The sequence below is a fragment of the Thalassotalea coralli genome, assembly GCF_055786205.1.
Window position 1 is genome coordinate 1 of sequence record NZ_JBVVBK010000010.1, and the last position, 57,671, is coordinate 57,671.

Genomic DNA, 57,671 nt, shown 5'->3' on the forward strand with positions numbered 1-57,671 from the left:
AATATTCTGTTTTACGAAGCTAAAGAATGAAGCAGAGTAGGACACCGCTCTATGCCATCCCTGGCATCGCGGCATTAGTGCATCCATGCACGTCATTGCTAGGCACCTATTTAGAAAGAAAAGCCGCTCGATGAGCGGCTTTTTTTATACCTAGCATTTAGAGGTCGATAAAAACATTCGTCTCGGTAATTACTCCTGCATTACTTTAATAGCCTACATCCATGTAGGAACCAGAATATTATCGATATTAGAACTTCCATGTTCATAAAACCCGCAGTTAACGCTACGGTTTTTTTGCGTTTTAGAGTATGGAATTTCTTACTCTCCTTTTATTTTGCAATAGTCCGCTTTAGATTTTAATTAGCGGATAAAGCTAAGATGACCACCTTTTTATTATCATAGTTTATTCATTTGCTATCTTCTGTTAGAATCCGCACTCATTTTTCATCTGTTGGGTTCCAGATTTACGCTCTGGCTCACTTTATAGGTAGTTTATGCAAAATATTACAGTATGCGCATTATATAAGTTCGTGCGCCTTGAAAACTTTGAACAGTTAAAAGAACCTTTGTTAAACAAAATGCTTGAAACCGATGTTCGAGGCACCTTGTTATTAGCAAATGAAGGTATTAACGGTACTATTGCAGGTAGCGACGAAGCTGTTAAAGGTATCTTAGATCATCTAGCTCAAGACGAAAGGCTAGGTCGTGTAGACCATAAGTTTTCATATGCTGAATCTAATCCATTCCAGCGTTCTAAAGTGAAGCTTAAGAAAGAAATCGTCACTATGGGAGTTGAAGGCATAGACCCTCGCCATACTGTTGGTACCTACGTTAAACCTAAAGATTGGAACGAGCTGATTTCAGACCCTGAAGTTTTACTTATTGATACTCGTAATGATTATGAAGTGGAGATTGGTACATTTGAAAATGCTGTTAATCCAAATACAGAAACGTTTAGAGAGTTTCCAGAATACGTTGCCCAAAACTTAGATAAAACTAAGCACAAGAAAGTTGCGATGTTCTGTACTGGCGGTATTCGTTGCGAAAAATCGACTGCTTATTTAAAAGAGCAAGGATTTGAAGATGTTTACCACTTAGAGGGCGGCATCTTGAAGTACTTAGAAGAAGTAGAAGAAAAAGATTCAATGTGGAAAGGCGATTGTTTTGTCTTTGATGGACGCGTTGCTGTAACTCATGGCCTTGAACAAGGCATTTATGATCAATGCTTTGCTTGTCGTTATCCAATCACTGAAGAGGAAAAACAAAGCGAGCATTATATTAAAGGTGTTAGTTGTCCTAAGTGCGTAGATAAATATACGCCTGAGCAACGTGAACGTTTTGCGGAACGAGAAAAGCAAATTAACTTAGCGAAAGAACGCGGTGAAAATCACATTGGTGGTGATGTAGAGCAGGTGATTGCTCAACGTAGAGCTGATAAACTGGCAGTGAAACAGGAACAAGCAAAGAAGTAGTATCTTCGTAATACTGCTTAGTGAATTGAGTAAATAATTTTCACATAAAAAAAGAGCGGCAATTGCCGCTCTTTTTTATGATTAAGAAGCTTCTTAGATGCCCGCAGATGCGCGCAATGCGTCAGCCTTGTCTGTTTTCTCCCAAGAGAAAGCAGTAAATGTGTCATCGCCAACAGTCATTTCAAATGGTTCACGTCCAAAATGTCCGTAAGCTGCAGTTTCACGGTACATCGGGTGTAATAGGTCTAGCATTTTAGTAATGCCATAAGGACGTAAATCAAAGTGTTCACGTACTAACTCGATTAACTTATCTTCAGATACCTTACCTGTACCAAACGTCTCGATTGAGATAGAAGTAGGCTCAGCAACACCAATTGCGTAAGAAACTTGAATTTCACAGCGATCAGCAAGTCCGGCAGCTACAATGTTTTTCGCAACATAGCGACCTGCATAAGCAGCACTGCGATCAACTTTTGATGGATCTTTACCTGAGAAAGCGCCGCCACCATGGCGAGCCATACCGCCGTATGTATCAACAATAATTTTACGACCGGTTAAACCACAATCGCCAACAGGGCCACCGATAACGAATCGACCCGTTGGGTTAATAAAGTACTTAGTGTCTTCGTTTAATAACTCAGCTGGTAACACCGCTTTAATAATGTTTTCCATTACTGCTTCGTGTAGGTCATCTTGTGATATTTCAGGGTTGTGCTGTGTCGAAAGTACCACAGCATCAATTGCAACTGGCTTATTATCTTCATATACAAACGTTACTTGAGATTTCGCATCTGGACGTAACCAAGGTAATACACCCGACTTACGCATTTCTGCTTGACGCTCAACTAAACGGTGTGAATAGTAAAGTGGGGCAGGCATTAAGGTTTCGGTTTCGTTTGTTGCGTAACCAAACATTAGACCTTGGTCACCAGCACCTTGATCTTCTGGCTTTGCGCGATCAACACCTTGAGCGATTTCGGTAGATTGTTGACCTATAAGGTTCATAATGCCACAGGTTTCGCCATCAAAACCTACATCTGAAGAAGTGTAACCGATGTCACAAATTACTTTACGAGTTAAATCTTCTAAATCTACCCAAGCAGAAGTAGAGATTTCACCAGAAATAATTGCGACACCAGTTTTAACCATAGTTTCACAAGCAACGCGAGCGTGCTTATCTTTAGCAATAATTGCGTCTAATACCGCATCAGAGATTTGATCGGCAATTTTATCTGGGTGACCTTCTGAAACAGATTCAGAAGTAAAGTAATGTCTAGACATAAGACCTCATGTATTCATTTAAAGTCAGTTTTCGATAATGGAAAGCATTGTACCTAGGTTAATTTATAATATCTACTTTTTTACGCCTAGACGTCTAAATGGCCTAAAATGAACTTTTGCCTATTAGTCTTCCTCACTAATATAAAAAGCGAAGCTTAATTAGCGTTGCGAATCGATAGTAAAGTGCTATCAATCTCAAAGGGAAAATAACGGTTCCGGTAAAGTGTACGTTAAGGTCTAGCGATTAGATCTTTGCATGTAAAATAAATACTTATAAATTTAAACTTTCTATCAGTAATTTTTCTTGCCATAGCTGAGATGCTACAGCGCTAACTTTGTCTGTTAGATTCGTCGAGTAAAAGGAGCGAATTGGTTGAAACATTGGTTCGGCAAGCATTTGCTTAACATTGAGCGTCCTACTGAGTTGCTTTGTTACAGGTTCTGATGTTTCGATAATATTAATGTGCTCACCGGCTAATGTTTGAAGCTGATCTTTGATAAAAGGGTAGTGGGTACACCCTAAAACAACGGTGTCGACATTTTTTTTCACTAAAGGATTAATGAAACTTTCAAGTAATGCTTTAGTTGCCACCTTATCTTTTAAACCTGATTCAATAAGGTTAACAAGTCCTGGGCAAGCTTGGGTATAAACTTCACAGCCGTTACTATGTTCTTTAACTAACTGTATAAACTTATCGTTTTTTGACGTCGCTTGAGTCACTAAAATGCCTACTTTCTTATTGTCACTTGCTAGGGCAGCGGGCTTTATTCCTGGCTCAACTCCAATAATAGGAATCTTAATTCGCTCTCGTAACTGGTTGATAGCACTTACCGTTGCGGTATTACATGCAAGTACTATCGCTTTTACACCTTGCGAAACCAGGTAGTCGGCAATTAAGTTAACCCGTTCGATAATGGCTTGTTCACCTAGTTCTCCATAAGGTGCTTTTAAGTGATCTGCAATATATATAATAGATTCTTGAGGTAATAACTGTGTAATGCATTTAGTGATTGACAGGCCGCCTAAGCCAGAATCAAAGATACCTATTGGAGAGTGTTTTAATGCGTGCAAAGTGTTATCGGGGTAATTCAGAACTTGCTATGTTATATGACCTTTTTACTTGAAAGTAAAGGTATGGCTTCTGGAAAACGACAACTAACGTTAGACCCATGAACACCGGGTGTTCAGGGCGGAAATTGTGCTATCACCGTAGGCTTCCTGATACGTGTCAGGCTTGCACAATAGCAATAACTTAATTCCCTTAGGTAAAACTTATCGGCTCAGGGACATAGTTAGCCATCGTCCCCAGAAGACATGAGTTAATTATACTAAAACAAATGCTATGTTCTAAGTTTTTTTTGTGACAAATGGTTTGTTTGTAGAGGGAGTAGTCAGATTGAATAGAAGTTAAGCATTAACGTATTGTTATGCTTGTTTTTTGTCACCGGAAACTGCTTGTTCTATGGTATCTTGCAGTAAATCGATTTGACCTTGCATTTTGGCGCGTTCTTCTTCGAATTGTGCCTCTTTGGCTTGCAAGTCGTTAGCTAGGTTCAACGCAACCATTAACATGGTTTGTTCCGCTGTTTTTATTGCTTTTCCCTGATTTTGACATGCTTCAAGGCGGGAGTTAACTTCTTTAGCAGCTAGCAATAGCGCAGACTCCTGACCATGCGGACAGGCAATTTTTAGTCTACGACCAGCAACTTCTATACTAACTAAGTGTTGACCCATGAAATCTAATCTCAAAGAAAAAACTATTTAAAATTCAAACGTTAGAATTAAAAAATATGAAGAAAATATCTTTTTAACTCTCAAAGTTGAACTATAAACGACCAAGATCTCAGATACAAGCAAGAAATTAGCTAAAATGACATAGCGCAAACTATTTGTATAAAATGCGATCAACGCTATGTTCTAACAGTCAATTTCATTGTTATCTATACAAGTGCAATGGTAGGATAGAGGCATTGAAAATTTACATGAAACATTATTAATGTCTAACGATTCACTCGACTTTTCTTCACTCCAAGCAATTATCGCTTCTCACGGTGTAAAACTTCACGCTTCTGAAATTCACGGATTGCTAACAGGGCTTATTTGTGGCGGTTATCCTTTCGAAAAAAGTGACTATGTACCATTAATTGAAGATATGTTTAACGAAGGTAGTAGCCTGCCAGGTGAACTTAGAATTAATTTAAAGCTTTTATACAGTCAATTGTGGCAAGCGATTTTAGATGATAGCTATAGCTTTACTTTGTTACTCCCTGATGATGAAGATTCTCTTAAAGAAAGAGGTAATGCATTAGCTGTATGGGTACAAGGGTTTAATCTCGGGTTTGGTTTAGAGCAGAAAAATAACGCTGTGCTTTCAGATGATGTTAAAGAAGTGCTTACTGATTTTGCTGAAATCGCAAACTTGTCGGATGAAATTGAAGAAGACGAAAGTACTGAGCAGGCGTTTTTTGAAATTGCGGAATACGTGCGCATTTCCGCGTTATTGTGCTTTACCGAGTTAGGCACACCTCCAGAATCAAAAACTGAAGAAGAAACCGTTCACTAATGACTCAAACTAGTGCCATTGCCAAAACCGTTTATCAAGCTAGGCGTCAGAAAATAGCCGAGCAACTTCCCGATAATTCTGCAGCAGTTGTATTTTCGGGAAGTGAAGTTACACGCAGTAACGATACCGAATATTTATTTTGCCCGGCTAAATCATTTTATTATTTAACCGGTTTTAAAGAAGCTGACGCTATCTGTATTATTGAGAAGAGTAATAATAAGGTTACCAGTACTTTATTTTGCCTTCCAAAAGACCCTCTGCAAGAGGTTTGGCATGGCCGCAGAGTTGGCGCAGAGAGCGCTGCTTCTGTTTTTGGTTTTGATCACAGCTATTCTCTGAATGAAGTAGATGACCGCCTACCTATACTGGTTGAGAACAAAGAACACTTATTCTTTGACCATAGTGAATCAAAGCACCACCGAGATAACATCGAAAAATGGCTTGAGGTTGTTAGAAAGCAAGAAAGACAAGGCATCAGTTGTCCAAAAAATTTAAGCGATTTAAAGCCATTTATAAACGAAGCACGACTTAAAAAATCTGCTGAAGAAATATCACTAATGAAAGTAGCCAGTGGTATTAGCAGTGCTGCTCATAAAAAAGCGATGGCAACAACTAAACCAGGTGCCTATGAGTATCAAGTTGAGGCTGAATTACTGTATGTCATGGCTAAACAAGGGGCGAGAGTTGCTGCTTACAATTCGATAGTTGCTGGTGGCGACAACGCTAATATTCTTCATTACACCGAAAATAGTGACCAACTTTTAGATGGCGAGCTTCTGTTAATCGACGCAGGTGGCGAATACCAAGGTTATGCTGCGGATATTACTAGAACCTTTCCTATTAACGGCAAATTCTCTGTTGAACAAAAGGCGCTTTATGAATTAGTGCTTAAAGCGCAAGAATCTTGTATCGAAGCGATAGCACCCGGAAAAAGCCTCGGTGAGCTAAATGTAATTTGTGAGCGTATCCTTACAGAAGGTTTACATCAGTTAGGACTATTATCTGGCGAATTAAGTGAGCTAATAGAACAAAGAACGTGTAAGAAGTATTTCATTCACGGCTTAGGACACTGGTTAGGGTTAGACGTTCATGATGTTGGTGACTATAAAATGAAGGATGGACGACAAACAAGACCATTTGAACCCGGAATGGTCATGACAATCGAACCTGGTATTTATATACCAAGCGACGATTTATCGGTAGATGAAAAATGGCGTGGTATCGCTATTCGCATTGAAGACAATATTTTAGTCACTGAATCTGGTTATGAAAACTTAACAACCGTGGTTAAATCTGTTGAAGAAATAGAGCAACTTGTAGGGACTGATTGCTAAATGAATAACAAGCAACTAGAAGGTCAATCAACGCATTTTGACTTTATCGTTGTTGGTGGTGGATTATCTGGCTGCTTAACAGCGTTGGCGTTAAGCCAGCTTAAAAAAGGCTCCTCTGCTTTGTCAATCGCGGTCATAGAACCTCAAGTTCAAGAAAGTGGTGCTGCGTTGTCGTTTGATTCTCGTGTACTCGCCTTATCCCATGGTAGCGCTAGCTATCTAAAAGAGCTTTCAGTTTGGGCCGACATTCAATCAAAAGCCAACCCCATTGAAGAAATCCATATATCAGATCGTGGCAACTACGGTAAAGCACGTATATATGCGAAAGATCACAATGTTGATGCCGTAGGCTACGTGGTTGAAATGTCTCTGTTGGGCGATGCTATTTTTAATGTTGCGAAACGACAAGCAAATATTTCTTGGTTTATGCCGGAGGAAATAAGCGCTATTGGTATGACAGCCGAAAGTGCATCTGTTTTACTCAAGTCGGGTACAAAATTAACGTCGTCGTTATTAATTGCGTGTGATGGTGGTCAATCATATTGTCGCCAGTGGGCAAACATTGAAAACTCTGCAAAGGATTATGACCAAGTTGCAGTTATAGCGAATGTGGAAATGGCTAAACCACATAATAACAAAGCGTTTGAGCGTTTCACTAACACTGGCCCCATTGCTATGTTGCCGCTAACAGATAATAAAAATCGTGATAGCGCAAAATGTTCCTTGGTGTGGAGCTTAACGCCTAATGAAGCTGAACATGTTATGGCGCTTAGCGAAGACGCGTTTAAAAATGAACTAGCTAACTCTTTTGGTTATTGGTCGGGAAATGTAAGTCGCATTGGTAAGAGGGCTTGCTACCCATTAAAACTTATTCAGGCAAATGAACAAATTAGCCACCGATTAATTTTGGTTGGTAACGCTTCTCATACCATTCACCCGATAGCCGGCCAAGGTTTTAATTTGGGGTTAAGAGACGTCAAAGCGTTAGCAAAGCATATACATAATCAACTAAGTATAGAAAACGCTGATGTTGGTCAATTAGCTTCTTTGATGACATATGCAAGTGAGCGTCAGCAAGACCACGGCAATATTATTAAACTAACTGACTCTCTAGTTACTTTGTTTTCTAATGACTTAGTGCCTTTGGTTGTCGGGCGTAATATTGGCTTAAAAGCACTTAATTACCTAAAGCCAGCGAAACAGGCTTTTGTGCAAAAGACGATGGGCTATTAGTACTACTTCTCGTATTTGTAATGAATGGTACGTTCTTACTCGTCGAATTTATTTAATTAACATTCTCATGGAAATGAAAACATGCAAAGGTTTGATGTACTAATTGTTGGTGGTGGTATGGTTGGCCTAGCAACAGCACTAGCAATTCGTCACTTTACCCAATACTCTGTCGCCATTGTTGATACACAACAAATAACAGAGCTTCCGAAAGAGCACGATGTACGTGTAAGCGCGTTAAACTTAGCGAGTCAGCAACTTTTATCAAAACTGGGTGCTTGGTCTGCAATAGAAAACAGTCGCTGTCAGCCTTATACCCATATGCATGTGTGGGATGACATGGGCTATGGAAAACTAGATTTTGATGCTACTGATGTATCAAACCTAAACCAACTTGCTCACGGAGGCCAACTTGGTTGGATCGTCGAAAATAATGTGATTCGCAGAGCTCTGTGGAAGCAAGCGGAATTAGATTCTGGCATTAGCTTTTTCCAACAAGAAAAGCTAACCAGCTTATCCCAAGGTGACAAAGAAGTTTTCGCTACATTCGAGACTCAGCCACCCATAATAGCTAGATTAGTGGTTGGCGCCGATGGTGCAAACTCTTGGGTGAGACAACAAGCGAATATCGCAATGACTTTTCGCGACTATGATCATCATGCCATTGTCGCAACTGTTCAGTGTGAACAAGGGCACCAATTAACAGCGTGGCAGAACTTTTTACCTACAGGTCCTTTGGCATTTCTTCCTCTGGACAGCGAAAACAACAAGCTTTGTTCTATTGTGTGGTCGGCAACCCCTGAAAAGTGCGATGAGTTAATGGCTATAGATGCAGAAGCGTTTGGTCAAGCACTTACCGCAGCTAGCGATGGCAAATTAGGCACAGTTACTCTCAAAACTGATACGTTTCGTTTTCCTTTAACGATGCGATACGCTCAGTCGTTTGTGGAAAATAGAATCGTTTTAGTTGGTGATGCTGCTCACACTATTCATCCGTTAGCAGGACAAGGCGTAAATCTAGGTTTTGTTGATGCTGCAAGTCTTGCGCAAATTCTTGGACAAGCAAAACGCAGTTCAACATGGCCTGACGAATCTAGTTTGCTAGCATACCAAAGATGGCGCAAAGCTGATGCTATGTCGATGATTTCAGCTATGGAAGGGATCAAACAAGCATTTACGCCTCAGCATGAGCCTTTAAAATTTCTGCGAGGAATGGGGATGACGCTAGTTAACAATGTCCCTTTAATTAAACAGCAGTTAATTAAACAAGCGCTTGGTCAAAAAGACAATTTGCCCGAATTAATGTCGAGCTGAAGAAAAACTAAATTTTAATCTGACTAATTGGTTAATTATGCAATAAAATACGGTCGACAGGGGTAATTGTCAGTAATTGTTCCGTGAACAGACGAATTATTTACATAAATACTCTTAAAACCAATGATTTTAAAAATATAATTCTGAATAGTGTTTTGATGGTGTCTAAAATTCGGAAATATAACGTTTCGTGGTTTTTTATTTGAAAAATACATCTTTATTTGTTGAATCGATAAAATGAGGTGGTTATAATTGCCGCCACATTTTTGTATTGCCTGTCTACATTGCTTTTATTTTAGACAGGTAAACAGCGACAATTTGATTGGAAATAATAATGACGAACAAGACTGTATTACATGCTAAGCACCTAGAGTCTGGCGCTAAAATGGTTGATTTTCACGGTTGGGAAATGCCGATTAATTATGGTTCGCAAATTGAGGAACACCACGCTGTTCGTCAAGATGCTGGTATGTTCGATGTTTCGCACATGACAATTGTCGATATCAAAGGCGCAGACGCAAAAGCTTACTTACGTCGTTTAGTTATTAATGACGTTGCTAAATTAGAAGTAGCAGGCAAAGCTCTTTACACGGGTATGTGTAACGAAGAAGGCGGCGTAATCGACGACCTAATCATCTATCACTTCTCAGAAACTGATTACCGTTTAGTTGTTAACTCAGCAACTCGCGAAAAAGATATTGCTTGGATGAACAAGCAAGCTGAAGGTTTCGATATCACTATTACTGAGCGCCCCGAGTTCGGCATGATCGCTGTTCAAGGCCCAGAAGCAAAAGCAAAAGTAGCGACAGTTCTTTCTGCTGAGCAACAAGGCGCAGTTGAAGGCATGAAGCCTTTCTTCGGTGTTCAAGCTGGCGAGTTATTCATTGCAACAACAGGCTACACAGGTGAAAACGGTTACGAAATCGTTGTACCAGAAGCACAAGCTGCTGATTTATGGCAACAACTATTAGACGCTGGCGTTAAACCTTGTGGTTTAGGTGCTCGTGATACACTTCGTTTAGAAGCTGGCATGAACCTTTACGGTTTAGATATGGACGAGTCAGTATCTCCATTAGCTGCAAACATGGCGTGGACGATTTCTTGGGAACCAGCAGACCGTAACTTCATCGGTCGTGACGTAATCGCAGCACAACGCGAAGCTGGCGACCAACCAAAGCTTGTTGGTTTAGTGATGACTGAAAAAGGTGTATTACGTACAGGTCTTAAAGTTGTTACTGAAGCAGGCGAAGGTGAAATTACTTCAGGTACTTTCTCACCAACGTTACAACACTCTATCGCAATGGCTCGTGTACCACGCAGCGTAAAAGTAGGCGATGAAGTTGAAGTTGAAATGCGTAAGAAGTTAGTTAAGGTTAAAGTTGTTAAGCCTAGCTTCGTTCGTAACGGTAAAAGCCAACTAGATTAATTTAATTGCGTCAATTTGGTAGAATTGACGCGAATCTGTTCTATAGTGAAAATTCACGCAGAACATTAAACAAAGTTTAATAACAATTACAGAAACATTAGGAACAAGAAAATGAGCAACATTCCTTCAGAATTAAGATATGCAACGTCACATGAGTGGGTACGTAACGAAGGTGACGGTATCGTTACTGTAGGTATTACTGAGCACGCTCAGGAACTACTAGGCGATATGGTATTTGTTGAATTACCAGAAGTTGGCGAAGCTGTAAGTACTGGTGATGATGTAGCTGTTGCTGAGTCAGTAAAAGCTGCTTCAGACATTTATGCTCCAGTATCTGGTGAAATTGTTGAAGTAAACGAAGACTTAGAAGATTCTCCTGAATTAGTTAACTCAGACGCGTTTGGCGACGGTTGGATGTTCAAGATCAAGCTTGAAGATGCAGGCGAGTTAGAGAGCCTACTTGACGCTGAAGGTTACGAGAATTCGATCGACGAAGACTAATTTTCGGTCACGTTTCGCTTTTATAGTGCGTTGCTCTCGTATTTCGTCTTAATCACTTAGGTAACTAAGCTCATAAGACTCAATACTTTAGCGCCTTCTCTAAAAACGAATCGTTTACGAAAGTAAAAAGTTCTTTGTTAATAAAACCTTAACTCCGTTTGTTACGTAGTTAAGGACTCAGATTTAAGCCTCGGAATGATGAAAATGACGGGGCTTTGTTTTTTCTTACTTGTTTTTCTTAGGTAAGCAGTTTTATGACTACTCAATCACTAAAAGATTTAGAACAAACTCAAGACTTTATTCGCCGCCATATTGGCCCAGATGAAGCACAAACACAGGCGATGCTAAATGAAATTGGCGCCGAATCAGTTGACGCTCTTATTGATGAAATCGTGCCTAGCGACATTCGCTTAGCTGATCTTCCTGCGATTGAGGAAAGCAAAACTGAAGTTAAAGCACTAGCTGATTTAAAAGCTGTTGCGAGCAAAAACAAAGTTAACACTAGCCACATTGGTTTAGGTTACTATGGCACGCTAACACCAAACGTAATTTTACGTAACGTGTTAGAGAATCCAGGCTGGTACACAGCGTACACGCCGTACCAACCAGAAATTGCACAAGGTCGTTTAGAGTCTCTTCTTAACTACCAACAAATGTGTTTAGACCTTACTGGTTTAGACTTAGCGTCAGCATCACTTCTTGACGAAGCAACTGCAGCAGCAGAAGCTATGGCACTTGCTAAGCGTGTTTCTAAAAACAAAAAATCAAACTTATTCTTTGTAGCGGATAACGTATACCCACAAACAATTGACGTTGTTAAACAACGTGCTGAGATGTTTGGTTTTGACGTTATCGTTGCAGATGCAGATACTGTAGGTGAGCACGATGTATTCGGCGCACTTTTACAATACCCAAGTGCTTCTGGTGAAGTTCGCGACATTTCGACTCTTATTGAGCAAGTACATGCGAAAAAAGGTATCGTTGCAGTAGCTGCTGATATCATGAGCTTAGTATTGCTTAAAGCGCCAGGCGAATTAGGTGCCGACGTAGTTATCGGTTCAAGCCAACGTTTTGGTGTTCCTATGGGCTACGGTGGTCCACACGCAGCATTCTTCACTACCAGTGACAAATACAAGCGTTCTATGCCTGGTCGTATTATCGGTGTATCAAAAGATACGCGCGGTAAAGATGCATTACGTATGGCAATGCAAACACGTGAGCAACACATCCGCCGTGAAAAAGCGAACTCAAACATTTGTACTGCGCAGGTGTTATTAGCAAACATGGCTGCGTTCTACGCGGTTTACCACGGTCCTCAAGGTCTTAAAACAATTGCTAACCGTATTCACCGTTTAACTGACATCTTATGTTTAGGTACAGCGACTAAAGGTTTACAAGCTGTTCACGCTAACTACTTCGACACACTAACGTTTAACGTAGACAACAAAGAAGAAGTTGTATCTCGCGCATTAGCGGCAGACATCAACTTACGTACAGACGTTGACGGCCAAGTAAGTGTTTCTTTAGATGAAACAACAACTCGTGAAGGTGTTGCGGCATTATTTGACGTATTACTAGGTGAAGGTCACGGCTTAGACGTAGCAGAATTAGACCAGAAGATTGTTGATTGTGGTCATTCTTCAATTCCTGCTGAATTAGTACGTGAATCAGAAATTTTAACGCACCCGGTATTTAACTCATACCACAGCGAAACAGAAATGCTTCGCTACATTAAGAAGCTAGAAAACAAAGATTTAGCACTTAACCACTCAATGATCTCATTAGGCTCTTGTACTATGAAGCTTAATGCGACAGCGCAAATGATCCCAGTATCATGGCCTGAGTTTGCAAACATGCACCCGTTTGCACCAGTTGACCAAGCGCAAGGTTATGCAGAAATGATCAACGAACTAGGCGACTGGTTAGTTGAACTTACTGGCTACGACAACATCTCAATGCAACCTAACTCAGGTGCACAAGGTGAGTACGCTGGTCTTATCGCAATTCACAAGTACCACGAAAGCCGAGGTGATGCGCACAGAAACATTTGTTTAATTCCTTCTTCTGCGCACGGTACTAACCCAGCTTCTGCACAAATGGTTGGTATGAAAGTAGTTGTTGTTGACTGTGACAAAGACGGTAACGTAGACATGGCTGACCTTAAAGCGAAAGCTGAAGAGTTAGCAGAAAACTTATCTTGTATCATGATCACATACCCGTCTACTCACGGCGTATATGAAACAACAATTCGTGAAATTTGTGAAATCGTTCACGCGAACGGCGGCCAAGTATACCTTGACGGCGCAAACATGAACGCACAGGTTGGTTTAACGTCTCCTGGTTACATCGGTGCTGACGTTTCTCACTTAAACCTTCATAAAACATTCGCTATTCCACATGGTGGTGGTGGCCCAGGTATGGGTCCTATCGGTGTTAAATCACACCTAGCGCCATTCTTACCAGATCACGCGCTAATCACTGTGAATGAAAACACAAAAGGTAACGGTGCGGTATCTGCAGCGCCATTTGGTTCAGCTGGTATCTTATGTATTTCTTACCTTTACGTTGCACTTCTTGGTAAGCAAGGCGTAACTGACTCAACGAAATACGCAATTACTAACGCTAACTACTTAGCGAAGAAGTTAAGCGAGCACTACCCAATTCTTTACACTGGTGCTAATGGCCGTGTTGCTCACGAATGTATCGTTGACTTACGTCCACTTAAAGAAGCATCTGGCATCACAGAAATGGACGTAGCTAAGCGCTTAATGGACTACGGTTTCCACGCACCAACAATGTCGTTCCCAGTAGCAGGTACGTTAATGATCGAGCCAACTGAGTCAGAAGCAAAAGTTGAAATCGACCGTTTCATTGAAGCAATGGTTTGTATTCGCGATGAAATCCGTAAAGTAGAGCAGGGCGAGTGGACATTAGAAGATAACCCTCTTCACAATGCACCACATACACTAGCTGACATTACAGACGCTAACTGGGATCGTGCTTACACAACAGCAGAAGCTGTATTCCCTGTAGCAGCGGCAGCAGCTAACAAATTCTGGCCTACAGTTAACCGTATCGACGACGTATACGGTGACCGTAACCTAATTTGTTCTTGCCCAGCGGTAGATACGTATAAAGACTAATTTGGTCTAAAATTAAAAACAACTGAAGTTGGAATCATCTTCAGTAAAAAGCGAGCTCAATGTAGCTCGCTTTTTTTATAAAAATTTTATCACAATCAGAATTAGCTACAGATTATGTCGTATAATTACATGGTTAAAGGCTGAGCCCTTAAAATGCATAGGTTGTTGATGAAAGTAGTAATTGGTTTATTTTTGATTCTCTCGGTTTGTTTGCCTTTTAATTCATTGGCCAAAGAGCAAATCTATATTCCATTGAATGAATGGGCAAGTCAGCGTGTGTTATCTAAAGCGATTGGTAAAGTTATTCGTGACTCTGGTATTCCCGTTGAATACATTGAAATAAGTGTAGAAGATCAGTGGGGAGCACTGAAGAGAGGGGCTATTCATTTTCAAATTGAAATATGGGAGCCTTCGATGAAACAGCGTTTTAATCCTCTTGTTACTAACAATGAAATTATTGATATGGGGACACACAAAGCGACTGTTATCGAAGACTGGTGGTATCCCAATTATGTTGAAAAATATTGTCCCTCATTGCCTAAGTGGACAGCTTTGAATCAATGTATTGCACTATTTAAGAAAAAGCCTTCGGATGCTAAAGGGGTCTATTATGGTGGTCCATGGGATTATGGTGATGCTGATATTATCCGTGCATTGAACATAAATTTTCAAATTAGCCGTTTAGCGAATGGCACAGAATTATGGCAGCAATTGGAATTTGCTATAGAAAATCAACAACCGATTGTATTGTTAAATTGGAGTCCGAACTGGACCGATAAATATGCCAATGGCTCTTTCATTCAATTTCCGGAATATGAAGAGCAGTGCGAAATCAATCCAGATTGGGGGCTAAATAAAGATTACGTAAAGGACTGTGGAAATCGAAAGCACGGTTGGTTAAAAAAAGCTGCTTCTAAAGCACTCCAACAACATAACTTCTGTGTTTTTCAGTTTATTGAACAGGTTAATTTTACAAAAGATATGATGGTAGATGCGTCCTCTCTGGTGGTTGTCGAAAAATTGACTGAAGAAGAGGCTGCACAGCGCTGGATAGAAACTTATGTTTCTGAAATTAAGCGTTGGCGTTCAAATACATGTTTGTAGGCTATTGAGCTTCTCTCACTTTTAAATGTCGAGTAATGAATAAGCCACAAAATGAGTAAAAGTATCATCCTTAATTAAATAGAAATTGATTTATCTAAATTTTGATTCTTTTTAAATACAAGCCTGAAACAGACGCCGTTCTCTGCCTCTGTTAGAGATATTTCACTATCTAGAATGCTGACCATGATATTACTCGCCATATTTAAACCAATACCTAAACCACCGCTGGTCAGAGCATCGGTTGAGAATGCGTCAAACAGTTTATCACTCGCGATACCTCCGATTCCTTGACCATTATCCTTGTATTCAAGAATGATGTAATCATCAGTTTGCTCAGTAATTTCTAGCGTAATCGTAGGTTGAGGAATTGTGTTTGTAAATGCGTATTTGAAACTATTATCAAAAAGCTCAGTTAAAACATCATGAATAGCTCTAGAAGAGCTGTACATCATAATTGGGTTATCATGGTGCCATTTGATATCTACACGCTGAGTTTGTGCTTGGTCTTGGTATTTATCGACTAATTGTTGTATGACCCTATCTAAGTTTATATCTGTAAAAACGTAATCATTATCACGAACAGAGATTCGCTTAAATTCATTTATCAATGTGATTGCTTTATTAATATTGTCTTGGCAAAGTTTGTTTGCTTGGCCGTATTTCTCTTGGTAGTTTTCAAATTTCTCTCGGCTTAATTTACCAGAAGATAAATTCTCTATTAAGCTATCTGCTTCGTGTTGTAGTGAGCTCAGGGATGTTTTGGCGATACTGAGTGGGGTATTTATTTCGTGAGCTAATCCACAAACTAAGTTAGTGAGAGCAGACATTTTTTCCATCTGAATTAGTTTATTAGACGTTAACTCTAATTGCTTTATCGTGTTTTCTAGCTTTTGGTTTGATTGGGCTAAATCTTGTGTTCGTAAGTCAACTCTTTGCTCTAGTTCTGCATTTAGTGCGGCCAATTCAAGTTGAGCTTGTTTTAATTCAGATATGTTTTGTGTTGTGCCAACGATTTCTATCGCTTGGTTATTTTTGTCAAACTGGCTAACTTGCCCTCTATCGAGTACCCACGACCATTGATTTTCGTCATTTTTAATACGGTAATCGGCTTGATAAAGGTCAACATAACCATGCAGTGTTTGTAATAGTCGCTCTTTAACTCTTGCGAGATCATCTGGGTGAACGATACGTTCTAAATGGTTGAGTGAAAATGGCGTACGAGTTGGAATCGTTTTATCTTTATAGATTTTTTCACGGATCATCTCATTATCGGTGATACTCCAGTGCCATAAACTATCGCCACTTCCCCATAAAGCTAGTGATAATCTCTGTTGGCTTTCCTCGACTTCTTTAAAGTAGTTTAACTCAGCTTGGCGTTTTCTAAATTGCAAAAATATAATTAATGAGAGAATTAATACAACAAAGATGAAATAAACCCCATAAGCAAAAGATGTTTGCCACCAAGGAGCTTGAACCGTCAAATTCAGTCTTTTTATGTCACTAAATGCACTGTTTGGATGTGGGGTAGTCTTGACTTCAAATTGGTATTTTCCCTGACTTAACCGATAATAACTTGCTGAGTTATCTCCTGGTTTAGCTAGGTACCAGTTAGTATCAAGGGGTAAAAGTCGGTAGTAAAAATATAAATTTTGTGGGTTGGTTACATTAAGCGCTGAGAAATGAATGTCTAATAAGTCGGATGTTTTAATACTAAGGCTTTCACTGTAGCTTGCTCTGTTTAATAAGGGAGATTCGATTTGCCAAGCTTTACTTTTTAGTGGCGCATTTTGTAAGTAAAACTGGCTGATAATGACATCTGGATTTGCTTTTTCACTGACAATATCTTGCGGTAAAAAGTGATTTATACCATTTAGCCCGCCTAAATAAACTCTACCTTGTTCGTCAATTGTCTTTGCCGTGGTATTAAACTCTTTATGTTGAACTCCATCTTGTTCATTAAATGCAGTTATCTTTTTATTAGCAATGTTTAACCTTACTAGCCCCGAATTAGTACCTATCCATAAGTTATTGTCATGATCTATTTGTAGGGAGTAGAGGGTGTTATCAGGCAAGCCCTTTGTTTTATCAAAGTTTTGCACTGTGAAATTTCTGCTATCTATCATGGATAGACCCATATCGGTAGCAAGCCATATTCTACCGTCGTCATCTTTGGCCATACTGTTAATGACATCATCAATAATGCCATGGGATGCTTTGGTAATTTTGATAACTTTTAATGACTTTTTATTGAGTATGTTTAAGCCTTGACCATGAGTCGACGTCCAAATTCGTTCAAAGTCATCTTCTATTATTGAAGACACTTTATTGTGGCTCAAATGCAGTTCACTATTACCTTGTTTAGTCGCTGTGAAGGTATCAGTTTCGGCTGAGTATTTTGCTAGCCCATTGTAGTAGGTGCCTATCCATATATTGCTTTGTTTATCTTCAAGAATATTTAGCGCGCGACTACCCGGAAAACTACCCGGTATACTTTCTTGATAAATGTATTGCTTGAACGTCGTGCTGTTGTATGGTGCTTTAAATACGCCATTGTTTAAAGTACCGACCCACATAAAGTCTTTACGATCAAAATGAATGAAAGTAATAAAGTGCTTAGATAAGTAGTCAGGCAAGTTTAATTGTTTCGCATTTACAATCTGGTTGTTTAATCGGTCCCAGCGATAAAGGCCTTTACTTGTGCCAAACCAGGTAAAGCCATTTTTATCATTCTTGATGGCTCGAATGTCGTTATTGAATTTGATATCGAAAAACTCGTTATTGATGTGCCCAAAACTTTGCTTGCTAAAGGTAAATTGGGAGCTACCACCGCCAACAGAGGCAACCCAAATATTATTAACGGCATCTATGAATATCTCATTGATATTGTTGGTTCGAAGAGAGCTTGGTGAGTTCGGTTTATGGGTGATTTGTTGCCATTCACTGTTTTCATTCGGCATTACGAAAATGCCTGAAGTGCGCGTAGCGATCCATATATCACCTGAAGGGAGTTGAGCTATGTCGGTAATATAATGCTCCTCTAGTCCTTTTTCTATCAGCTCTAGAGGGGAATCAGCCTTGAAGTTACTGTAATTGAAAATTCCTTTGCTTGTTCCCAACCAAAATGTTCCGCTCTTGTCTTGAAAAATATCGGTAACATTTAGTTGGTCAACAATTTTTCTGAAGGAGCTACTGTCGGTATTAAACAAATAAAGACCATCGTGAATCCCAGCATAACAATTATCATTTTGGTCCTTAAAAATCGTGTTAACCGACTTGTTTGCTAGCTTTTCGTTTACGATTAGCATTTTATCTGGTTGCGCATTTTTCTTTTGTATAACGGCTATTCCAGCGTAATTAGCTACCCAGATATCACCATTGCATTCGATAATCTTATGGGTGACATTACTATCTGCAGACTGATTTATTAGAGATAGGTCCAGATTGTCGATTTTACCAGACTTTAAGTCGAAACGACTGACACCATGTGTGTCATAACCGATCCAAAGGTAGTTTGGAGCTTGAAAATAGAGTGTACGTATGTAATTGGCTGCTAAACCGTTTTGTTCGTTAGTGTTTTTGACATAAAACTGCTCAAAGCTAAACCCGTCGAAACGGTTGAGCCCGTTCTGAGTAGCAAACCATAAAAAACCTTGTTCATCTTGTGCAATTGCTGTAATTACATTTTGGCTTAATCCATTTTCAGTGTTGAAATGATTAAATCTAACATTGTCAGACCAGCATGAAATGGGGATGATGAAAAGCAGAATTAAATAACGGTAATACGTCATAAGCTATTTATTGCTCTGTTTTTTTAAGTTTAGCTACTTACTTGTATAACGGTTTTATCGGCATATTTCAAAGACATTAATGTAATCGCTAAAAGAAACTGTTTTTAATTTAAACAAAATTAGAGCGATTTTATGCGACTAAATAAATCCATTTTGAACGTTTTAAAATAAGTCAATCAACTTGCTTTGTTGGGCAAAATTAACAGTGGTAGCGTTTTTACGGCGCGCAGTTCTTTTTTATGACAATGTTACTTTTAACCGCCAAACTATAGCTCAAAGCGCTCTCTTAAAAACTTGGCAACGCCATCTTCATCATGATGGCCGATAACCGCAGTAGCGGCTTGTTTATTCTCTTGGTTAGCATTTTCTGGCGCATAACACTCGTCGGCTATATCGAACATACTCATATCATTGTCGCCATCGCCAAACACAATCACAGAATCAAGGTTTAACTGTTCCTTTAGACGTGTAACAGCTGTTCCTTTGTTGGCTTGGATATGATGAATGTCTATCCATCGGTACGCTTCATGTTCAACAGCCTGACCTGAATACGCAGTTAAATGTTCAATGCTTTCAATGTTATCGTGCGCTGAAATAACGTGTTCACTAGGGCCAATCATGCTGATATTGGTTATTTGAATACCGTCTGCAATTTTATCTACAGGCAACAGAGTTGTGCCGTTGAGCTCGCTTAAGCGCTCTAAGATTTGTTGTTCTATGTCGTTTTTGTACTCACCGTGGAAAATTAGGCGTTGACCATCGTTATCGATAGCACTAATAAATGGATGGGCAGAATCTGAATTCATCGCCGATAACGCTAATAAGCTTTCGTCTAAACTCAAGCAATTATCGAAGCTGAATAGATCTCGAGTAGGGCACCATGTAACCACGCCATTGGTATATATTTGCGGTAATGGAAAAGTATGGTTTTTAATAACTCTAGCCGCGGAAAGAAAGCTTCGTCCTGTTGCTAAGGTGTAGTGAATACCGCGCTTGCCCATCTCGTCCAATGTTTCCCTTGTGTATGGCGTTAGTTCTGACTGTTTGTTTAATAGTGTTCTATCTAGGTCAAACACGACAAGAGGGGTATTTTTTCGGAAGATATGTTGATTCAAAGTTTTGGCCTGCTGTATCTATAAAATTAATGTAAATGCTTTGGAATACTGTAAGGGTTTTTATTTAGCGGAACCTCTAAACGATTATTTATTTGTTTAGGTGGTTGGCCTACCATTTCATCGTAAGGACTTTCTTGGCGAAGAACAATCTCTTTAATGTTAAGGTTTTCGAATTGTTCTCGCATTTTTGTGAGGTTTCGTGTTGTAAGTGTTTTTTCATTATTGAGCCATACGTGGTGTTCAACGCCGTCAATCATGACTAATGCTTGATACAGTGCTTGTTCTAACGAGTTGATAATGAGTTTATCAATTTTCTTGTCTTTTAAATCCGCGAGCAATAACTTCATCTTTAGCCGAAAACCTCAATGGTGAGGCACTTTGTACCTCTGTCGTTAATTCGTTGTGCTTACACCTGGCAATACGCAGTTGTTATTCGTTTTGATCAACAAAATTGATAAGGGCAAGTTTTTCAATGCATGACAAAAAGCGTAACTGAATAGAATTAAAATTTGTTAAATGCCTCAAAACTTATGTTATACATAAGCGGCTTTAATAAAAATTATTCTAATGACAAGTGAGTTTATCGCTAAAGGGAAATAACCATGGAATCGAGTATTTTATCGACAGTAGTCCTGCCGCTGGCGTTGTTTTTTATCATGTTGGGGTTAGGACTTGGATTAACGAAAGATGATTTCAAAATGGTCTTTTCTCGTCCTAAAGCAATGTTGGTTGGTATTTCGAGCCAAATGTTGCTATTACCAATTGTTGCTCTTGCGTTGATTTCAGTATTTACGATTGAGCCAGAGCTAGCGATGGGGGTTATGATTCTCGCCCTTTGTCCTGGCGGTACTACTTCTAATTTATTTACTTATATTGCAAAAGGGGATGTGGCACTATCGGTATCTCTAACTGCTATCGTGAGCTTAATTGCTCCTTTTACTATTCCAATCGTTTTTAATGCAAGTAGCACATTTATTTTAGGTGAAGGTCAGGCGATTACTATGCCGGTGTTAAAGACAATTATTCAGCTTTGTGTGATCACTATTTTACCTATTTGCATTGGTATGTTGATTCGCCACTGGCGAGAGTCCTTAGCAATTCGATTAGAAAAACCGTTACGTGTGTTTTCTGTATGCTTTTTATTACTTATCGTTTTATCTCTGATAGCTAAAAATTGGCAACAGTTACCTGAATTTCTAGAGTCGGTAGGAACAATAACAGTACTGTTAAATGTTATTTGTATGGTACTAGGCTTTTTATTGGCAAAAGCTTTCGTATTGGAGCACAAGCAAGCGGTGAGTATTTGTCTTGAGGTAGGGTTGCAAAATGGCACTTCTGCTTTAATGATTGCATTAACAATATTAGAAAACTCCACTATGTCTATTGGGCCAACTATTTACTCGTTATTAATGTTTTTTTCTGGTGGTGTGTTTGCTGTTTGGGCATCGCGACGCCAACCAAATTCAAAAGTCGGCGAGTCTGCTTAGGCGAGGGCGAGGCTAATCACATGTTTTTGCGTTGAACATTAGTTTTATTGTTTAACGTGACAGTTAAAAAGAGGTGAGTTTAAACTCACCTCTTTTTTTAGTTATTCAGAATTTTAATTGAAGATTAAAGGCGATTAACCTTATAGCCTAACCACTTATCTAACGTGTCATAGAATAACTGTTTTTGTTCTTTTGATAGGTTCTTTACATGGGTCCAGTGTGAGCCATTTTTTTGATCTATGCGAATGGCGTTTGTGTTTTTCGTAGGCTCAACTGCTGCCGCTTTCCAAGTGTCATTTTCACCATAGAGGTAAATAATATTATTTCCGTTTTTGTCTAACCATTTATGGACATTCCACATAAATTCAGGATTATAAGTTAAGTCCACGCCTTTAGGGGCTAAATGTAAATTACTTGCGTCCTTGGCATCAACTAATAAATCACTTAAACGTTCTGTTGGAAAGCCGTAGTAACCCAACTCTCGCATGTGTTGGTAGTAGGACTGTCTTGTTGCATGAATGCCCTCGTCGGAGTAAAACCATAAACCAGAGGTATCAACTAGGTGCTTGAAAATTGCGTCAACGCTATCACCTCGTTGTGGCACTTCTTCACACTTATGACCGCGTTGCCAAAAGGTAAAAGTGTGCTCTAATACGGCATACTCTAAAGCTCCGCCATAGCCTAACCAGCTGAAATTGAGCTTCTTATCTTTTGCATAAGCTTCAACTTTTTCTAGCATAGGTTTACGGTTTTCTAGTGCGATGCGTTGGTAGTCAAATAAACGCGTACGACACTCTTTAGTACCATGAGCATATAAAAACGCATCAGTTCTTGGATCTTCGCGGCCATGAATAATAGGCGCGTCATAAGTGACCACGGCATCAACATCGTCTGGAAACATTGAAAGGTGGATTAAAGCTGACTCTCCGCCTTTACTAAACCCTGAGCTTACCCATTTGTTTTGATAATACTGTTTGAAGGTCTCGATTACCTTATGGTGGTCAGTGGCGCCTTGAGTGTTATCTAGAAATTCGTATGGCACTTTGCCATCTTCAGGCAGAGATTTGCCATAAAAACGATATTCGACAACGACTAAATTACTGTTAAGAATGTCAGCCATCTCTTTGCCGTTGGTGTTCATTGGGTAATAGGTTTGATAACCTGAAATCCAAATATGCGTCGGAGCATTTGCGTCTCTGTGCATAACGTGAACGCGTTGTTCAAAAGTGCCTTTACTTTTATCTTTGTGATCTAATGGTTGAATAAAGCGAAGTTCATAGGCTTCTTTAAAGCCATCTACTTCCAATGGTTTTACCACTTTAACAGCAGATTGTTGCTGCAAAAATTGCTTTAACGGTACAGGGGCTGAAACTTGTTTTGGTGCGGTGCTTTGACATGCTACTAGGGTTAGCGATATCAGAATTAGTATAAGTTTTTTCATATCAATCCAAGGGTTATAGATATTGTATACCATTATGTCTATTCTCGACGGCCTTTCAAGTGAATCGTTGTTCATTAGGTATTTAGAAAAGTACTATCAGTTAGAAAATGTATGTTATCGTTAGCTAACCTTTTCTTTCTTAACAATAAGTTGTCTAAATTATTGGTTAATAAATTCATCCTTTTGATGAACGAGAATTGGGTATCACGATATAGCGAAAATGGAACGATAAGGAGAAGAATATCGCAAATAAATACGCAGAGCTGATCAATCAAATAGGGGACTATGTACATCAGCACTTAGCTGAAACTATTTCGTTGGAATTATTAGCACAAGAGGTCGCTGTTTCTAAGTACCATTTAAATCGACTATTTTTTGCGGCGACGGGCTTAAAGTTAGGTGAGTTTATTCAAAGAAGGCGAATGGAATATGCCTACCACTTATTAGCGATGGAAAATATGTCGGTAATCGATGCCGCATTAAGTGTTGGTTATGAATCTCATGCGGCCTTTTCACGTGCATTTAATAAAGTCTTTAATGTAGAGCCAGGTAAAGTGAAGCGAGGCGTGGCGCCCAAATTTGTTTTGCCAAAGTTAAAGAAATGTATTGAGCAAATACAGCTAAAACCAGAAATTATCGATCTTCCTGAGCAGAAAATTGTAGGGCTTTATGGAAATGGCTTTGAAAATCAAAGTTTTTTTAAACTCGCTCAGCGACTATATCAGCAAGTTGCCCAAGGGTTGTTGCTTTCAGATGGTTTTGATTTTAAAACGCAAAAACTCATTGGTGTCTCTATTGATAGTCCTTGGCGTGGAGACCAAGCGCAAAGTCGTTTTTTTGCTGGCGTAATTACAGAACGCAATGAAGACAAACCACAACAACAGCAATTGTCAGATTACGTTTGGCAAAAAGGACGATGGGCACGGTTCGATCATAAAGGCCCTTACAATACAATGTGGCAAACTATTTTAAGTATCTATGCTAATTGGGTTATCCCAAACAATTATGAACTTAATGATTGCTCCATTGTGCAGCACTATGTCAACGACGCAAATACAACTGCGCCCGAAAAGTTGCTCACGCATTTATATATACCGTTATCGAGTTAAAACTGAATTAGAGTAAAGAAATAGTGAAAACCGCACTTTCTGCAAAGTTTTAGTTTTTTAGTGGCGGCATAATGTCACTAAGTATTGAAAACACATCGGAATTGTTATGTTGATGAAAATAAAAAAAATGAGCGTGTTAATAAAGGCATTATTTACCTGTTCTTTGTTAGTGGCAAGCAGTTCACTTGTAGCTGGTGAGGGATCGAATCAGCAATCGCAGTCAAAACCAGCGCTTATGACTAATTCAGTGACCTTGTTTAATCACCATAAACAGCGCCCAATAATGTTAAACCTTTGGTATAAATCTGGTGATTGTGTTGATCAAGCCAAGAGTAAAATGTGTCTAAATAAACAGGTAAAAGGTGACAAAATCGTTTTACTCTCTCATGGTGCAATGGGATCAGCTAGAGACTATAACTGGTTGGCTTATCCTTTAGCGGCTCAAGGGTGGATAGTCGTAGGCTTAAACCATTTTGGCGAGTCATGGGCGTATGGACCGGAAAACTCAGATCCATCAGCGGTTATTAAACTTTGGCAGCGTGCACAGGATAGTTCTTTCGCATTGGACTCATTGGCCCAAAATAATCCTTTTAATAGAGAGGTAAATTGGCAAAGTGTTGTTTTTATCGGTCATTCCTCTGGCGGACAGACTGCAGCTTCTTTAGCTGGGGTTACGTTGAGCTTAGAGCAAATGGGAGCATATTGTGATTCCGATAAATCTGCTGCAGATCAAGGCTGTGCTTATGTTGATGAGACAAAATTAAGTGTGCTAAAAACTTCGCCAGATTATGAAGCTTCTTTTAAAGACGATCGAATTAAAGCTGTTGTAATGCTAGATCCTGCGATTGGCCCGGCAGCGACCAAATCAAGTTTAAAAAATGTTTCTATTCCAGCGCTGGTTGTTGGTGCAAAGAATAATGACTTTTTACCATTTGAACACCACGCGGCTTACTACGCTAATAATATGCCGAAGTCTAGCTTAGTGAGTTTAAATAACAATGAAGGTCACTTTGTGTTTTTAGATGAATGCAGCCACCAGCATAAAGCGAATGGGGTTCCTTTGTGTGAAGATCGTGAAGGTGTCAGTAGAAAACAAGTACATCAACAGTTATTAGGTAGCATATTTCCATTTCTAGCGCGGTTGAATGAGTAAAACCTCTCTGAATAAACAACTCAATGAAAAAAGCGAACACTCGGGTTCGCTTTTTTGTTTAAAGTTAAATCTAGATTTAAACCTAAACCTAAACCTAAACCTAAACTTGATATTGTCTTAGTAATCTCAGAACACTGTCTTTAAACATGGTTTGAGACGATTGTAATGGGGCGGTATGTTGTGCAATTGCGTGGCCTAAATATAAGCTATAAAGCTCATAAGCAATCGCAACACTTTCCACCTTGCTGCTCAGTTTGTTTTTCTCAACACAGCGATTAATTCTATGTGCTAAATAATCGATTAATCGGTTTTGTTGATCAATAGTAAAGCTACGTACTTTTGAAGGGGGGCGGTTTTGAAATTCGACGACCGCCTTAACAAAAGGGCAGCTAACTTGGTGCTCTTTAAACATGGCACTGGTCCAATCCGCCCAGTTATCAAGTAATGCGATGACATGATCGAGGGGATCTTCGCGCCATGCAGTTTCAATGACGCTTTTAGTAAAAAGTTGTTCGCCATATTCTAATATAGCGATTTGCATTGCTTCTTTGTTGTCGAAATGAGAGATAACGCCTGTCCTCGACATATTACAGAGCTTAGATATGGTTCCTATGGTAATGTCAGCTAGGCCATATTGACTGCTGTAAATAATACTTTGTTTTAAAATTTCGAGACGAGTACGCTCACCTTTATTCATTAACGCGATAAAACCTGAGTAATATTTTCAATAACGCTAGTATCACCTAAAATTCTTCTATGACCAAGTCCTTCTGTAGCAAGTAAAGGCGTTTGATCTTGATTTAGAAAATTTTCAAGATCAGAAAAAGGCGCATATCTGTCTTCTTTGTCGTGTATAAAAGTAAGATCTAGATTAAGTTTGTCGCGATGATTTTCTAACCCTAATTGCCGCCAAGTTTTACCGTATTGCTTGCTAATACTTTCTAGAACTTGAATTAGCATTTTCTTGGCAATACCAACGCGCTCTACTTTTTCAAACATCAACTCAAAAAACTTGATAGGTGAAGAAATTAAAATAATCTTTTTATCCGTTAATAAGTAAGTCGGTAAATTTAACGTTGCGACGGCCCCCATTGAGTGACCGATAATAGCTGAAACATGCGCTCGTCTTTCATTAAAGTGATTGATAAGTAGCTCTAATGTTTCGATAAAGCTGAGTAGGTGAGACGTTTTACCAGATGATTTACCATGGCCTATATGATCAACCGCAGCAACACAATAACCTTGGCTTGTTAGCGATGAAATCATATGTTGGAACGATTCACTATTGTCTGCCCAACCATGACTAACAATGACAACTTTGTCACTTTGACCGAATAAGTTGACGTGAACAATGCCCATGGAAGTCAATAAATTCAACGATTTTTCAGGTTCGATATGTGCTAAAGAGTAATCCCTTTGCGCGTGAGGCCTCATTAAAATCTTCTTACCTAAATAGGTACTTAACCGCGGTGCCATTGTGCTTAATGTAGCGGTAATCATTTGACTTAATGCCACTAAACTAAAGCTTTTTTTCTTGTGACCAAAATAACTAAATTTCATTTTTAATCCCTAATTAAAAAATAGTTCAACTGTACTTTTTTATAAAATAGAACAGTTGAACTATTTTGTAAAGAGTGGAATGACTAATGTTTTATGAAACTTAAATGGATGGATTAAATCGAGCTGAGAATTAATTCTTAGCAATAAGTTAAATTTTTTATAGCTATCAATGGGGTTGCGGTATTCGATGACCTAATCGAATGAAAAGGCCACCTTAAGTATGAGGTAAAATGAAGGTAATTGCTTTACGCAGTTTTTTTGGCTTGAGAAATAAAGTCGTTAAGGTAATCGACACCTTGTTCGTTTTTTCGAATACCTATAAAAATCTGTTTCGCTATACCTTGCTCTCCAAACCTTAGACTCTTAATAGGCATCGACTTGCTATATTCGTCAATTAACCATCCAGGCAAAGCACAAACGCCTCTGCCGGCGGCAACCATTTGTAGCATGATTTCTGTTGTCTCAATAATTTTATGTTTCTTCACCGAGCATTTTGCGGGCGTTAGAAATTGACTAAAAATATCTAGTCGTTGTGGCTCTACAGGATAGGTAAACAGCACTTCGCTGTTTAACTGATTAGGCGTTACGTTTTCTTGTTTTGCCAATGGATGGTTTTTTGCAACAACTAGCCTATGTTCATAGTCAAATACTGGGATGTATTCGATTTTAGGCTTAAACAATGGATCAGGCGTGATCAACACATCAATTTCATAGCTGAGTAGGGCACCCAATGCACCAAATTGAAACTCTTGCTTTACGTCAATATCGATGTCAGGCCAATGTTCTAAATAAGGCTGAATGACTCTCAATAACCATTGATAACAAGGGTGGCATTCCATCCCAATCCGCAATGAGCCCATTTCACCTTTGGCAATCTGTTTTAGTTGCAACTCAGTACTTGTAAACTGCGGTAGTACTCTACCTGCCAAATTCAATATACGTTCGCCGGCGGCAGTAAGCCGTAAATTTCTACCATCTTTTTTCCATATCGGCGTAGCGACTTGCCCCTCAAGTTTTTTAATACAGTGGCTTAATGCTGATTGAGACAAGTGCAATGCACTTGCTGCTTTTGTGAGTGTGCCATGTTCTTTAATTGCCGTTAGAATTTCTAAATGAATCCTTTCTAACATCTTGATGCTCCAGTCATGTTTTTATATGAACACTGTTCATTGAATGATGAAATTATATCACTTTTGTTCATGGGAATAGTCTAAGTAAAATTCTCTTTAGTTCAAACTAGCAAACTTACTGTTAGTTGGTTGTTAAAAATAGAAGTGATTAGCTATGAATGTAATTGAATTTTTCTCTACTAACCTTGTTACTTTTCTTGCCTTGTCAGCTACAGGCGTTTTTGCTGGCATATTAGCGGGTTTATTCGGTGTAGGCGGAGGCATTGTAATTGTTCCTGTACTATTTTTCTTGTTCCAGAGTTTTGGTGTATCTGCTGAATCAGCGATGGTTATCGCAACGGCTACATCGCTTGCTACTATTATTCCTACGTCGATTAGCTCGATTCGTTCACACCATAATAAAGGTAATGTCGATCTAGAGTTACTTAAAAACTGGGCTGCCTTTATTTTAACAGGGGTCTTGATTGGCAGCTCGTTGGTGACTCGAATAGACGGCACCTGGCTAACGGTTTTATTTGGTGTCATTGCAACTCTTTCAGCACTTAATATGTTACTAAGAACAAGAAAGTCTCCTGCATTTAACGAGCTACCAGAAACCGCAGGACAAACGGTGATGGGAACTTCTATTGGATTCTTTAGCTCTATGGTTGGTATTGGCGGTGGTACGCTTTCTGTACCTTTATTAACCATGTTCAATTACCCTGCCCATAAAGCAGTAGGAACAGCAGCAGCTATTGGCCTAATCATTTCCTTACCAGGCGCATTAACTATGCTAGTTCTTGGCGTAACGCCACAAGACGCGCCAACAGGAACATTTGGTTTAGTTAATTTCATTGGTTTTATTTGTATTGTTCCGCTAACTGTTTTGTTTGCACCAGTCGGCGCAGGTTTCGCGGCTAAACTAGATGCCATTAAACTCAAAAAACTCTTTGCTATTGTGTTGTTACTGACTGGCCTGCGCATGTTAGGACAAGTGTTTATCTAAGCAGCCGTTATTTACAGAATTAGTTTTCGGCTTGTAAGTCAAAGTAAAATAACAAACCGAAAACTTAGTGTTTAACCATATTGAATTGGTTTAAGCCGATAGCTTATTCCTTGCTATTAATTCATTTCTCACTATCTCTGTTCCAGCAGCTAAGGCGTCAAGCTTAGCTCTAGCAACGTCTCTTGCTAAAGGTGCCATTCCACAATTGGTGCAAGGGTAGAGCTTATCAGCGTCAACATAGTTAAGTGCTTTTCTTAGTGTGTTAGCAACTTCTTCTGGTGTTTCTATCGTGTTAGTTGCAACGTCGATAGCCCCGACCATTATTTTTTTACCTCGTACTAGCTCGAGTAACTCGATTGGAACGTGAGAGTTATGGCATTCAAGTGAAATAATATCTATGGTTGAATCCCGTAATTTCGGAAATACTTCTTCGTACTGGCGCCATTCAGAGCCTAGCGTTTTCTTCCAGTCAGTATTTGCTTTTATGCCATAGCCATAACAAATATGTACCACGGTTTCACAGTTTAGCCCTTCAATGGCACGCTCTAAGCAAGCAATTCCCCAGTCATTTACTTCTTCAAAGAAAACGTTAAAGGCTGGTTCGTCAAATTGAATAATGTCAACGCCAGCGGCTTCTAATTCTTTCGCTTCTTGGTTAAGTATTTTGGCAAATTCCCATGCTAGCTTTTCACGACTCTTGTAGTGTCCATCATACAAGGTATCGATCATGGTCATTGGCCCTGGTAGCGCCCACTTTATTGGTTTGTTAGTCTGCTGGCGTAAAAACTTGGCGTCGTCAACGAACACAGGTTTTTGACGAGAAACAGGGCCAACGACACTAGGAACATTGGCTTCGTATCTATCGCGAATTCTAACGGTTTGACGTTTTTCAAAATCCACACCGTTTAAATGTTCAATAAATGTCGTTACAAAGTGCTGACGGCTTTGTTCACCGTCACTAACAATATCAATACCAGCAGTTTCTTGTTCGTGCAGTGATAGCTTTAAGGCATCTTGTTTACCGGTAGCTAATTCGTCTCCTTGAAGCTTCCAAGGTGACCATAAAGTTTCCGGTTTAGCGAGCCAAGAAGGTTTGGGTAAGCTTCCCGCAGTTGAAGTAGGTAACAATGTATTCATCAGTCTTCTCTTTCTAATGCAAAATTAAACAAGGCGTCGTTAAACAACGCGGTTTTGCAGGATGTGGTTAGATTGAAACTTTTCTAGCACCGTTTGGTAGGGCTTAATAAAATGCTCTTCTGCAAACTTTCCTTGTTTGATTGCTAACTTACTGCGCTCTTCACGGTCGTAAACGATCTGCGTTAGCGAATGATCCTGATTTTTCAAATTAGGCTGATAACAGTTACCTGCTACGGCATTAGCATTATAAATTTCAGGGCGGTAGATCTTCTGGAACGTTTCCATCGTGCTTATGGTGCTTATCAGCTCAAGATTGGTGTAGTCGTTAAGTAGGTCGCCAAAAAAATAGAAAGCTAAAGGCGCTACACTGTTCGGTGGCATAAAATAACGCACTTGTAGCCCCATTTTTTTGAAGTATTGTTCAGTTAATGAAGATTCATTCGGTTTGTACTCGATTCCTAAAACAGGGTGTTGATTGTCTGTTCTGTAATAGGTTTTGTTATCAGAGACGCTCAAGCAGATCACTGGTAGCTTTTTAAAATGCTGTTTATAGGCACTCGATTTAACGAAGTGTTGAAAGAGCTTTCCGTGCAGTTCACCAAAATTTTCTGGAATACTAAACTTGGGCTGATCTTTATTGTGATCAAGTAGCAAGATACTGAAATCATAATCACGTACATAAGAAGAAAAGTTGTTGCCAACAATGCCTTCAATTCGCTCGTTGGTTTTGCTATCGACAATATTCGTTTTTAAAATTTCAATTGAGGGAAAAGCCTGACCGTCGCCTGCGACATCGATATCAACCGAGATTATCTCAAGTTCCACACGATAGCGATTGCCTGTTGGGTTATCCCAATGGGCTAGAGCATTAAAGCTATTGTCTATCATGGTCAGTGCATTGCGTAAGTTTTGCTGGCGACTTTTACCACGTGCCAAATTGGCAAAATTCGTGGTAATTCGGGTATTGTCTGATGGTTGATAATTTTCATCCAAACAGATGTTATTGATGCTAAAAGTAAAATCTGTATTCATGTGATCGGGTATCCTATTTCTTTGTTAACTTTCTCAGAGTTACCGGAGTCAAACTGGTCAGTAATAAAGAGCTTAAATTCGCTTGAATAAGTCATGCGATATTTATACTTGGAACCTTTTATGAATAAAATTGATATTAATTCATTGAATGATTAGTTATCTTCATAGATTGAAAGGAGAGCTTTGATTTTGAGTAGCTAAAATTCAGTCATTGGTATTCAGGAGCTTAGTTTGTCTCCTAAATAGTCGATGATCAAACGAACTTTAGCGGATAGATGTCGATTTTCTGGAAAAAGAGCCCAAACACCGTCTTTATTTATACGAAGATCTGGAAGCAATTCGATTAAAGCGCCCGAATCCAAGTGCTTTTTCACATAAAAATCAGGGAGCTGTACAATACCTAACCCTTTAAGTGCGGCATCTAGTAATACCGGCCCGCTGTTGCACTTTAGCCGACCGTCTATATTGAGGGATTTTTCACGCTTTTCTTCTTCGAATCGCCAAAAATTAAGCGAGCCTACTAAACATTGATGCTGTTTTAAGCAACTTAATGACACGGGAGTGCCGTTATTAGTTATATATTTAGGACTTGCACATACGTATAGCTGACGGTTTGCTAAGCGCTTTGCTATGAGTCTAGAGTCTTCAAGTGCTCCTAGTCGTATCGCGACATCGATGCCAGCTTCAATAAGATCAAGTTTTTGGTTAGTAAGAATAAAATCTATGTCTACTTTTGGATGTAGTGACAGGAACTCGTTAATAAGAGGAGCAATTCGTTGTTCACCGTATGTTGTTGGTGCAGTTATCCTTATAAGGCCTTGTGGTGTTGATTGCATTTGAGTCACAGACAATTCTGCTTGCTTTAAGCCTTCTACTAATACCCGACAATCCTGAAAATACAAAAGGCCTGCTTCGGTAAGTGTTATTTTTCTGGTTGTTCTATTGAATAGTTTCACGGATAAACGCTTTTCTAGTGCTGCAACTCGTCGACTAACCTGTGCAACTGAAGTAGATAATTTCTCCGCAGCTAACGTAAAACTATCGCATTCGGCTACAGCTACAAATTCTGAAATACCTTCCCAGTTTGCCATTTTAATCTCACTTATTTTTACGTATTTGTAATAATGATTTTCTAATTATGGTGATTATCTCTTTAATGTAAATATATATAATTTGATTATTGATTTAAAAGAGGAAGAAAAATGGCATTAGAAATTACTCCTGGACAAGAATATATCAAATCTAAAGCGGCGGTTGCCTGGGCCGCTGGCGAACCATTAAAGCTAGAAGAAGTTGATGTGCAACTTCCAAAAAAGGGCGAAGTTCTAGTGCGCATTGTCGCGACTGGGGTATGTCATACAGATGCATTTACCTTGTCTGGTGATGATCCTGAAGGGATTTTTCCTGCTATTTTAGGGCATGAAGGCGGTGGTATCGTTGAGATGGTTGGCGAAGGAGTAACTAGCGTTCAAGTTGGCGATCATGTCATTCCTTTGTATACGGCTGAATGTGGTGAATGTAAGTTCTGTAAATCAGGAAAAACTAATCTGTGTCAGGCCGTTCGAGAAACTCAAGGTAAAGGCGTCATGCCAGATGGAACAACTCGTTTTTACAAAGATGGTAAGCCAATTTACCACTACATGGGGTGTTCTACCTTTTCTGAATACACGGTATTACCTGAAATATCTCTTGCCAAAGTAAATAAAGAAGCACCTCTAGAAGAGGTTTGTTTACTAGGATGCGGTGTTACTACTGGAATGGGAGCTGTTCTTAACACAGCTAAGGTTGAACGAGGCGATTCTGTTGCAATTTTTGGTTTAGGTGGAATAGGTCTTTCAGCGATAATTGGCGCAAAAATGGCTGGGGCTAGCAGAATTATCGGCATAGATATCAATGAAAGTAAGTTCGACTTAGCAAAGCAGCTGGGAGCAACAGACGTAATAAACCCTCAAGAATTTAAAGAGCCAATACAAGACGTTATCGTTAAAATGACCGACGGTGGAGTTGACTATTCGTTCGAGTGTATAGGGAATGTAAATGTGATGCGTCAAGCATTGGAGTGTTGCCACAAAGGATGGGGAGAATCTGTAATTATTGGTGTTGCCGGTGCAGGACAAGAAATATCAACACGTCCATTTCAACTCGTTACTGGAAGAGTATGGCGCGGTAGTGCTTTTGGGGGCGTTAAAGGCCGATCAGAACTTCCACAAATTGTTGAAAGGTATATGGCGGGCGAATTTGGGCTCCAAGAATTCATCACTCACACCATGAGCTTAGAACAAATCAATCAAGCATTTGATTTGATGCATGAAGGAGCAAGTATTCGCACCGTGATTCATATGGATAAATAATCACTTAATCGAATAAGAAAAGCGGACTTATGTTACGAGTGGACAAGTCCGCTTTTCTTTTTGAGGTATATGGCTTATTCGTTAAGCACTGCTTCTTTCTCGTTCACTTTGTTCTTGATAATTAGTTCTTTTCCAGGAAAGCTTTTTAAATGAACTGCCGAGCATAATTAGCATGGCAGAGATACCAAACATTGGAAACACAACACCAAGGACGACTATTATTCCGATGAGTACTTTGTCTGCTTGAAAACGAGCTGGTACTTTAGGAATAGCCCAATCGTTTGCTGGTTTACGCTTTAAATATGAAACGATACTAGCAAGTGTACTAATGAAAAACAGTAAAGCAACTGCAATCAACACGTACCAATTCGCTTTACCATATTCGCCTTGATGCAAACGCATAAACACTTGTCTTAAGTCCATTAACACACCGACATCATCCCATGTATGTTGCTTGATAATAGCCCCAGTGTATTGATCAAGATGAATTACTTGTTGATCTTGTAAATATAGGGAACGGTTTGAAACCGAGTACACACCTTTATTTCCCTTAGGTAGCTTGATTGTTAACTTACCATCAAGGGAATTAACTGCTGGTAATGAAAGCACTTCGTCTATTGTTAAGCGTTTTAACGGCTTTGACGTATTATTAACCGTTGAGGATAATCCCTTATTTGAATTCCAATGGGTAGGGTAACCAGAATTGGTTTGCTGTTGCACCCATTTTAGCTGATTGCCAAATACATCGGTCCAAGGCATGCCACCCGCGAGAATAATCAACAAAAATACTGATAGCCAAAAGCCAAATACCGCGTGGATGTCTCGCCACATAATACGAGTACCATTTGAGAACCGAACGCCAAACAGTCCTTTTACATTAAAGCCGTCCTTTGGCCACCAGATGTAAAGTCCTGTTAAGATCAACACGATAAACCAACTCGCCACTAATTCAACGATGATTGTACCAGGTTTGTTCAGTAGCAATTCTCCATGAAGTTTTCTCACGTCGTACATGAGCGTTTGTTTTTGCTCAAATGTACCTGTTACTTCACCTTGGTAAGGATCGACGTAAACGTAATTGCGCGCTCTACCTTTTGTCGCAAGTCTAAAGCTAGTCGCTTCGTGTTCTGCTTGTGGTACGACTAATCCACTAATCGCTGAATTGCTGTAGCCTTTTGCAACGTGTAACTGCTGCTCTAAGCTGAGTTTAGCCGTACTTTGCGGTGTTACATACATGGCGTCACGGTAGACATATTGATTTACATCGTCTTTAAATAAGTAAATCACCCCTGTAATGGTCAGTAGTAACATAATGGGTAAGGTAAGCAACCCTGCTATTACATGCCACTTCCACAGCCATTGATTTAACCCTGTATTTTTTTTCATTGTTATCACCTTAGAATTGGTATGTGGCACCCATATAGAATGTGCGACCATCGACGGTTCTATATTTCATTTTTCCTCGGCTAAACGTGGCTCTATCTTCTATTGTGTCTGTAAGATTTAAACAGTGAAGCCAAAACTTCCAATCGTTGTAAACGTAATCCATACGTATGTGATATCTAGGATCTCTGGTGAATTTGCTTTCGTCACTGTTTGCGTGATCTGCGTAGTAATGGCTGTAAACATCGGCTTCAAACTCTACAGTAAAATTGTCAGTAGCTGCCCATGCTATGCGGCCGTTGAAATGGTGTTTAGGTGCTCTTCGCATCACTTTCCCTGATAAATCATCGCTAGCACCAGGGGTACTTTGGACAAAACTATCGTAAGTATTGCGGTTAAAGGTGTGGGTAAAGCCTAAACGCCAGCCACTGTTTTCCGGTGCATATTCAATCACGGTTTCAACACCTTTTAAGCTAACTAAACCAGCGTTAGTTACTTGTTCGTATTCATGACCTTGATCATTAATTAACTCTTGAGTGACTAAGTAGTTTTCGATTTTACTGTCGTAAATGGATGTATCGTAATACCAGTGTCCAAATTGCCCGCGAATTCCTATTTCTACGTTGGTCATTTCTTCTGGCTTAAGGTCTGGATTACCTTCTTCAGGATCGTACAAGTCACTTAAATCAGGGGCGTAAAAGCCTTCAGAAACTGACGCCCAGAATAAATGGCTGTCATTCAATTGATAACTGATGCCAACTTTAGGCGCCAAGTCAGAAAAGCTGGCGTTGTCGTTATACAGGCTAGAGGATAATTCGATATCTTCGTAACGAGCACCTGCCGTTAGGGTTAAATCAGCGGTTAGTTCATGATGATACTGCAGAAAGTAGGCATCAATACTTAGTTCGTTTTGAAACTTTGTGAATGTGCCTTCTAAATTGATATCGTCACGGCCATAGCGCTTTGTGTCTTGTTCGCCATCGTAAAGCTCGTAACCACCAAGTAGATGAAAATCACTAAATTCGTGTCGATAACTTGCTTTTAGACTGTAGCCTAAATCGTTTTCATCTTGCGGCCCTCTAAATCTTGATGCGCCAATAGTGTCTTTCTCGCGTCTAACAAGACTTAACTCGGCAAGGCCTGAAGTAAAGTTTTGCTCAAATTTAATCGCTAGGGTCGATTGTTGAAGGTCTTCCGAAGAACTTAAGCTACCTGCTTGGTGTTTATCTTCTTTAATTTGTTCTTCTGTTAAATCACCGCGTACTACCATTTGTTCATCTAAATACTCAGCACGTGTGATAATACGAATGTCATTGTTAACATTAAAAATTAACTTAGCGCTTGCTTGATCTCGGTCGTTTTTACCTTCGTCGCGCATGCCGTCTAGTCGGCGACTATTCACATCGATGAAATAACCAACGGAGTTTGCCATACCACCGGTACTCACCCCTAAACGACTTCTACCAAAATTACCAGCTTCTACTAACACTTGAGACGTTTGTTTTTCAGGAGCATCTTTAGTGATGACATTAACGACACCACCAAATGCGTTGTTGCCATAAAGGGCAGAGCTTGGGCCTTTTATCACTTGTACTTGAGAAATATCGAAAGTATTTATTCGATCTAAGCGCTGAGTTGCACCTTCATAAGGGTTTTCTAATGGAATGCCGTCCACCATAGGTATGGTATATCCTTTGCCGCCATCAGGAATTCTCAAGTTTCTAACTTGGGTTTCGCCAGGAATTCTATCGAGAAATTCGTTGGCATCGACAAAGCGAATTCGCTCCATTTCATCTTGGCCAACAACATGAATGTTTATTGGTAGCTCTTTTACATTAACTCCTGCAATTTCAGCGTCTTTAACATTACTTTTTCCTAAGATTGTAATGGTTTCTATCTCTGCTGAATCGCCATTAACTTCTGCTTTTGCTGGCACAGATGCCATTGCACACGCGAACGCAACCGCGTTCAACGCAAAAATACCTTGTTTCATTTAACTCTCTTAATTTAATTTTTGTAATTATGTCAACAGTAGCGAGAGCGTACTTCTCGCTAAGCTATTACGATAAAAAGAAAAATTAAACGAGAGGGGGAGCTCTAGATAAGCTTGTTTGATAGGGAAAAGCTGTGTAAGGACGTTGTGCTAAGGTTTGAACTGTTGCTAAATACTTTTGCCAGTTTGGTAAGTGCAACGCTGAATTCAGCATAAGATCGCTTGATAGTTTAACTAAAAAGCTATTCGAACATTCTACTTCAGCGGTATTGTTAGGGACTTCCATTGGAGGATCGATAAACTGCAATTTACCTGTTTCCATGAATATTTGTTGCGATGCCCAACGCATTGATGTGCCAGTACAAATAAGCATGGCATCTTGATTGTGCTTTGTTAATGCAAGATTTCGAATATCTGACACTCGGCTTTCAGCAAGCCAAGGTGCAAGAATAAATTGAGATAAAAAGGCAAACAGAACGATGCCAATAACGGCAATGTCGTGGGTTTTTCGACGCACTTGTTCGTTTCCTTTTTATTATTAGTTGCAAATTATGTTAAAGGAATATGAATAATTTTCCAATGTTAAAGTTAAGAGTCAGTTTATTTTTGATGATCTATGTCATTAACAGAAGCAATATTGCTTACCGGTGCAACTCGTTTTGTACCGTTTAACAACCTACCGATAAGTGTCTTGCGAACCAGCAACTGATAACTGGCTAAGGAAAGAGCAGTCGTTAAAACGACAGAAATAACAAACTTAACATGCACGGGTATGTCCGGCGTAACGAGTGCCATTTGGATATAGAGCATTATGGGTAAATGAATGATGTAGACCCAATAAGATGCATCAGAAAAGTAGCGACTGATTTTGTTTTCTTTGTTAAGCCATTTGTAACCTGAAACTAGCGCTAAAGTTGTTGATAGCAATATTGCCATCGTTTGACTGACTACTATCAGAAAATGCCCTTCAATATTTGGCTTTAATGCCCCGGATGTTGCGGCTTGTAATACCTGTTCAATTGTTGGTGGCTGAGGTAACAGATAAAAGTATAAAACAGTGCTTAAGCTAGAAAGCAGCAGTATCAAAGGTAGGTAGCGAACAAGTTGCTTTATTTTTCCTATGTGATGATACAAACCTGCGCCAATTAAAAACAACGGACCATAGAACCCTAATGCCCATAGTTGAGGGGTAACTTTGTCAGCGGCAGGAAAAGGTACCGCTTGGCTTTGCATGGCTAAAGTGATCATAACAGGTAAACCAATGAACACTGTTACTGGATGTGTGCTTAACGATAATATGCCAGCATAGAAACGATTAAATAGGCTAAATGCCCACAAACAAAGACTAAACATAAATAAATACCATAAAAACCACAGATGCATGGTACTTACCGCAGGCTCTTTCATTTGATTTATTACAGAAAATATTGGTGGAGCAGGGGTTGCTATAGTTGCTCCCCAACTCAGCGCATGAATATACATAGCACCACATATAGGAAGAAAGACAAGCAAGGGGAGCAAAATACGTTTCACTCGATGCTTCAAATAAGCGTTAGTGCCTCGTTTTGCAATTAACAAAGCGGCACAAAATCCGGCGATGACAAAAAATAATGGCATACGAAAAAGATGCAAGGTTAAGGCTAAATAATCGTAAGCAACGCGAGGGTTTGGGGAAGAGGTGAGCCAAATATTTTCGAAAAAGGGACCGTATGCGAGAGCTGCATGAAAAACTATCCCCAACAACAAAGCTAAAGATCTTAAGTTGTCGACAAAATGAAGTCGTACGTCGGTAGGCATTATAAACTCTTTGGTGATAGAAACTTGTTGCTCATCGGTAACTTAGATATTGTATCGCTGTGGTTCGAATTCAACGATTGATAATAAATTGGTCATACATTTTTTAAAAGGTGTTGCTATCTGAGGCTAGAAATAGAGCCTATTGTCTTTTTAAGAGTTTAAAAAATTTAACTAATGAGCGATGTGCTTTGATATAGTACTAATGTAGCGCACGTTGCACTAACTTGCTGACAAGAAAAGGAATGTTTATGACTGACTCAGTTGCAAGCGATAATGAAGAACTAAATTCTGGATTAAACCCTCAAGTATTCGATGCTGAGTTGCCTGATATTCACCTGATAGAAATGCAACAAATTAACCCAAAATACGCGGCGACTAATTTAAAAATAGGTTTGTCTTCGATTATATTTTGTCTGTTAGTTGCGCTAATTATTTTCTTTTTGCCTTCTTTTGATTGGCAAAAGGGGGGGTACAAGGTACTGCTGATAGGTAGTGGTATTCTTACGCTAATTTGCACTTGCGTGACGCTATATCATTGGCTTGCTGATCCATTGAAAACCTACGCATTGCGGGAACATGATTTAAGTTTCCAATCAGGCCTGATCTTTTGTAAAAAAGTAACACAGCCAATAACACGTATTCAGCATATTGAATTAAAACGCGGGCCTATTGAACGAAAAATTGGGCTGGCTACTTTACAAGTATTCAGTGCTGGCGGTTCACATCATACTTTTGAAATTCCTGGTTTAGAGTTGGTACAAGCGCAAAAGCTACGCCAATTTATTTTGCAGCATAAGGATTCCATTAGTCATGGATAACTTAGAACAAGCAAAGAAAGAGGATAACCAAGAGAGCAAAGCAGCAGCGTCAACTGCTCAGTGGCAAAGATTGTCGCCTATCGCGATAGTGTTTTTCGGTGTGAGCTTTATTGAAGCGCTAATTGGTCAGTTTGTTTATATCGCTTCAGCTGCGCTACTGACCTACAACTCCATTAAAAACAGTCCTTGGATTGGTGTACCACTATTAATAGGCGTAGTTGTGCTTATTATCGTTTCTGCCATACTAAATTTTTACTTTTTTCAATATCGACTCTCGAAAGACAGCATTGAAATTCGCTCTGGTGTCCTTAGTAAGAAACACGTGAATTTACCGTTTTCACGCATTCAAAACGTTAAAATAGAACAACCTATTTACTACCGCGTTACAGGCTTTGCTTGTTTAACTCTTGATACCGCAGGTTCAAACAAACAAGAAGCAAAGGTCGTTGCTCTACCTCTTGCTTTTGCTGAGCAGCTTAAACAGCAGATTATGGCTAAGCATCATCAGCCTGTGAATCAGTCAGACAATGACGCTAATAATTCAACTGATTCGGTCCAAAACCAAGCTTCAGCCAATTTTGATGAGCAAGTCATTAATACCAGAGCGATTAAAGATCTCGTTATTCACGGCATAACAAGTAACAGAATTTGGATTTTTCTTGGTGTTTTAGCGCCATTTTATGAAAAAATCGTTGAAGGAATCACTGACTTTTTAAGAAAATTTGGCGTCGATTTAGCGCAAACATTTGACCCAGCTACTCATTCTGTATGGCAATTAGGGTTATATACTTTGTCTTTAACAATGTTGGTGATGTTAGTGCTAACACTGTTCTCTATTGGTGGCGCCATCGTCAATTTTTACGGCTTTGCTTTGAGCAAAATTGAAGACAGGTATATTCGACGCAGTGGTTTATTCACTCGCCATGAAGTGAGCATGCGATTTTCGCGCTTACAAAAAATCGCTCATAAACGTGATTGGTTAGATATGCTGTTAAAAAGAGTGAATGTAAGTTTTGAGCAATCTAATTCACAAATGAAAGCGGCCGAAAATGGTGCTATGCCTAATATCAATGACAAGATAATGGTGCCATCTGTTACTACAGAAGAAGCTTTGGCGCTTATCGAAGACGTATACCCTGAAAGCAGTTTAAGAACAGCTAAATTTACCGGCATTAGTAAACGATTTATTACCCGCTATATTGGCTACTTCTGTTTACCTGTATATCTAATTATATCTGCGTTGCTGATAATTCAACACCAATTGCCGTTGCTTGTACCTGCGACAGTAATATTTTCATTCGCTTGTCTACTTGTGTTTATGCGTTGGAAGCGCTGGGGTTACACCATGGATCAAAATTTCATTTATATTCGTAAAGGTGTGTTTGGTGTCGACTATTTCGTGTTTCCAATTTATAAGATTCAGCAGACTACTTTTAAACAAAGTCGATTTATGAAACCACAGCAGCTTTGCTCTGTTAAACTCCTGTTGGCGTCAGGTGCGATGAATATTCCTTTTCTTAAAGAATCTCAAGGTTATGAAGTCATTAACCGTAGTTTACACCAAGTAGAAACTAGCGGAAAATCATGGATGTAAAACCTTAGTCTTAGTATTTAAAAGAAGTCTAATAACCATTGCTTTAGCATGTTAATTTCCTTGTTTCTTATCATTGTAGATTTAACTGAAAAATGATGGTTATTCTCCTCCAAAATCATTGGTTTATTCGTTAACTGAACGAGTTGGCCATTGTCTAGTTGCGGTTTTACCAAGTGATAGTCGAGCAGTGCGATACCTTGACCTGACAACGCAGCTTGTAAAAGCAAAATCGTATGGCTGAAATAAATGGTATTGGTGAATGTAAGCGACTGAGTAGCTCTTTTTTGCCACTCCTTCCAACAGTCAATGTCTGTTAAGTCTAGTAAGGGGATTGTATGTGCAATATTCACTAGGTTTTCATTTTCTAGCTTTCCTGACAGCGCAGGGCTACATACAGCAACATATTTTTCAGATGTGATCACTTCAGTTTGATAAAACTTACTGTTAACCGCCGAACAAAGCACAGCATCTAAGTTAAGGCGCTCAGGATCATCACCGCAATTTAGCATTCTAATACGCACATCAAGGTGAGGGTGTTGCTGTAACCATAGCCCTAGCACTGGTGTAACCCTGTTGAAAGCAAATGCACTAGGAACACCTAGGTTTATTTCATTATTTGTATTTTTGAGAAAGCGATTTGTATCGCCCTCTATGTTGACAAAATGTTCACTAATATTCTTCGCCCACGAAGAAGCTTCCGGAAGTAGCTTTTGATGACGCCCTGACTTGTAAAATAATTTCTGCCCAAGGCCTTCTTCTAGCCTCTGTATTTGATGGCTTAATGCACTTGGTGTTATGCAAAGCTTACTTGCGGCTTCTTGCATATCTTTACTGGTAGATATGACAGAAAGCATGTAGATAGATTTGATAGAAAGCTGATTGAGAATACTCATTTTACTTTATATTTTGTCAAGTATTGCTCCGATAATATCAATTTTTTTATGTCAAAGCTTCCGTTAATTTAATCACCAATTTAATGACGAACAAGAGAATGAAAATAAGATGAAAATAGGTACAAAGGCTACTTTTACCGCGCTAGCTGCTTTAAGTGCAAATAGCGTAATGGCAAATGATCATGAGCAGTTTGATTGCGGGGGAAATTTGCAACCAGAGTCAATAAGTGTGGAAGCCTTTCCTAAAGTGCTATACAGCATAGTATCCGGAAAAGCTGGAGAAAAACGAAATTGGCAACTAATGAAGCAGTTGTTTGCAAGCAAGGGAAGTATCACAGCTATTTTTCACAAGGGAGATAGCCATGACATTTTACATTTTTCCGTCGATGAGTTTATCGAAATGAATGAGTTAATGTTTGCTGACGTAGACTTTTTTGAGACTGAAGTGAACTCTAAAGTTTTTGTATACGGAAATACCGCAACCATTATCAGCCAATACGAATCAAGAGATAAATTAGATGCAGAACCTTACTCGACAGGCGTCAACTCTTTTCAATTGGTAAACGATGGCGAGAGATGGTGTGTTATCAGCGTAACTTGGGACAGTGATAAAGGGCCTTTGTCGAAAGAGCACTTCACGATTAAATGATTGCTTTTTTATATATAAATCAACTTTCAACTAAATGGCTTAAAAGAGATGAACTGATGGAACGAATAAAGATACTACGAGTTTTCCGCCACTTGTTTGTTTGTGCAATGGCTGTGTTTTCATTGCTAGCTACAGCCGAAGCAGAAATTAATCCCGTTAAGGTTAAGAGAGATAAAGGTTTACCAGTCGAGAATATGTCTGTATCGGCTAGCTCTACGAGTGATAAACCATCGGTGATCAATGAAGGGCTTGCCTTGGACTATTTTAATGCATGGGTACAAAGTCAACAAAGTGATGCATCAGAAGAAGATATTAATTATTACCTGAGCTATTTAACACTCGATGCTGCCTGGCAGCATTTACCATATGCTGCAAGTGATAATCGTATCAGAGGTGGTCGTGATAAAATCAAACAGGGCATGATGCGTTGGCTAGGGGCGCATAAAAGCTATCACGCGAAGTTAATCCGCTCGCAGGTTAATGAACATTATATGTTAATAGAGTTTAGTTCCGCCGGTATTTTGCAGTCAGAAGACGAAAAATATAGTTTATCTACTAAGCACTATATTGACGTTTTGGAACTTGATGCAGGTAAAGTAGCAATCATAAGGCGCTATGATGTGAAGTAAATGAGCACTGCTAAAAAAGCTTCTTAGTCACTTAAGAAGCTTTTACGTTTTTATCATGGAAGCTGCCGATAAATGTTTTTGATTCTCATCATAGGTACAGGATTTAGCGGGTTTCTGCCTAACTGCTTAACGGTAAAACGCATCAGCGTTTTATGAAATCCTGCGTTTGGAATTGCTTGTCGTACTTTTTTAATGAACTTTCTATCCACGCCGTTACTGATTAAACCAAGAGAAAAGTCTACCAAATCTGCTTTTCTGAAAGCTTCGGTGAGTCTTTCATGAGGTCCTTGGTACTTGCTCATCAAGTGGTGCATATCAATAATTATCTGAATTTCTTCCTTCCATTCGTTTAGTCCTTTTTCATCAAGCCATTTGTGGCAATCTTGATATGACGGTACCAGATAATCAACTCTATCGTGTGTCCATAAGGCAATATCATGAAAAGCTGCAGCGATTTGTATTTTTTTACTGTCTTCTTCAGATATATCGGGTAACAGGTAATGGCAGAAATTAAGCATACGTGTGACATGATTTCTATAGCCGTCGTAGTCATTTTTAATAACATCTTTAAATTGAGCTAAGATGCTGTCAACAAGGGGGTAGGTCGCTACTTGGTTCATTGATTCATTCCAATTCATTCATTACTTTAGGTAATGGTTAAGTAATGCGCTAATTATAGACATGTATCGATTATCTGAATGTGGCTGTTTTGGCAATTAACGATACTATTTGGCCAAAGTGAAATGGCTTCTTAGTCAAATTCAGCTGATAAATGTTAATAGATGTAAATTTGAGGTTTAAACAAAGATTATTTTGTATTAGCATCTGCCATTGAATTTTCAGGGAATTAAAGTTCAGTGTCTAAAAAGTGTATTTCTCTGTTTTTACAGATAATTTTCCTCATTTATAGTTGCGTGTCAGCAGCTGAATTTTCTCAAACTGGTTCACCATTTAGCCGTATCACAGACATCTCTGGCCAACCAGTCAATAATGTTAGTGCCTTGCTCCATACTAAAAAAGGCTTTATCTGGTTTGTAAATCAAAATGGATTGTTTCGCTATGATGGGAAGAAGGTCAAACTTTTTCCTGGCATGGAGCAATTCACTAGCCCAGCCGTTGAGCGTTTGCTCGAAGACAACGCCGGAAACATCTGGATAGGTGCTGGGCATAAGGGGCTAGCCAAGTTTAATACTTTTACCGAGCAGCTATCTTTCGAACCCTTAGATAAAATGGTTCCTCAAGCTTGGTTAAAGCACGGCAATTTCCCTCAAATTGGTGATTTATCTTTGTATCAGGGCGACTTATATATAGCCATCAAGAACAGGGTATTGATTATTGAGCCCGTTAGTTTTTCCCTTAAAAGCGAAATGGTTGCACCGATCAATCAAGATGACATTCTAACACGCATGAAAATAACCAGTGATGGCAAAGTTTGGGTGAGCTCTTATAACGGAAGTGGCCTAAGTGTTTTTGATGGTCAAAACTGGCAGCAGTTTCAACATGATCCAAATAATCAATCCACTATAAGTTCAAACTATGTATTAGATATTTTTGAGGACGACAAGCAAAACTTATGGCTCGGGACTTACACTGGACTAAATCTATTTCTTGCAGAAAACAACACGTTTACACGTTATTACGCAAGCGACCCAAGTATTCCTGAAAATTTGGTTAGTAATATTATTGTTGCAATTAAACAAGACGGCGCAGGCGACTTATGGTTGGGGTTATACAACAAAGGTGTCACCAAGTTTTCGCCACGAACAGAAGCGTTTCAGGCCATACCGAGTATTGACGGTGTCAACTCGACCGTTATTTCTCCTCTTTTACCAGCAAGAAACAATAGCTTGTTTCAAGATCGAGATAAAAAACTATGGGTATCTACCTCTAAAGGGGTAAGTACATTAAGTGCTTCAAGCCAAGTGGTAACACAATGGGTAAATACCGATAGTCTACCTTGCTCGCCAAATGTTGCGTACCAAATCGAAAGTGGGGTTTTAGTTGGATGTGGCAATAGCTTATACCGTTTAAAAGACAATGAAGTTTCGGTTATTCGTCAGTTTACACAACGCATATTGTCAATTACACAAGATGTTAGTGGCCAAATATGGCTTGCAACTAATGGTGAAGGAGTTTTCCGTTTAAACCTAGAAACAGGGTTTGAAAAACAGTATTTGTTTTCAACAAAAGTTAATAATGTTTTAGCGGTAAATTCGATTTGGTTTATCGATACTGACGAACAAGGGCGTATTTATGCCTTGCAAGGTCAACACGCGGAAAAGTCCGGTGGCGCTGTTATTCTTTATGATACAGCCAGTGATAGTTTTAAGAGCTTTGCTGTGGACGATAAGGTGAATCGATTTATCGATATTGGCAATAATAAACTTCTGCTCGTTAGAGCTTACACAAAAGCAATGCAAAACTTGCTAATTTTTGACAAGAACACTGCCACGTTAAAAGCACTCCCAATTGATACCGGCCACCTATACGCCATAGCTCAACACGACGGAAAAATTTGGGCATCGACTACAAACTTGGGCGTACTAAGTATAGATATCGACACAGGCAATTATCAAAAGGTAGATTTTAGTATTAAAGGTAAAGTTAGCGGCCTTTATGCTAATAAAGAAAAAAATGCATTATTTGTGACGATTGAAAGTCATTTGTATCAAGTAACCAACCAAAATTTATTAACTTGTTTAACGTGCCAATTAGCGTTTGAATTGCCAACGCCTAACGACGAAGATAACGGTCAGCTCTTTACTAGCTTTAGTTATTTATCTAAGCAAAACGAATACTATGTTTTTATGGATAAAGGCATGATGATGTTGCCGCTAGATGAGTTAAACCTATCTCAAAAATCTGGAAAACTAGTATTTACCGACTTTAAAGTGCTGGCAAAAAGCGTATCTCCGGCACCTGAAGAACAATCGCCGCTGTTAACACAATCAATATTTAATACCTCATCAATTGATATACCACCGCAAACCTCAATGCTTTCTTTTCAATTTGCTCGATTGGGCGCAATTCATCCGAAACGGATTTTATACGCCTATCAATTAGAAGGATTAGATCAAGAGTGGATTTATTTAAAAGCGGGGGATGATGAAGCGGTATTTTCATTACTTCCTTATGGGCAGTACGTCTTGAAAGTAAAATCAACAGATGAGTCTGGTAGGTGGCAAAGTGATGAGTTGCACATGGCTATTAATGTGCAAGCTCCTTGGTGGAGAACTTGGTGGGCTTTAAGTTTATTCGCACTGTTTAGTGCAGCGTTAATTGCATTTGTGTTTTGGCTGTATTACCGAAAAAACGTGATAGAAGCACAGCAAAGCTCTTTAATCGAGTTGGCTGAAACTAAGGACAGACTATTTGCAAACCTTTCACACGAATTTAGAACGCCTCTTTCGTTGATTATGGGACCTGCAGCCAAAATCCAAAGTGAATCGAGAGAACAAGGTGTTGTCGTCAACGCAAAACGCGTTGAACAAAATGCTAAAACCTTATTATCAATGGTCGATCAAATGCTGTTGATGGCAAAGCTCAAAAATGAAAGTAAACGTTCGCCAAAAAAACTGCATCTTGCTCCCATGCTGCATGAGGTCACAAACTCTTTTCAAGCGGTTGACGAGGGTAAGGAGCTGCATGTCATACTTCCACCAGATCTTAATGGCTCTTGGTATGTAATATGTGCCGAAGAAGCCCTAGAGACTGTTTTAAAAAACTTGCTGTGTAATGCGTTTAAATATACTGAGCCTAATGACCGTATTGAGGTGAAAGTAGAAAAGCGTGATGACGCACTCCAGATCACTGTGTCAGACACAGGGTGCGGCATTCCACAAAGTGAACTGCAGAATATATTTGAGCGATTTTCTCGGCTTGAAAACCATCATTTATTGCCTGGAACAGGTATTGGCTTAGCTTTGGTAAAAGAGCTTGTTACCGAGATGGGCGGGGAAGTAACAGTTGAAAGTCAACTTGGTAAAGGCTCTAGCTTTATACTGTTATTACCTGTCTTTATTGATGAACATTATGTCGAAAGCAGCGTTTTAACTAATGTCAGCGTTATCGATGATTTGAACCCTCGGGAGACTGATAATACGTCTGATTCTAGTGTTTTACCACCGGCTGAAAAATCACCTATTTCGCCAGTAGAAAATACCTTGATAGACGGTAATAAACCGGTAGTGTTGGTGGTAGAGGATAACAATGCATTACGAGAGTTTTTGGTTGATTGCCTCGCTGAGCAGTATCAAGTCTTGCAAGCCGAAAACGGCCTCGCTGGATTTGAACTCGCGCGCCTACATTGCCCTGATTTAATATTATCCGATGTTGTAATGCCTAAAAAGGATGGTTTTGAGTTATTGGAATTGGTGCGCTCAGATAATGTTGTGTGTCATGTACCCTTTATACTGCTGACAGCAAAAGTAGACAAAGCAAGTCACTTGAAAGGATTATCTGAACTTGCTGACGATTATATTAATAAGCCTTTTTCTCCTGAACAATTACTCGCCAAAATTCATAATCTGCTTGGGCTACGGGCAATTATTCGTAAGAACGTTGAGCAATCTTTTATCACAAGTGAAGAGAAGAGTAACGCAACTGATGTTAAAGAAAAGCAACTTTCAAAGACGTTGCCCTTGCTAGAAAAAGACATTCAGTTTATTGAAAAACTGAAAAACCTGCTCGCACAAGAACATGCTAATTCAGAATTATCTTTGCCTGAAGTTGCAGAAAAGTTTGCAATGAGTGACAGACAATTTCAGCGAAAATTGAAAGCACTTGTTGGCGGGACATTTAGCGAAGTTTTACGCGACCAGAGATTAGAAGCTGCCCTCAAATTACTCCATGAAGGGCACCAAGTGGCAGTGATTGCCGAACGCGTTGGCTTTAATTCAAGTAGCTACTTCGTTAAATGTTTTAAAGCTAAATATCACACGACACCAAATGAATACCGAAAAGCAGGGTAGAGCGATAGTTTTAGTCTTCTTTGAGAGCATGCGATTAAACACACTTTTTTAGTGTGTTTTTTAGGCGAAAATGCGCTTTTGTCATATATGTACAACGATTTGTCGTATTCGTGATACTGGTAAGTATTTGTTTTTTATTAATATGCACTTCGAATTTTCTTGGTTTTCTTTTTCCTAATACTTAATTGTACTTTGGAAGAAACCCATCTCATTTGTTGATTAATAGAAATTTGAAGGAAGATAAATGACTAAATACTTAACAAAGATTAGTTGTTACGCGTTATGTGCTTTTCTTGTTGGCTGTGGTGGCGGAAACAGCAAAAAATCTACGGACAATCTAGTGGTTAATCTTGCGCCGACAGCAGAAATCACTTTAAGTAAATCAGAAGTTTCTGAATTAGAAGTTGTAGAAATAAGCGCTAAAAACAGTCGTGACCCTGAAGGACAAAACCTCACTTATTTATGGACAATTACCGACAGCCAAGGAGCTGAATATTCACTTAATAATCCCAATGCCGAAGAAATTACGTTCTCTGCAGAAAACTTCGGACAGTACAATGTCGAGCTTACAGTTACTGATAATGGCGACAAAACTGACAGTATCGACACCGCATTAACCGTTATTCCCTCTAATGATGATTACCCTACTGCAAAGATAAACAGCAATAATGTGTCCAAAATTGGCAATACGGTTTGGCTTAATGGTGACGAAAGCCTAGGTGCTCATGGCCAATTAATTAGTTATCAATGGGAAATTACGAATAAACCCACTGGAAGTGATTCTGCGCTTGAACAAGCTATGCAGGCTACCGCATATTTTACCCCCGATGTAAAAGGTGAATATGTTGTTTTACTTACGGTTAAAAATCAGAATGATTTATTAACGTCAGCGCATGAAATAAAGATTATTGCTGAAGAACTAATCGTTAATACTCCACCAGTTGCGCAGGTTTCCCAAAATGCAACAGAAGTGAAACTTGGAGATATCGTTAAATTTGATGGTTCGAACAGTTATGATTTAGACAACAACCCGTTAACCTACACATGGCAGTGGACAAAAAAGCCTGCCGGCAGCCAGGCTCAGCTTGAAATTACAGATAATTACTATGCTCAATTCACGGCGGATTTCGAAGGTGAATACACAGTAAAGCTTACTGTTAAAGACACTGAATTTGAAGATGAAGTGTCTGCAACTGTTTTAGCTACGGTTGGAAACACTGCTCCTATTGCCGATGCAGGAGACGACTTTGATGCCGTGTTAGATTTAGAAATTGAACTCGATGCCTCACGTAGTTCTGACGCTGAACAGCAGGATTTACAATATGAGTGGCGACTAACTAGCAGACCTGCTCATAGTAGATACAATGAGTTTGCAAGGGTTGAATTAAGAGACTATCACAAAGTAACCATTTCTCCTGACGTCGTTGGTGCTTACACCTTTTCATTGCGAGTATTCGACGGCTTGGTTTATTCAGAGCCAGACAGTGTCACGGTTAACGTACTCGAAAACCAACGTCCTGTAGCCGTGTTACCAGCTTCTTTTGTGACAAGTGACAGTGATCTTATTCTTATCGATGGTAGCTCAAGCTTCGATGCGGAAAGTCAGCACCTAACGTATCATTGGTCTTTAACACATGGACCTGAAGACTTTGATGGCGAATTGGTTGTGTTAGATAACATGGCACAATTAACGCCTACACATTTAGGTAACTACTCGATTCAATTGGTTGTAAATGATGGTACTCAAGATTCACATCCTGCCTATATGGTTATCGCGCGAGAATCTGAAGAAGTGTACACACGAGAGGTTTCAGGAAGACTAGTCGATTCAGGCGGTAACCCTGTCGAAAATGTAAAAATAAGTGGTGTTTTCCAGCCAACATCAACTTCTAACGCAGAGGGGGAGTTTAACCTAACGCTGACCAGTCAAGAAGTAGATGCTAGGTTAACCATGATGACTATTAATATTGATGATCAAATTCGCGCCACTATGCGACTACCAGATTACACAGAGGAAATACTTGAACTAGGTGATGTTACCATTCCTGTTATGCAAAGAAAGGATGTTACTCTATCCTCTTGTGAAGGGTATACAGGCGAAGAGACACTTGAGTTACTGTTTGTACAACGCAATGACGGGTATGAAAATGCGACTTTTTGGCAGGGCGTCTATGCAACGTTGACTGTAGGCGAACAACCTAAAGTTGTTAACTTACCAGCAACTGGCGTGATAGAAATCAGAGTCACTCAGTCTTCTTCAACGGTAACGCTAGAAAACGGTCAAAACTATTTTACTCATGAATATCAGTTAGATGATTCACAGCAAGACTTATTGTCGTTAACTGTTTGTAATTAATCTGCTTTAGTACGCTCGTTATTGGTGTAAGTTTGCCATCATATGCATCCCTTCATATGATGGCTTTTTTATGAACCCTTATTGATTAAAGGTTCTAGATAGTTGATCTTATCGTGTGTCTATAGGCCAATATCATCAAATACGGCAGCGAATTGTATTTTTACTTCCGCAGTAATATACATGGTAATAAATAAAGAGCTAATTATAGACATGTATCGACTATCCGAATGTGGCTATAATGGAAGTTAACAATACTATTTGGCCAAGTTGAAATGACTACCAAACAAAATAAGCCAATTAACGTTGCGGTTGTCGCTTTCGATGGCATGAGTATGTTTCATCTATCGGTTCCCATCGCAATTTTTCAAGATGCAGCTCAAAGTGAAAATCCGCTTTTCAATCTTACTGTGTGTGCAGACTTTCAGGGAAACAAACAAAACCACAAAATTAAGACTGCGAATGGACTTTATCTTGATATAGCGCATGACATCAGTGCAATTGAAAACGCAGATATCGTTATTGTTCCTAGCTGGGTACCAGAGCTGTTGCCTAGTGAACGATTTATTGAAGTGATAACACGCGCATATCGTCAAGATAAGTTCATTGTTGGCTTGTGTTTAGGTGCTTATGCGCTGGCATATGCTGGCGTGTTAGATGGAAAGAAAGCGACAACACACTGGAAATATGGCGAGGATTTCAGTTCTAGGTTTCCGCGAATTTCTTGTGAAACGAATCCTTTATATCTTGTTGAAGATAAGGTTATTACTTCGGCTGGTAGCGCTGCAGCAATAGACTGTTGTCTATTTATCGTTAAACATTTTTATGGGATAAAAATCGCCAATAAGATCGCTCGTATCATGGTGTCTTCTCCTGAGCGCTCTGGCGGTCAACATCAATATATTGAAAATCCAACCATTGAAAAGCCAAACGACGAGCGCTTAGCTAAGCTCCTTGAATCCATTTTAAATGATATTTCAAAGCCTGTGACTTTGGAGCAGGCAGCGAGGAGCTGTTTAATGAGTGTTAGAAGTTTTAGCAGGCACTTTAAAGCAAGCAATGGCATTAGCTTTATTGCTTGGCTGGTGAATGCCAGACTGAATTACTCGCTCGAATTATTGGAATCTACAAGCTTATCAATAACTGAAGTGGCGACAAAATCAGGATTTAGCTCCGAACAAATATTTAGAAAACACTTCAAAAGTCGCTTCGATAGTTCGCCTAAGGTGTGGAGAGGGATGTTTAAAAGTATGGGAAGCTAAGAGCTTTTTTTATTAGAAATAGTATTTTAGACATACTTCATCGACGTTTGGACATATTCTCAAAAATACCTTTCTTTTAAAGTACGCAGACACAAAGGCGTACATTCATTGTTCGCATACCAATGTTTTCAAAAAGTAAGAGGTATTCTCATGAGGTTTTCAAAATTATTACAAGGACTCACCGCGGTTTTAATGTTATTCGTAAGCGTTTTTTCATATGCGGGAGAAGACAGAGAAATTGACGAAAATGATGTGATTTTGGCGGGATACGATGCAGTAGCATATTTCACCAAAGGTAAGCCAGTGTTAGGCTCTGCTGAATTTACAGCTTTGTATCAAGGCGCTATCTATCGTTTTAGTAGTGCAGAGCACAGAGATGTATTTAAGAAAGAACCAAGCCGATTCGCACCTCAATATGGCGGCTTTTGTGCGTATGGTTTAACGTTTGGTAAAAAATTTGACGTAAACGGCGAAGCCTTTGAAATTGTAGACGGAAAATTATACGTAAACAAAGATCAACAAGTATACAAAGCATGGAAAGAAAACATCCCGCTTCATATTGAAGAAGCTAATGAATACTGGACCAAAGTAAAGTAAGTTATTTAGCTTCCAACTACAAAAAGCACCTGATATAAAAGGTGCTTTTTTGTGTAACTTGATTTGTATATACACTCAAATACTTGGCGTAGATTCGCTTCCAGTGTTCCCTGTATTAAAAGCACTAGACAATGGTCAACTAACGGTTGGCTTCAAACTTATTCCTACCAATGAAGTTTCATTTCCGAACGTTAAATAATGCAACTTTGCTGACCTAAAATTAGTTCCCTCTTAAGTATTGATGGACTATTTTTTATACAGTTATAATGAAAGAGGTGAGATTTATCAGTAAATGGCTCGTTATGTAAAATTTCGAATGGCTCGGTTTTCGACAGAACGACACTGCTAAGCTATTGTTCTTTATGCTCCATTTAAAAATCGTTATATACATAACGAGCCATTTGCATTCTCGTTAAATAAAATTCTCGGTTTCTCCAAACCAATATTACGTTGAAGATAGTATAAATTGTTGCTAACGTACTAAAAATATTAAATAAAAGTCAGCGTGTAGTGACTAGGTACAATGTATTGTATTTGGTGTTAATGAGAATTCACGCTAATACGCTGTTATGTGTAAAGGCCAGTTTTGATTTTTCTTCCTAACAATAATCCATTAAAAAAATGCAAACGTTGTGGTTTTAAAACACCTAAAAACGAAGAACACTGTCATTATTGCTATGGTTTAAATGAAAAAGAATTAAAAGAAATGCTTTCTAAGCATGATGAAGATTTTCAAGGTAACACTTCCTTAGTTAAAAAAATGTATCTAGGGTTAACGTTGACGCTCTTAGTTGTTGTTATTTACGGGTACCTTAGATAATTTACACATAACAAGCCAATAAAGTGACGGGACTGCTAAAGCTTGGCTCGGTTCCGCTTCGCTACACAGTTTAGCCAAGCATTTATCAGCCCCTTATTGGGGCGTTATGTTGCTAGGAAAGTCATGACTATAACTGAGAAGTGGGAGCAAATATCAGGAGAGTTACTTGCGGCATACAAGCTTTTACCTTCTGGTGTAAATGAATCAGATTTTGGCTACAGCGAAGTTGACTTCTTACAATACCTATCGGTAAACGAGTTGCGTTTAGCTATGGAAGAGTTAGATGGTGTGATGGAAAACAACAATAGCCCAGGTATCCTGTTTTGGGAGCATATGATTAACGCTGCTAATTTAATGAATCGACCTGAACATGTTGCAAAATACGAAAAGTTCAAAGTAGCAACATAACAAGAGAATTAAGAATTGGACGTCTTAATGCTTGGCAGACGCTCATTCTTCGCGATTATAGCCAAGCTTAATACGCCTCTTATTCGGGCGTTATGCGTCAAGGAGTATCATGTCTAAGCATAAAGGAATTTTCATATTATTTTTGATAGTAATTATTTTGCAAATTGTAATTGGTTACGTTATTGCCAATCAATTTGGGAATTGGGCTGATAGAGGCACTTTCGGCGACATGTTTGGGGCAGTTAACACATTATTTTCTGGGTTAGCTTTTTGCGGTGTAATTTACGCGATACTTTTGCAGGGTAAAGAGCTTGAATTACAGCGTAAAGAATTAGAAATGACTAGAAGTGAGTTGTCTAAATCTGCTGATGCTCAAGCAGATCAAGCAAAACTAATGCTTCACTCAGCTAAAATCAATGCCGTAAGTTCTAAACTTGATACTTACACCACTTTAATGGTCAACAAACGAACTGTACCTGGAACTGGTGAGTATGCTAGTAATTTAATAGAGCCTGTTTTAGCTGAACTCGAAGAATTAGTATCAAAAGACGCATAACAAGCAATTAAAGCGGGACTTTTTACAGTTTGCTCGGTTCCGCTTCGCTACACATTTTAGCAAACTACTAAAAAGTCCCTTAATGTGGGCGTTATATGTATTTTAGGTTGGGGCATGTATTCCAAAATAATAATTTTTCTTTTTCTATCCCTATCTATCATTGGCTGTTCCAATCGAGTAATACATCTCGTTGATGATAATGGTAAAGAGGTAGGTGAGTGCACCGCTGGGTATTATCTGCACTTTTATGGGTTAGAAGACTCTATCGACTATATGTTATATCAGTGCGCTAAGGATTTAATTAATAGAGGGTATAAAGTTTCTGGCGTCCTACCTTTAGATCGAGATTACACTCTTCCTGAGCCACCAGAAGGTAAATCATGGAATAAAAAATTGGCAATGAGCCACTTTAAAAATAAAAAAATAACGGAAAGGAAATTAGGATATATTCTCGCTGCAATCGAATATGAATATCACCTCAAAATGCTTGATGCCGAAAAGCGTTTAGCTGATGGTACTATTGATAGAACGGAATTTAATAAAATAACTCAAGAAGCAGAGTTTATTTGGCGCGGCGAATAATACATATAACAAGCGCATAAAGTAATGGGACAAAAACCAGTTGGCTCGGCGCTCGTCTCTCGCTAAAGTATAGCCAACTAATTTTTGCCCCTTATGCGGGCGTTAGGTTTTAAATACGGTGTGGTTGTAGCCGTTAGAAAAAGTATTCGAAACAAGGATGAAGTAATGACAGAATCTTCTTTAGCGTTAGAAACCGCTGAAAAATACCTTAAAGAAATGCTAGAAGCGGATGACACCGCTAATTTCGAATTATATATCAAGCGTTACGAAGAAAAATATCTAGCAAACTTTTCCAAAGAAGATTTTTTGGACGACATAAAAGGTATGCATGAAAGAAATGGCATGAGTACTGGCTACGAATTTCTAAGTTCGTTGAGAAACTCTAAATTCGATGGCTTAGATATTTTTAGATTCGTATGGAAAGGTATATACGAAAAACGCGATGCAGTTATCGAAATGGGATTATATAAGAAGAACGGAAACTGGTACGTTATTAAATCTGCTGTTCACTAAGGAGCATGATAAAACCTAACAAGCCAATCAAGTGCGGGACTGCTAAAGCTTGGCTCAGTTCCGCTCCGCTTCACAGTATAGCCAAGCATTTATCAGCCCCTTATTGGGGCGTTATAAAGCCAAGGAAGAGCACAGTGTTTTTTGACTCTGAATTAGAAAAAGCTCATAAAAAGTCGATACTCAATAGAGAAAAGCTAGAAGAAAGTGACTTTTGTGCATGCTTTTATTGCCTAGCAACATTTCCTTTTAAGTCAATTAATGAGTGGGTTGATCAAAATGACTCAACAGCACTTTGTCCTAAATGTGGCATTGACTCTGTACTTGGAAGTGCTCAAGGATTTGATTTATCTAAAGAGTTTCTGTTAAAAATGAATCAAAGATGGTTTGGGTAGTAAGGGCTTTATAACAAGCCAATAAAGTGACGGGACTGCTAAAGCTTGGCTCGGTTCCGCTTCGCTACACAAGTTTAGCCAAGCATTATCAGCCCCTTATTGGGGCGTTATGTGATTCTGGAAGATTGGAGTTAAATTTATGGAAGATAACAATCAAATAAAATTTGCACTATATCTTGAAGATTGGGACTTTGAGACAGGTGATAAAAAAGTCTTAAAAAAAGATGGTGTTGAAGTAACTACCACGGAATACACAAAGGATATGAAAGGGCATATTTTTTGTCCTGAATGCAGTGCCGGTTTATTTCGATCTCCAGAGGAGAAAGACTATGATACCAATGGCAGAAAAGCATTTTATGCCCATAGTCGAAAACACCAGTCTACATGTAGTTTGAGAGTTAAAAAAGCACCGGGAAAGCGTTACGACTCTGAAGAAATCGCCAAGAAAGCTATAGAGGATGAAGAACTGGTAGTGGTAAAAGGTTTTATGAAGGAAAAACCAAAACCTCCTAAAATTGATAACCCGCAGCAATATCAAGGTGAACCAGTGGAAGACGTTGATGGAGACTTGGCAGAAGTTCCTATCGGTAGGCATAATGGCGAAACTTTTAGCTTACCCTCACGAATCACCACTGTGAGAGGGCTTTGTCGGAATTTTAATAAAAACCTATATAAGTATTTTCATCTTCCTGGTAGAAAAAACGCAATTCAACTTAATAACCTTTTGGTTGATATTAGAAATGTTACAGAAACAGATGAAGTTCCAAAGTTCTATTTTGCGAAAGTGAGTCGGTCGTGGAATTGCGGCCCAACCCCACAGAACATTAGGCAAACAATGTTTGAATACCCTAGAGGTGAGTATGTGGATTTTTGCCTTAAGGCTACAGATGAAATTTCGAGAGACCATGGTATTGACGATAATGCCAAAGGAAAAATTGTAATTATGTTTGGTACGGTTACAGAAAGTGGGATTGGATTGTCGATAGAAGGTGTAGGCTGGGGAGAGTTTGCGGTTCTACCAGATAAGTACGCTGACCTGCTGTATTAAAATCACATAACAAAGCCGTCAAGAAAGGACGCAAAAAGCTTAGCTTGCGCTCCTTCGTCGCTAATTTTAGCCAAGCATTTATCAGCCCCTTATATGGGGCGTTATATGCAAAGGAGTTACAATCGTGAAGTCAATTGCATTGCATTTTATTTTGAGTATGCTTTTTGGGTTGGCAGCATTAGCGTCTAGTACTAATACAATTTGCCATTTCACTCATTCCGTAACTTCCGTTAATACTAGCCCTGAACAAATTGTTTTAACTCTCTTTGCACTATTCAATCTTTGCATTGTTTTAATAAAACTATTTAAAACTTTACCGACAATTGAACGTGAATTCCAAAAAGGTGATATTTTACTAGATAACAAGCAATTCGAAATAGATTCTGGTTTGAGTTAAATTACATATAACAAGCAAATTAAGTGCGGGACTGCTAAAGTTTGGCTCAGTTCCGCATCGTTACACAAGTTTAGCCAAGAATTTATCAGCCCCTTATTAGGGCGTTAGCTTTCTTAGAGAGTAATTCTGATGAATGATAGCAATAAAGTTGACGAAAAAATTTCATGGTTTAAGAATCATCCTGTCTGGTCATGGATTATTTTTTTGGGAATAGCAATAGTTGCCATAGGGTCGCTTAGTTCTGCATTCATTAATATTGATAAAGTAGTGGATGGCATCGGAAGTGATTCCCTTGAAATATCTACAATCAGGTTAACAGATGACTTTGAGCTTGATATTGTATTACGCAATAAATCCCAA

The 57,671-nt window shown here is 39.1% G+C and carries 50 protein-coding genes and 1 other RNA gene (1 of these 51 running past the window's edge); 31 read left to right on the plus strand and 20 right to left on the minus strand.

All coding sequences use genetic code 11. From position 1 onward, the window contains the following. The first annotated feature begins 494 nt into the window (after positions 1-494). Entirely contained in the window at positions 495-1,472 is a 978-nt protein-coding gene (gene trhO / locus ACOB80_RS19610; RefSeq protein ID WP_473167573.1) for an oxygen-dependent tRNA uridine(34) hydroxylase TrhO, read from the plus strand. A 93-nt stretch (positions 1,473-1,565) separates the two neighbouring features. On the opposite strand, the gene metK is transcribed toward trhO, so the two are convergent. The 4 genes from metK to ACOB80_RS19630 form a co-directional block, all read right to left on the minus strand. Next, positions 1,566-2,753 (minus strand): methionine adenosyltransferase, encoded by a 1,188-nt coding sequence (metK, locus tag ACOB80_RS19615; RefSeq protein WP_473167574.1) that lies wholly within the window; start codon positions 2,751-2,753, stop codon positions 1,566-1,568. Between the two features lie 271 nt (positions 2,754-3,024). Next, positions 3,025-3,825, minus strand: coding sequence for a glutamate racemase (gene murI, locus ACOB80_RS19620; protein ID WP_473167575.1), 801 nt, complete (start codon positions 3,823-3,825; stop codon positions 3,025-3,027). Between the two features lie 63 nt (positions 3,826-3,888). Further along, a non-coding RNA gene (gene ssrS / locus ACOB80_RS19625) (6S RNA) lies at positions 3,889-4,069 on the minus strand. Positions 4,070-4,179: 110 nt separating this feature from the next. After that, entirely contained in the window at positions 4,180-4,488 is a 309-nt protein-coding gene (locus ACOB80_RS19630) for a cell division protein ZapA (RefSeq protein WP_473167576.1), read from the minus strand. Positions 4,489-4,750: 262 nt separating this feature from the next. Between ACOB80_RS19630 and ACOB80_RS19635 the strand changes: the two genes are divergently transcribed. The 8 genes from ACOB80_RS19635 to ACOB80_RS19670 all read left to right on the plus strand — a co-directional run bounded on the left by ACOB80_RS19635 (position 4,751) and on the right by ACOB80_RS19670 (position 15,369). Beyond that, positions 4,751-5,317 carry a UPF0149 family protein gene (locus ACOB80_RS19635; protein ID WP_473167577.1) on the plus strand — a complete coding sequence of 189 codons (567 nt, stop codon included), beginning with the start codon at positions 4,751-4,753 and terminating at the stop codon, positions 5,315-5,317. Then, positions 5,317-6,651: an aminopeptidase P N-terminal domain-containing protein gene (locus ACOB80_RS19640; RefSeq protein ID WP_473167578.1), complete on the plus strand. Its 1,335-nt coding sequence runs from the start codon at positions 5,317-5,319 to the stop codon at positions 6,649-6,651. The genes ACOB80_RS19635 and ACOB80_RS19640 overlap by 1 nt, the downstream gene beginning before the upstream one ends. Next, the gene (gene ubiH, locus ACOB80_RS19645) at positions 6,652-7,884 is read left to right on the plus strand and encodes a 2-octaprenyl-6-methoxyphenyl hydroxylase (RefSeq protein WP_473167579.1); all 1,233 of its coding nucleotides are present in this window, start codon (positions 6,652-6,654) and stop codon (positions 7,882-7,884) included. An 81-nt stretch (positions 7,885-7,965) separates the two neighbouring features. Then, entirely contained in the window at positions 7,966-9,195 is a 1,230-nt protein-coding gene (locus tag ACOB80_RS19650) for a UbiH/UbiF/VisC/COQ6 family ubiquinone biosynthesis hydroxylase (protein WP_473167580.1), read from the plus strand. A 334-nt stretch (positions 9,196-9,529) separates the two neighbouring features. Continuing rightward, the gene (gene gcvT, locus ACOB80_RS19655; RefSeq protein ID WP_473167581.1) at positions 9,530-10,621 is read left to right on the plus strand and encodes a glycine cleavage system aminomethyltransferase GcvT; all 1,092 of its coding nucleotides are present in this window, start codon (positions 9,530-9,532) and stop codon (positions 10,619-10,621) included. Positions 10,622-10,732: 111 nt separating this feature from the next. Further along, positions 10,733-11,122 (plus strand): glycine cleavage system protein GcvH, encoded by a 390-nt coding sequence (gcvH, locus tag ACOB80_RS19660; RefSeq protein WP_473167582.1) that lies wholly within the window; start codon positions 10,733-10,735, stop codon positions 11,120-11,122. Positions 11,123-11,376: 254 nt separating this feature from the next. After that, on the plus strand, positions 11,377-14,265 hold the full coding sequence (gene gcvP, locus ACOB80_RS19665; RefSeq protein WP_473167583.1) for an aminomethyl-transferring glycine dehydrogenase: 2,889 nt from the start codon (positions 11,377-11,379) through the stop codon (positions 14,263-14,265). Positions 14,266-14,433: 168 nt separating this feature from the next. Continuing rightward, entirely contained in the window at positions 14,434-15,369 is a 936-nt protein-coding gene (locus ACOB80_RS19670) for an ABC transporter substrate-binding protein (protein ID WP_473167584.1), read from the plus strand. A gap of 74 nt (positions 15,370-15,443) precedes the next feature. Here ACOB80_RS19670 and ACOB80_RS19675 read toward each other — a convergent pair whose 3' ends face one another. The 3 genes from ACOB80_RS19675 to ACOB80_RS19685 all read right to left on the minus strand — a co-directional run bounded on the left by ACOB80_RS19675 (position 15,444) and on the right by ACOB80_RS19685 (position 20,619). Next, positions 15,444-19,157 (minus strand): sensor histidine kinase, encoded by a 3,714-nt coding sequence (locus ACOB80_RS19675; RefSeq protein WP_473167585.1) that lies wholly within the window; start codon positions 19,155-19,157, stop codon positions 15,444-15,446. A gap of 266 nt (positions 19,158-19,423) precedes the next feature. Next, positions 19,424-20,272, minus strand: coding sequence for an HAD family hydrolase (locus ACOB80_RS19680; protein WP_473167586.1), 849 nt, complete (start codon positions 20,270-20,272; stop codon positions 19,424-19,426). Between the two features lie 26 nt (positions 20,273-20,298). Further along, on the minus strand, positions 20,299-20,619 hold the full coding sequence (locus ACOB80_RS19685; RefSeq protein WP_473167587.1) for a DUF6482 family protein: 321 nt from the start codon (positions 20,617-20,619) through the stop codon (positions 20,299-20,301). Positions 20,620-20,874: 255 nt separating this feature from the next. Here ACOB80_RS19685 and ACOB80_RS19690 point away from each other — a divergent pair, with 255 nt between their 5' ends. Continuing rightward, entirely contained in the window at positions 20,875-21,759 is an 885-nt protein-coding gene (locus ACOB80_RS19690) for a bile acid:sodium symporter family protein (protein WP_473167588.1), read from the plus strand. 124 nt (positions 21,760-21,883) lie between these two features. On the opposite strand, the gene ACOB80_RS19695 is transcribed toward ACOB80_RS19690, so the two are convergent. Continuing rightward, the gene (locus ACOB80_RS19695) at positions 21,884-23,200 is read right to left on the minus strand and encodes a S28 family serine protease (RefSeq protein ID WP_473167589.1); all 1,317 of its coding nucleotides are present in this window, start codon (positions 23,198-23,200) and stop codon (positions 21,884-21,886) included. 317 nt (positions 23,201-23,517) lie between these two features. On the opposite strand from ACOB80_RS19695, the gene ACOB80_RS19700 reads away from it, so the two are divergent. Continuing rightward, the gene (locus ACOB80_RS19700) at positions 23,518-24,309 is read left to right on the plus strand and encodes an AraC family transcriptional regulator (RefSeq protein ID WP_473167590.1); all 792 of its coding nucleotides are present in this window, start codon (positions 23,518-23,520) and stop codon (positions 24,307-24,309) included. A 112-nt stretch (positions 24,310-24,421) separates the two neighbouring features. Further along, on the plus strand, positions 24,422-25,462 hold the full coding sequence (locus tag ACOB80_RS19705; protein WP_473167591.1) for an alpha/beta hydrolase family protein: 1,041 nt from the start codon (positions 24,422-24,424) through the stop codon (positions 25,460-25,462). 100 nt (positions 25,463-25,562) lie between these two features. Here the strand turns inward: ACOB80_RS19705 and ACOB80_RS19710 are convergent, their stop codons facing one another. The 3 genes from ACOB80_RS19710 to ACOB80_RS19720 all read right to left on the minus strand — a co-directional run bounded on the left by ACOB80_RS19710 (position 25,563) and on the right by ACOB80_RS19720 (position 28,152). Then, positions 25,563-26,159: a TetR/AcrR family transcriptional regulator gene (locus ACOB80_RS19710; protein WP_473167592.1), complete on the minus strand. Its 597-nt coding sequence runs from the start codon at positions 26,157-26,159 to the stop codon at positions 25,563-25,565. Then, a complete protein-coding gene (locus tag ACOB80_RS19715) occupies positions 26,159-27,022 on the minus strand; it encodes an alpha/beta hydrolase (RefSeq protein WP_473167593.1) in 864 nt (287 codons plus the stop codon). The genes ACOB80_RS19710 and ACOB80_RS19715 overlap by 1 nt, the downstream gene beginning before the upstream one ends. Positions 27,023-27,267: 245 nt before the next feature. Further along, complete coding sequence (locus ACOB80_RS19720; RefSeq protein ID WP_473167594.1) at positions 27,268-28,152, minus strand: LysR family transcriptional regulator; 885 nt, start codon at positions 28,150-28,152, stop codon at positions 27,268-27,270. Positions 28,153-28,306: 154 nt separating this feature from the next. Here ACOB80_RS19720 and ACOB80_RS19725 point away from each other — a divergent pair, with 154 nt between their 5' ends. Then, the gene (locus tag ACOB80_RS19725; protein WP_473167595.1) at positions 28,307-29,137 is read left to right on the plus strand and encodes a sulfite exporter TauE/SafE family protein; all 831 of its coding nucleotides are present in this window, start codon (positions 28,307-28,309) and stop codon (positions 29,135-29,137) included. Positions 29,138-29,227: 90 nt separating this feature from the next. Here ACOB80_RS19725 and ACOB80_RS19730 read toward each other — a convergent pair whose 3' ends face one another. From ACOB80_RS19730 to ACOB80_RS19740, 3 genes are all read right to left on the minus strand, one after another. After that, a complete protein-coding gene (locus ACOB80_RS19730) occupies positions 29,228-30,274 on the minus strand; it encodes a methionine synthase (protein WP_473167596.1) in 1,047 nt (348 codons plus the stop codon). A gap of 39 nt (positions 30,275-30,313) precedes the next feature. After that, the gene (locus ACOB80_RS19735; RefSeq protein WP_473167597.1) at positions 30,314-31,306 is read right to left on the minus strand and encodes a DUF1852 domain-containing protein; all 993 of its coding nucleotides are present in this window, start codon (positions 31,304-31,306) and stop codon (positions 30,314-30,316) included. 218 nt (positions 31,307-31,524) lie between these two features. Next, a complete protein-coding gene (locus ACOB80_RS19740; RefSeq protein WP_473167598.1) occupies positions 31,525-32,397 on the minus strand; it encodes a LysR family transcriptional regulator in 873 nt (290 codons plus the stop codon). Positions 32,398-32,508: 111 nt separating this feature from the next. Here ACOB80_RS19740 and ACOB80_RS19745 point away from each other — a divergent pair, with 111 nt between their 5' ends. After that, the gene (locus ACOB80_RS19745; RefSeq protein WP_473167599.1) at positions 32,509-33,657 is read left to right on the plus strand and encodes an S-(hydroxymethyl)glutathione dehydrogenase/class III alcohol dehydrogenase; all 1,149 of its coding nucleotides are present in this window, start codon (positions 32,509-32,511) and stop codon (positions 33,655-33,657) included. Positions 33,658-33,738: 81 nt separating this feature from the next. Here ACOB80_RS19745 and ACOB80_RS19750 read toward each other — a convergent pair whose 3' ends face one another. The 4 genes from ACOB80_RS19750 to ACOB80_RS19765 all read right to left on the minus strand — a co-directional run bounded on the left by ACOB80_RS19750 (position 33,739) and on the right by ACOB80_RS19765 (position 38,830). Next, entirely contained in the window at positions 33,739-35,043 is a 1,305-nt protein-coding gene (locus tag ACOB80_RS19750; RefSeq protein WP_473167600.1) for a PepSY-associated TM helix domain-containing protein, read from the minus strand. Positions 35,044-35,053: 10 nt separating this feature from the next. After that, positions 35,054-37,033: a TonB-dependent receptor family protein gene (locus ACOB80_RS19755; RefSeq protein WP_473167601.1), complete on the minus strand. Its 1,980-nt coding sequence runs from the start codon at positions 37,031-37,033 to the stop codon at positions 35,054-35,056. An 85-nt stretch (positions 37,034-37,118) separates the two neighbouring features. Next, positions 37,119-37,550, minus strand: coding sequence for a hypothetical protein (locus ACOB80_RS19760; RefSeq protein WP_473167602.1), 432 nt, complete (start codon positions 37,548-37,550; stop codon positions 37,119-37,121). Positions 37,551-37,633: 83 nt separating this feature from the next. Beyond that, positions 37,634-38,830: an acyltransferase family protein gene (locus tag ACOB80_RS19765; protein WP_473167603.1), complete on the minus strand. Its 1,197-nt coding sequence runs from the start codon at positions 38,828-38,830 to the stop codon at positions 37,634-37,636. A 248-nt stretch (positions 38,831-39,078) separates the two neighbouring features. Between ACOB80_RS19765 and ACOB80_RS19770 the strand changes: the two genes are divergently transcribed. Together ACOB80_RS19770 and ACOB80_RS19775 are read left to right on the plus strand one after the other, a co-directional pair. After that, positions 39,079-39,648, plus strand: coding sequence for a PH domain-containing protein (locus tag ACOB80_RS19770; protein ID WP_473167604.1), 570 nt, complete (start codon positions 39,079-39,081; stop codon positions 39,646-39,648). Further along, a complete protein-coding gene (locus ACOB80_RS19775) occupies positions 39,641-41,242 on the plus strand; it encodes a PH domain-containing protein (protein ID WP_473167605.1) in 1,602 nt (533 codons plus the stop codon). Before ACOB80_RS19770 ends, ACOB80_RS19775 begins: the two co-directional genes overlap by 8 nt. Positions 41,243-41,259: 17 nt before the next feature. Here ACOB80_RS19775 and ACOB80_RS19780 read toward each other — a convergent pair whose 3' ends face one another. Beyond that, the gene (locus tag ACOB80_RS19780) at positions 41,260-42,135 is read right to left on the minus strand and encodes a LysR substrate-binding domain-containing protein (protein ID WP_473167606.1); all 876 of its coding nucleotides are present in this window, start codon (positions 42,133-42,135) and stop codon (positions 41,260-41,262) included. A gap of 109 nt (positions 42,136-42,244) precedes the next feature. On the opposite strand from ACOB80_RS19780, the gene ACOB80_RS19785 reads away from it, so the two are divergent. Continuing rightward, positions 42,245-42,784 (plus strand): hypothetical protein, encoded by a 540-nt coding sequence (locus tag ACOB80_RS19785; protein WP_473167607.1) that lies wholly within the window; start codon positions 42,245-42,247, stop codon positions 42,782-42,784. 56 nt (positions 42,785-42,840) lie between these two features. Next, positions 42,841-43,413: a nuclear transport factor 2-like protein gene (locus tag ACOB80_RS19790; protein ID WP_473167608.1), complete on the plus strand. Its 573-nt coding sequence runs from the start codon at positions 42,841-42,843 to the stop codon at positions 43,411-43,413. A gap of 53 nt (positions 43,414-43,466) precedes the next feature. On the opposite strand, the gene ACOB80_RS19795 is transcribed toward ACOB80_RS19790, so the two are convergent. Further along, the gene (locus tag ACOB80_RS19795) at positions 43,467-44,051 is read right to left on the minus strand and encodes an HD domain-containing protein (protein ID WP_473167609.1); all 585 of its coding nucleotides are present in this window, start codon (positions 44,049-44,051) and stop codon (positions 43,467-43,469) included. 219 nt (positions 44,052-44,270) lie between these two features. On the opposite strand from ACOB80_RS19795, the gene ACOB80_RS19800 reads away from it, so the two are divergent. From ACOB80_RS19800 to ACOB80_RS19860, 13 genes are all read left to right on the plus strand, one after another. After that, the gene (locus ACOB80_RS19800) at positions 44,271-48,383 is read left to right on the plus strand and encodes a hybrid sensor histidine kinase/response regulator transcription factor (RefSeq protein WP_473167610.1); all 4,113 of its coding nucleotides are present in this window, start codon (positions 44,271-44,273) and stop codon (positions 48,381-48,383) included. A gap of 244 nt (positions 48,384-48,627) precedes the next feature. Further along, the gene (locus tag ACOB80_RS19805) at positions 48,628-50,739 is read left to right on the plus strand and encodes a PKD domain-containing protein (protein WP_473167611.1); all 2,112 of its coding nucleotides are present in this window, start codon (positions 48,628-48,630) and stop codon (positions 50,737-50,739) included. Positions 50,740-51,011: 272 nt separating this feature from the next. Continuing rightward, positions 51,012-51,998 carry a GlxA family transcriptional regulator gene (locus ACOB80_RS19810; protein WP_473167612.1) on the plus strand — a complete coding sequence of 329 codons (987 nt, stop codon included), beginning with the start codon at positions 51,012-51,014 and terminating at the stop codon, positions 51,996-51,998. A gap of 150 nt (positions 51,999-52,148) precedes the next feature. Beyond that, positions 52,149-52,595: a YHS domain-containing (seleno)protein gene (locus ACOB80_RS19815; RefSeq protein WP_473167613.1), complete on the plus strand. Its 447-nt coding sequence runs from the start codon at positions 52,149-52,151 to the stop codon at positions 52,593-52,595. 49 nt (positions 52,596-52,644) lie between these two features. After that, a complete protein-coding gene (locus ACOB80_RS19820) occupies positions 52,645-52,794 on the plus strand; it encodes a hypothetical protein (RefSeq protein WP_473167614.1) in 150 nt (49 codons plus the stop codon). A gap of 744 nt (positions 52,795-53,538) precedes the next feature. After that, positions 53,539-53,823 (plus strand): hypothetical protein, encoded by a 285-nt coding sequence (locus ACOB80_RS19825; RefSeq protein ID WP_473167615.1) that lies wholly within the window; start codon positions 53,539-53,541, stop codon positions 53,821-53,823. A gap of 109 nt (positions 53,824-53,932) precedes the next feature. Then, complete coding sequence (locus ACOB80_RS19830) at positions 53,933-54,379, plus strand: hypothetical protein (protein WP_473167616.1); 447 nt, start codon at positions 53,933-53,935, stop codon at positions 54,377-54,379. A 114-nt stretch (positions 54,380-54,493) separates the two neighbouring features. Continuing rightward, on the plus strand, positions 54,494-54,961 hold the full coding sequence (locus tag ACOB80_RS19835) for a hypothetical protein (protein ID WP_473167617.1): 468 nt from the start codon (positions 54,494-54,496) through the stop codon (positions 54,959-54,961). A gap of 165 nt (positions 54,962-55,126) precedes the next feature. Further along, positions 55,127-55,474 carry a hypothetical protein gene (locus tag ACOB80_RS19840; protein WP_473167618.1) on the plus strand — a complete coding sequence of 116 codons (348 nt, stop codon included), beginning with the start codon at positions 55,127-55,129 and terminating at the stop codon, positions 55,472-55,474. A 134-nt stretch (positions 55,475-55,608) separates the two neighbouring features. Next, entirely contained in the window at positions 55,609-55,866 is a 258-nt protein-coding gene (locus ACOB80_RS19845) for a hypothetical protein (RefSeq protein ID WP_473167619.1), read from the plus strand. A gap of 139 nt (positions 55,867-56,005) precedes the next feature. Then, positions 56,006-56,914 carry a hypothetical protein gene (locus ACOB80_RS19850; RefSeq protein ID WP_473167620.1) on the plus strand — a complete coding sequence of 303 codons (909 nt, stop codon included), beginning with the start codon at positions 56,006-56,008 and terminating at the stop codon, positions 56,912-56,914. 124 nt (positions 56,915-57,038) lie between these two features. Then, positions 57,039-57,311 (plus strand): hypothetical protein, encoded by a 273-nt coding sequence (locus tag ACOB80_RS19855; RefSeq protein WP_473167621.1) that lies wholly within the window; start codon positions 57,039-57,041, stop codon positions 57,309-57,311. A gap of 129 nt (positions 57,312-57,440) precedes the next feature. Next, positions 57,441-57,671 carry the start of a hypothetical protein gene (locus ACOB80_RS19860; RefSeq protein WP_473167622.1) on the plus strand. The gene runs 606 nt beyond the window's last position, so only the first 231 of its 837 coding nucleotides appear in the window; its start codon is at positions 57,441-57,443; its stop codon lies off the right edge, out of view.

What these genes read in the sequence shown, in the direction of transcription:
- trhO (WP_473167573.1), top strand. Translation starts at nt 495, where the DNA reads ATGCAAAATATTACAGTATGCGCATTATATAAGTTCGTGCGCCTTGAA.
- metK (WP_473167574.1), bottom strand. Translation starts at nt 2,753, where the DNA reads ATGTCTAGACATTACTTTACTTCTGAATCTGTTTCAGAAGGTCACCCA.
- ACOB80_RS19630 (WP_473167576.1), bottom strand. Translation starts at nt 4,488, where the DNA reads ATGGGTCAACACTTAGTTAGTATAGAAGTTGCTGGTCGTAGACTAAAA.
- ACOB80_RS19635 (WP_473167577.1), top strand. Translation starts at nt 4,751, where the DNA reads ATGTCTAACGATTCACTCGACTTTTCTTCACTCCAAGCAATTATCGCT.
- ACOB80_RS19640 (WP_473167578.1), top strand. Translation starts at nt 5,317, where the DNA reads ATGACTCAAACTAGTGCCATTGCCAAAACCGTTTATCAAGCTAGGCGT.
- ubiH (WP_473167579.1), top strand. Translation starts at nt 6,652, where the DNA reads ATGAATAACAAGCAACTAGAAGGTCAATCAACGCATTTTGACTTTATC.
- ACOB80_RS19650 (WP_473167580.1), top strand. Translation starts at nt 7,966, where the DNA reads ATGCAAAGGTTTGATGTACTAATTGTTGGTGGTGGTATGGTTGGCCTA.
- gcvT (WP_473167581.1), top strand. Translation starts at nt 9,530, where the DNA reads ATGACGAACAAGACTGTATTACATGCTAAGCACCTAGAGTCTGGCGCT.
- gcvH (WP_473167582.1), top strand. Translation starts at nt 10,733, where the DNA reads ATGAGCAACATTCCTTCAGAATTAAGATATGCAACGTCACATGAGTGG.
- gcvP (WP_473167583.1), top strand. Translation starts at nt 11,377, where the DNA reads ATGACTACTCAATCACTAAAAGATTTAGAACAAACTCAAGACTTTATT.
- ACOB80_RS19670 (WP_473167584.1), top strand. Translation starts at nt 14,434, where the DNA reads ATGAAAGTAGTAATTGGTTTATTTTTGATTCTCTCGGTTTGTTTGCCT.
- ACOB80_RS19675 (WP_473167585.1), bottom strand. Translation starts at nt 19,157, where the DNA reads ATGACGTATTACCGTTATTTAATTCTGCTTTTCATCATCCCCATTTCA.
- ACOB80_RS19685 (WP_473167587.1), bottom strand. Translation starts at nt 20,619, where the DNA reads ATGAAGTTATTGCTCGCGGATTTAAAAGACAAGAAAATTGATAAACTC.
- ACOB80_RS19690 (WP_473167588.1), top strand. Translation starts at nt 20,875, where the DNA reads ATGGAATCGAGTATTTTATCGACAGTAGTCCTGCCGCTGGCGTTGTTT.
- ACOB80_RS19695 (WP_473167589.1), bottom strand. Translation starts at nt 23,200, where the DNA reads ATGAAAAAACTTATACTAATTCTGATATCGCTAACCCTAGTAGCATGT.
- ACOB80_RS19705 (WP_473167591.1), top strand. Translation starts at nt 24,422, where the DNA reads ATGAAAATAAAAAAAATGAGCGTGTTAATAAAGGCATTATTTACCTGT.
- ACOB80_RS19710 (WP_473167592.1), bottom strand. Translation starts at nt 26,159, where the DNA reads ATGAATAAAGGTGAGCGTACTCGTCTCGAAATTTTAAAACAAAGTATT.
- ACOB80_RS19715 (WP_473167593.1), bottom strand. Translation starts at nt 27,022, where the DNA reads ATGAAATTTAGTTATTTTGGTCACAAGAAAAAAAGCTTTAGTTTAGTG.
- ACOB80_RS19720 (WP_473167594.1), bottom strand. Translation starts at nt 28,152, where the DNA reads ATGTTAGAAAGGATTCATTTAGAAATTCTAACGGCAATTAAAGAACAT.
- ACOB80_RS19725 (WP_473167595.1), top strand. Translation starts at nt 28,307, where the DNA reads ATGAATGTAATTGAATTTTTCTCTACTAACCTTGTTACTTTTCTTGCC.
- ACOB80_RS19730 (WP_473167596.1), bottom strand. Translation starts at nt 30,274, where the DNA reads ATGAATACATTGTTACCTACTTCAACTGCGGGAAGCTTACCCAAACCT.
- ACOB80_RS19735 (WP_473167597.1), bottom strand. Translation starts at nt 31,306, where the DNA reads ATGAATACAGATTTTACTTTTAGCATCAATAACATCTGTTTGGATGAA.
- ACOB80_RS19740 (WP_473167598.1), bottom strand. Translation starts at nt 32,397, where the DNA reads ATGGCAAACTGGGAAGGTATTTCAGAATTTGTAGCTGTAGCCGAATGC.
- ACOB80_RS19745 (WP_473167599.1), top strand. Translation starts at nt 32,509, where the DNA reads ATGGCATTAGAAATTACTCCTGGACAAGAATATATCAAATCTAAAGCG.
- ACOB80_RS19750 (WP_473167600.1), bottom strand. Translation starts at nt 35,043, where the DNA reads ATGAAAAAAAATACAGGGTTAAATCAATGGCTGTGGAAGTGGCATGTA.
- ACOB80_RS19755 (WP_473167601.1), bottom strand. Translation starts at nt 37,033, where the DNA reads ATGAAACAAGGTATTTTTGCGTTGAACGCGGTTGCGTTCGCGTGTGCA.
- ACOB80_RS19765 (WP_473167603.1), bottom strand. Translation starts at nt 38,830, where the DNA reads ATGCCTACCGACGTACGACTTCATTTTGTCGACAACTTAAGATCTTTA.
- ACOB80_RS19770 (WP_473167604.1), top strand. Translation starts at nt 39,079, where the DNA reads ATGACTGACTCAGTTGCAAGCGATAATGAAGAACTAAATTCTGGATTA.
- ACOB80_RS19775 (WP_473167605.1), top strand. Translation starts at nt 39,641, where the DNA reads ATGGATAACTTAGAACAAGCAAAGAAAGAGGATAACCAAGAGAGCAAA.
- ACOB80_RS19780 (WP_473167606.1), bottom strand. Translation starts at nt 42,135, where the DNA reads ATGAGTATTCTCAATCAGCTTTCTATCAAATCTATCTACATGCTTTCT.
- ACOB80_RS19785 (WP_473167607.1), top strand. Translation starts at nt 42,245, where the DNA reads ATGAAAATAGGTACAAAGGCTACTTTTACCGCGCTAGCTGCTTTAAGT.
- ACOB80_RS19790 (WP_473167608.1), top strand. Translation starts at nt 42,841, where the DNA reads ATGGAACGAATAAAGATACTACGAGTTTTCCGCCACTTGTTTGTTTGT.
- ACOB80_RS19795 (WP_473167609.1), bottom strand. Translation starts at nt 44,051, where the DNA reads ATGAATTGGAATGAATCAATGAACCAAGTAGCGACCTACCCCCTTGTT.
- ACOB80_RS19805 (WP_473167611.1), top strand. Translation starts at nt 48,628, where the DNA reads ATGACTAAATACTTAACAAAGATTAGTTGTTACGCGTTATGTGCTTTT.
- ACOB80_RS19810 (WP_473167612.1), top strand. Translation starts at nt 51,012, where the DNA reads ATGACTACCAAACAAAATAAGCCAATTAACGTTGCGGTTGTCGCTTTC.
- ACOB80_RS19815 (WP_473167613.1), top strand. Translation starts at nt 52,149, where the DNA reads ATGAGGTTTTCAAAATTATTACAAGGACTCACCGCGGTTTTAATGTTA.
- ACOB80_RS19825 (WP_473167615.1), top strand. Translation starts at nt 53,539, where the DNA reads ATGACTATAACTGAGAAGTGGGAGCAAATATCAGGAGAGTTACTTGCG.
- ACOB80_RS19830 (WP_473167616.1), top strand. Translation starts at nt 53,933, where the DNA reads ATGTCTAAGCATAAAGGAATTTTCATATTATTTTTGATAGTAATTATT.
- ACOB80_RS19835 (WP_473167617.1), top strand. Translation starts at nt 54,494, where the DNA reads ATGTATTCCAAAATAATAATTTTTCTTTTTCTATCCCTATCTATCATT.
- ACOB80_RS19840 (WP_473167618.1), top strand. Translation starts at nt 55,127, where the DNA reads ATGACAGAATCTTCTTTAGCGTTAGAAACCGCTGAAAAATACCTTAAA.
- ACOB80_RS19850 (WP_473167620.1), top strand. Translation starts at nt 56,006, where the DNA reads ATGGAAGATAACAATCAAATAAAATTTGCACTATATCTTGAAGATTGG.